The sequence below is a fragment of the Aquisalibacillus elongatus genome (assembly GCF_003843875.1).
Lineage (GTDB): Bacteria > Bacillota > Bacilli > Bacillales > Alkalibacillaceae > Aquisalibacillus > Aquisalibacillus elongatus.
This window is the reverse complement of record NZ_RKRF01000012.1, coordinates 114,815-172,485: the sequence shown is the minus strand read 5'-3', so window position 1 is coordinate 172,485 and position 57,671 is coordinate 114,815. Positions and strand designations below refer to the sequence as shown.

At 38.9% G+C, this 57,671-nt stretch carries 56 protein-coding genes, 1 riboswitch and 1 other annotated feature (1 of these 58 cut by a window edge); of the genes, 43 read left to right on the top strand and 13 right to left on the bottom strand.

The genetic code is table 11. The features are described 5' to 3' along the window. The 5 genes from EDC24_RS13080 to EDC24_RS13060 all read left to right on the top strand — a co-directional run. On the top strand, window positions 1–332 hold the 3' portion of the coding sequence (locus tag EDC24_RS13080; protein ID WP_124223351.1) for a DUF5367 family protein. The gene continues 76 nt to the left of window position 1, outside the view; only the last 332 of its 408 coding nucleotides appear in the window; its start codon lies beyond the left edge, outside the window; its stop codon occupies window positions 330–332. A 271-nt stretch (window positions 333–603) separates the two neighbouring features. Next, entirely contained in the window at window positions 604–1,305 is a 702-nt protein-coding gene (locus EDC24_RS13075) for a nucleotidyltransferase domain-containing protein (RefSeq protein ID WP_170158589.1), read from the top strand. 298 nt (window positions 1,306–1,603) lie between these two features. Then, window positions 1,604–2,002 (top strand): N-acetyltransferase, encoded by a 399-nt coding sequence (locus tag EDC24_RS13070; RefSeq protein ID WP_170158588.1) that lies wholly within the window; start codon window positions 1,604–1,606, stop codon window positions 2,000–2,002. Between the two features lie 21 nt (window positions 2,003–2,023). After that, complete coding sequence (locus tag EDC24_RS13065) at window positions 2,024–2,404, top strand: VOC family protein (RefSeq protein WP_124223345.1); 381 nt, start codon at window positions 2,024–2,026, stop codon at window positions 2,402–2,404. A 304-nt stretch (window positions 2,405–2,708) separates the two neighbouring features. After that, a complete protein-coding gene (locus EDC24_RS13060) occupies window positions 2,709–3,644 on the top strand; it encodes a phosphotransferase (RefSeq protein WP_245998175.1) in 936 nt (311 codons plus the stop codon). A gap of 39 nt (window positions 3,645–3,683) precedes the next feature. Here the strand turns inward: EDC24_RS13060 and asnB are convergent, their stop codons facing one another. Further along, window positions 3,684–5,561: an asparagine synthase (glutamine-hydrolyzing) gene (asnB, locus tag EDC24_RS13055; RefSeq protein ID WP_124223341.1), complete on the bottom strand. Its 1,878-nt coding sequence runs from the start codon at window positions 5,559–5,561 to the stop codon at window positions 3,684–3,686. 175 nt (window positions 5,562–5,736) lie between these two features. On the opposite strand from asnB, the gene EDC24_RS13050 reads away from it, so the two are divergent. Continuing rightward, a complete protein-coding gene (locus tag EDC24_RS13050; protein WP_124223339.1) occupies window positions 5,737–5,934 on the top strand; it encodes a DUF378 domain-containing protein in 198 nt (65 codons plus the stop codon). A gap of 38 nt (window positions 5,935–5,972) precedes the next feature. Here the strand turns inward: EDC24_RS13050 and EDC24_RS13045 are convergent, their stop codons facing one another. Next, window positions 5,973–7,073, bottom strand: coding sequence for a hypothetical protein (locus tag EDC24_RS13045; protein WP_124223337.1), 1,101 nt, complete (start codon window positions 7,071–7,073; stop codon window positions 5,973–5,975). Between the two features lie 368 nt (window positions 7,074–7,441). Here EDC24_RS13045 and sat point away from each other — a divergent pair, with 368 nt between their 5' ends. From sat to EDC24_RS13020, 5 genes are read left to right on the top strand one after another with little or no spacing between them, the layout of a single operon-like run. Beyond that, window positions 7,442–8,590 carry a sulfate adenylyltransferase gene (gene sat, locus EDC24_RS13040; protein WP_124223335.1) on the top strand — a complete coding sequence of 383 codons (1,149 nt, stop codon included), beginning with the start codon at window positions 7,442–7,444 and terminating at the stop codon, window positions 8,588–8,590. Next, a complete protein-coding gene (cysC, locus tag EDC24_RS13035; protein ID WP_124223333.1) occupies window positions 8,583–9,203 on the top strand; it encodes an adenylyl-sulfate kinase in 621 nt (206 codons plus the stop codon). Before sat ends, cysC begins: the two co-directional genes overlap by 8 nt. A gap of 3 nt (window positions 9,204–9,206) precedes the next feature. Beyond that, window positions 9,207–9,953 carry a sulfotransferase gene (locus EDC24_RS13030; RefSeq protein ID WP_124223331.1) on the top strand — a complete coding sequence of 249 codons (747 nt, stop codon included), beginning with the start codon at window positions 9,207–9,209 and terminating at the stop codon, window positions 9,951–9,953. 18 nt (window positions 9,954–9,971) lie between these two features. Next, the gene (locus EDC24_RS13025; RefSeq protein ID WP_124223329.1) at window positions 9,972–10,649 is read left to right on the top strand and encodes a galactosyltransferase-related protein; all 678 of its coding nucleotides are present in this window, start codon (window positions 9,972–9,974) and stop codon (window positions 10,647–10,649) included. 50 nt (window positions 10,650–10,699) lie between these two features. After that, complete coding sequence (locus tag EDC24_RS13020) at window positions 10,700–11,986, top strand: glycosyltransferase (protein ID WP_124223327.1); 1,287 nt, start codon at window positions 10,700–10,702, stop codon at window positions 11,984–11,986. Window positions 11,987–12,043: 57 nt separating this feature from the next. Here the strand turns inward: EDC24_RS13020 and EDC24_RS13015 are convergent, their stop codons facing one another. Then, on the bottom strand, window positions 12,044–12,868 hold the full coding sequence (locus EDC24_RS13015) for a hypothetical protein (RefSeq protein ID WP_124223325.1): 825 nt from the start codon (window positions 12,866–12,868) through the stop codon (window positions 12,044–12,046). A gap of 185 nt (window positions 12,869–13,053) precedes the next feature. Here EDC24_RS13015 and EDC24_RS13010 point away from each other — a divergent pair, with 185 nt between their 5' ends. From EDC24_RS13010 to EDC24_RS12990, 6 genes are all read left to right on the top strand, one after another. Beyond that, window positions 13,054–13,542: a CotY/CotZ family spore coat protein gene (locus EDC24_RS13010; protein WP_170158587.1), complete on the top strand. Its 489-nt coding sequence runs from the start codon at window positions 13,054–13,056 to the stop codon at window positions 13,540–13,542. Window positions 13,543–13,685: 143 nt separating this feature from the next. Next, window positions 13,686–13,829 carry a hypothetical protein gene (locus tag EDC24_RS15220; RefSeq protein WP_170158586.1) on the top strand — a complete coding sequence of 48 codons (144 nt, stop codon included), beginning with the start codon at window positions 13,686–13,688 and terminating at the stop codon, window positions 13,827–13,829. Between the two features lie 79 nt (window positions 13,830–13,908). Next, complete coding sequence (locus EDC24_RS13005) at window positions 13,909–14,865, top strand: AAA family ATPase (protein WP_124223321.1); 957 nt, start codon at window positions 13,909–13,911, stop codon at window positions 14,863–14,865. 2 nt (window positions 14,866–14,867) lie between these two features. Further along, window positions 14,868–16,136, top strand: coding sequence for a DUF58 domain-containing protein (locus EDC24_RS13000; protein WP_124223319.1), 1,269 nt, complete (start codon window positions 14,868–14,870; stop codon window positions 16,134–16,136). Next, window positions 16,136–18,346: a DUF4129 domain-containing transglutaminase family protein gene (locus EDC24_RS12995; protein ID WP_124223318.1), complete on the top strand. Its 2,211-nt coding sequence runs from the start codon at window positions 16,136–16,138 to the stop codon at window positions 18,344–18,346. The genes EDC24_RS13000 and EDC24_RS12995 overlap by 1 nt, the downstream gene beginning before the upstream one ends. A gap of 35 nt (window positions 18,347–18,381) precedes the next feature. Next, window positions 18,382–18,483, top strand: a riboswitch (purine riboswitch). A 171-nt stretch (window positions 18,484–18,654) separates the two neighbouring features. Beyond that, window positions 18,655–19,989: an NCS2 family permease gene (locus tag EDC24_RS12990; RefSeq protein ID WP_124223316.1), complete on the top strand. Its 1,335-nt coding sequence runs from the start codon at window positions 18,655–18,657 to the stop codon at window positions 19,987–19,989. Here EDC24_RS12990 and EDC24_RS12985 read toward each other — a convergent pair whose 3' ends face one another. Then, window positions 19,990–20,421: an Hsp20/alpha crystallin family protein gene (locus EDC24_RS12985; protein ID WP_170158585.1), complete on the bottom strand. Its 432-nt coding sequence runs from the start codon at window positions 20,419–20,421 to the stop codon at window positions 19,990–19,992. Window positions 20,422–20,517: 96 nt separating this feature from the next. Here EDC24_RS12985 and EDC24_RS12980 point away from each other — a divergent pair, with 96 nt between their 5' ends. Together EDC24_RS12980 and EDC24_RS12975 are read left to right on the top strand one after the other, a co-directional pair. Further along, on the top strand, window positions 20,518–21,084 hold the full coding sequence (locus EDC24_RS12980; RefSeq protein ID WP_124223312.1) for a DUF2179 domain-containing protein: 567 nt from the start codon (window positions 20,518–20,520) through the stop codon (window positions 21,082–21,084). Further along, window positions 21,077–21,244, top strand: a complete 168-nt coding sequence (locus tag EDC24_RS12975; protein ID WP_124223368.1) for an NETI motif-containing protein — start codon at window positions 21,077–21,079, stop codon at window positions 21,242–21,244. The genes EDC24_RS12980 and EDC24_RS12975 overlap by 8 nt, the downstream gene beginning before the upstream one ends. A gap of 148 nt (window positions 21,245–21,392) precedes the next feature. Here EDC24_RS12975 and EDC24_RS12970 read toward each other — a convergent pair whose 3' ends face one another. Next, window positions 21,393–21,623, bottom strand: a complete 231-nt coding sequence (locus EDC24_RS12970; protein WP_124223310.1) for a YgaP family membrane protein — start codon at window positions 21,621–21,623, stop codon at window positions 21,393–21,395. Window positions 21,624–21,694: 71 nt separating this feature from the next. Here EDC24_RS12970 and EDC24_RS12965 point away from each other — a divergent pair, with 71 nt between their 5' ends. From EDC24_RS12965 to EDC24_RS12955, 3 genes are read left to right on the top strand one after another with little or no spacing between them, the layout of a single operon-like run. Further along, a complete protein-coding gene (locus EDC24_RS12965) occupies window positions 21,695–23,443 on the top strand; it encodes an adenine deaminase C-terminal domain-containing protein (RefSeq protein ID WP_124223308.1) in 1,749 nt (582 codons plus the stop codon). 35 nt (window positions 23,444–23,478) lie between these two features. Continuing rightward, complete coding sequence (locus EDC24_RS12960) at window positions 23,479–24,543, top strand: DUF3048 domain-containing protein (protein ID WP_124223306.1); 1,065 nt, start codon at window positions 23,479–23,481, stop codon at window positions 24,541–24,543. Window positions 24,544–24,559: 16 nt separating this feature from the next. Beyond that, window positions 24,560–24,868: a YerC/YecD family TrpR-related protein gene (locus EDC24_RS12955; protein ID WP_124223305.1), complete on the top strand. Its 309-nt coding sequence runs from the start codon at window positions 24,560–24,562 to the stop codon at window positions 24,866–24,868. A 57-nt stretch (window positions 24,869–24,925) separates the two neighbouring features. Here EDC24_RS12955 and EDC24_RS12950 read toward each other — a convergent pair whose 3' ends face one another. From EDC24_RS12950 to EDC24_RS12935, 4 genes are all read right to left on the bottom strand, one after another. Continuing rightward, a complete protein-coding gene (locus EDC24_RS12950) occupies window positions 24,926–26,770 on the bottom strand; it encodes a heavy metal translocating P-type ATPase (RefSeq protein WP_245998174.1) in 1,845 nt (614 codons plus the stop codon). Between the two features lie 156 nt (window positions 26,771–26,926). Beyond that, entirely contained in the window at window positions 26,927–27,271 is a 345-nt protein-coding gene (gene crcB / locus EDC24_RS12945; RefSeq protein WP_124223300.1) for a fluoride efflux transporter CrcB, read from the bottom strand. Beyond that, complete coding sequence (locus EDC24_RS12940; RefSeq protein ID WP_124223299.1) at window positions 27,268–27,657, bottom strand: fluoride efflux transporter FluC; 390 nt, start codon at window positions 27,655–27,657, stop codon at window positions 27,268–27,270. The genes crcB and EDC24_RS12940 overlap by 4 nt, the downstream gene beginning before the upstream one ends. 52 nt (window positions 27,658–27,709) lie before the next feature. Then, the gene (locus EDC24_RS12935) at window positions 27,710–29,092 is read right to left on the bottom strand and encodes a glycine--tRNA ligase (RefSeq protein WP_124223297.1); all 1,383 of its coding nucleotides are present in this window, start codon (window positions 29,090–29,092) and stop codon (window positions 27,710–27,712) included. A 607-nt stretch (window positions 29,093–29,699) separates the two neighbouring features. On the opposite strand from EDC24_RS12935, the gene pcrB reads away from it, so the two are divergent. The 5 genes from pcrB to pruA all read left to right on the top strand — a co-directional run bounded on the left by pcrB (window position 29,700) and on the right by pruA (window position 37,424). Continuing rightward, window positions 29,700–30,395, top strand: a complete 696-nt coding sequence (pcrB, locus tag EDC24_RS12925) for a heptaprenylglyceryl phosphate synthase (protein WP_124223367.1) — start codon at window positions 29,700–29,702, stop codon at window positions 30,393–30,395. A 13-nt stretch (window positions 30,396–30,408) separates the two neighbouring features. Further along, a complete protein-coding gene (gene pcrA / locus EDC24_RS12920; protein ID WP_245998173.1) occupies window positions 30,409–32,643 on the top strand; it encodes a DNA helicase PcrA in 2,235 nt (744 codons plus the stop codon). 14 nt (window positions 32,644–32,657) lie between these two features. Next, window positions 32,658–34,655: an NAD-dependent DNA ligase LigA gene (gene ligA / locus EDC24_RS12915; protein WP_124223292.1), complete on the top strand. Its 1,998-nt coding sequence runs from the start codon at window positions 32,658–32,660 to the stop codon at window positions 34,653–34,655. A gap of 12 nt (window positions 34,656–34,667) precedes the next feature. Further along, window positions 34,668–35,774 (top strand): CamS family sex pheromone protein, encoded by a 1,107-nt coding sequence (locus EDC24_RS12910; protein ID WP_124223290.1) that lies wholly within the window; start codon window positions 34,668–34,670, stop codon window positions 35,772–35,774. Window positions 35,775–35,876: 102 nt separating this feature from the next. After that, the gene (gene pruA / locus EDC24_RS12905; protein WP_124223288.1) at window positions 35,877–37,424 is read left to right on the top strand and encodes an L-glutamate gamma-semialdehyde dehydrogenase; all 1,548 of its coding nucleotides are present in this window, start codon (window positions 35,877–35,879) and stop codon (window positions 37,422–37,424) included. A gap of 139 nt (window positions 37,425–37,563) precedes the next feature. On the opposite strand, the gene EDC24_RS15215 is transcribed toward pruA, so the two are convergent. Together EDC24_RS15215 and EDC24_RS12900 are read right to left on the bottom strand one after the other, a co-directional pair. Next, the gene (locus EDC24_RS15215; RefSeq protein WP_170158584.1) at window positions 37,564–37,725 is read right to left on the bottom strand and encodes a hypothetical protein; all 162 of its coding nucleotides are present in this window, start codon (window positions 37,723–37,725) and stop codon (window positions 37,564–37,566) included. 348 nt (window positions 37,726–38,073) lie between these two features. Next, on the bottom strand, window positions 38,074–39,375 hold the full coding sequence (locus EDC24_RS12900; protein WP_124223286.1) for an amidohydrolase family protein: 1,302 nt from the start codon (window positions 39,373–39,375) through the stop codon (window positions 38,074–38,076). Window positions 39,376–39,493: 118 nt separating this feature from the next. Here EDC24_RS12900 and EDC24_RS12895 point away from each other — a divergent pair, with 118 nt between their 5' ends. Then, complete coding sequence (locus EDC24_RS12895) at window positions 39,494–40,369, top strand: helix-turn-helix domain-containing protein (RefSeq protein ID WP_170158583.1); 876 nt, start codon at window positions 39,494–39,496, stop codon at window positions 40,367–40,369. A gap of 31 nt (window positions 40,370–40,400) precedes the next feature. Here EDC24_RS12895 and pepF read toward each other — a convergent pair whose 3' ends face one another. Continuing rightward, the gene (gene pepF, locus EDC24_RS12890; RefSeq protein ID WP_124223282.1) at window positions 40,401–42,221 is read right to left on the bottom strand and encodes an oligoendopeptidase F; all 1,821 of its coding nucleotides are present in this window, start codon (window positions 42,219–42,221) and stop codon (window positions 40,401–40,403) included. Between the two features lie 436 nt (window positions 42,222–42,657). Here pepF and gatC point away from each other — a divergent pair, with 436 nt between their 5' ends. The 6 genes from gatC (at window position 42,658) to rlmD (EDC24_RS12860) (ending at window position 48,719) form a co-directional block, all read left to right on the top strand. Further along, window positions 42,658–42,948, top strand: a complete 291-nt coding sequence (gatC, locus tag EDC24_RS12885; protein WP_124223280.1) for an Asp-tRNA(Asn)/Glu-tRNA(Gln) amidotransferase subunit GatC — start codon at window positions 42,658–42,660, stop codon at window positions 42,946–42,948. A gap of 15 nt (window positions 42,949–42,963) precedes the next feature. After that, the gene (gene gatA / locus EDC24_RS12880) at window positions 42,964–44,439 is read left to right on the top strand and encodes an Asp-tRNA(Asn)/Glu-tRNA(Gln) amidotransferase subunit GatA (RefSeq protein ID WP_124223279.1); all 1,476 of its coding nucleotides are present in this window, start codon (window positions 42,964–42,966) and stop codon (window positions 44,437–44,439) included. Continuing rightward, window positions 44,439–45,869 carry an Asp-tRNA(Asn)/Glu-tRNA(Gln) amidotransferase subunit GatB gene (gene gatB / locus EDC24_RS12875; RefSeq protein WP_124223277.1) on the top strand — a complete coding sequence of 477 codons (1,431 nt, stop codon included), beginning with the start codon at window positions 44,439–44,441 and terminating at the stop codon, window positions 45,867–45,869. The genes gatA and gatB overlap by 1 nt, the downstream gene beginning before the upstream one ends. 23 nt (window positions 45,870–45,892) lie before the next feature. Further along, complete coding sequence (locus EDC24_RS12870) at window positions 45,893–46,261, top strand: VOC family protein (RefSeq protein ID WP_124223275.1); 369 nt, start codon at window positions 45,893–45,895, stop codon at window positions 46,259–46,261. 74 nt (window positions 46,262–46,335) lie between these two features. Continuing rightward, complete coding sequence (locus tag EDC24_RS12865; protein ID WP_124223273.1) at window positions 46,336–47,232, top strand: diacylglycerol kinase; 897 nt, start codon at window positions 46,336–46,338, stop codon at window positions 47,230–47,232. Window positions 47,233–47,342: 110 nt separating this feature from the next. Next, window positions 47,343–48,719: a 23S rRNA (uracil(1939)-C(5))-methyltransferase RlmD gene (gene rlmD / locus EDC24_RS12860; protein ID WP_124223271.1), complete on the top strand. Its 1,377-nt coding sequence runs from the start codon at window positions 47,343–47,345 to the stop codon at window positions 48,717–48,719. Between the two features lie 45 nt (window positions 48,720–48,764). Here rlmD (EDC24_RS12860) and EDC24_RS12855 read toward each other — a convergent pair whose 3' ends face one another. After that, window positions 48,765–49,613 carry a CPBP family intramembrane glutamic endopeptidase gene (locus EDC24_RS12855; protein ID WP_124223270.1) on the bottom strand — a complete coding sequence of 283 codons (849 nt, stop codon included), beginning with the start codon at window positions 49,611–49,613 and terminating at the stop codon, window positions 48,765–48,767. Window positions 49,614–49,809: 196 nt separating this feature from the next. Between EDC24_RS12855 and rlmD (EDC24_RS12850) the strand changes: the two genes are divergently transcribed. The 9 genes from rlmD (EDC24_RS12850) to EDC24_RS12810 all read left to right on the top strand — a co-directional run bounded on the left by rlmD (EDC24_RS12850) (window position 49,810) and on the right by EDC24_RS12810 (window position 57,663). After that, on the top strand, window positions 49,810–51,255 hold the full coding sequence (rlmD, locus tag EDC24_RS12850; RefSeq protein WP_124223268.1) for a 23S rRNA (uracil(1939)-C(5))-methyltransferase RlmD: 1,446 nt from the start codon (window positions 49,810–49,812) through the stop codon (window positions 51,253–51,255). A 134-nt stretch (window positions 51,256–51,389) separates the two neighbouring features. Continuing rightward, window positions 51,390–52,370, top strand: a complete 981-nt coding sequence (locus EDC24_RS12845) for a tRNA dihydrouridine synthase (RefSeq protein WP_124223363.1) — start codon at window positions 51,390–51,392, stop codon at window positions 52,368–52,370. Between the two features lie 205 nt (window positions 52,371–52,575). Next, window positions 52,576–53,094, top strand: a complete 519-nt coding sequence (locus tag EDC24_RS12840; protein WP_124223266.1) for an NUDIX hydrolase — start codon at window positions 52,576–52,578, stop codon at window positions 53,092–53,094. A 53-nt stretch (window positions 53,095–53,147) separates the two neighbouring features. Continuing rightward, window positions 53,148–53,519 carry an iron chaperone gene (locus EDC24_RS12835; protein ID WP_124223264.1) on the top strand — a complete coding sequence of 124 codons (372 nt, stop codon included), beginning with the start codon at window positions 53,148–53,150 and terminating at the stop codon, window positions 53,517–53,519. A 56-nt stretch (window positions 53,520–53,575) separates the two neighbouring features. Continuing rightward, window positions 53,576–53,786, top strand: a binding site (T-box leader). A 35-nt stretch (window positions 53,787–53,821) separates the two neighbouring features. After that, on the top strand, window positions 53,822–55,513 hold the full coding sequence (argS, locus tag EDC24_RS12830) for an arginine--tRNA ligase (protein WP_124223262.1): 1,692 nt from the start codon (window positions 53,822–53,824) through the stop codon (window positions 55,511–55,513). A gap of 119 nt (window positions 55,514–55,632) precedes the next feature. After that, window positions 55,633–55,944, top strand: coding sequence for a DUF3784 domain-containing protein (locus EDC24_RS12825; RefSeq protein ID WP_124223260.1), 312 nt, complete (start codon window positions 55,633–55,635; stop codon window positions 55,942–55,944). Continuing rightward, entirely contained in the window at window positions 55,937–57,214 is a 1,278-nt protein-coding gene (locus EDC24_RS12820; protein ID WP_170158582.1) for a hypothetical protein, read from the top strand. Before EDC24_RS12825 ends, EDC24_RS12820 begins: the two co-directional genes overlap by 8 nt. A 13-nt stretch (window positions 57,215–57,227) precedes the next feature. Then, the gene (locus EDC24_RS12815) at window positions 57,228–57,452 is read left to right on the top strand and encodes a hypothetical protein (RefSeq protein WP_124223255.1); all 225 of its coding nucleotides are present in this window, start codon (window positions 57,228–57,230) and stop codon (window positions 57,450–57,452) included. A gap of 13 nt (window positions 57,453–57,465) precedes the next feature. Beyond that, complete coding sequence (locus EDC24_RS12810) at window positions 57,466–57,663, top strand: hypothetical protein (RefSeq protein ID WP_124223254.1); 198 nt, start codon at window positions 57,466–57,468, stop codon at window positions 57,661–57,663. The last annotated feature ends 8 nt before the right edge of the window (window positions 57,664–57,671 follow it).

Below are 57,671 nucleotides of genomic sequence, written 5' to 3'. Positions count from 1 at the left end.
GTGAATACGTACTACATCCTCCCGGAACGGATGCATTTATTTACAGTATAATTCTGCTGACTGTAGGGACAGGAGCATTGTTGTTATTAATCACCTTAATGTATATGCAGTTTGATAAATCCGAAAATGCACCTTTAAAACTAGGGATAGTAGGTACAGTTATAGGTTTAACATTAGATTCATTCTCTTTGTCCTTTTATGGAGCAGTTTTCCCTAACCTGAAGCAATCTCAAGTCATCTCCTTTTCAGTTTGGATGTCTGCAGCATATGCCTTATACCTTCTAATTCCTATATTAATTAATAAGAAACGTGGACAAATGAGCTTCTTTTAATAAGACGATTATTAAGTTGATCGTTTTTTATTTTTTGATAAAATAGTTTCAATATTGTGACTATGGATTTAATGATATTAACAAAAGCAATATGAGGATACTGTGTTGATTATCTACATGTCTGGACCCCTGGTGATCGTTTTATTTTTTGTCAGTTAGAAAAGTATTTGAAGTGGAAAGAAAAATTCAGACAAATAGCCAAATGTTATTGAACTAAATGTGGCTAATCTTGAAGATAGTTATAAACTTCGAAATGGAAGGGGGTATAAACATGAGGCTATTACCAGAAAATGCTTCAATGAAGTTTGTAAATGAGAAATTTCCAACTTGTGATATAGCTTTATTAGCTGGTAGTGCTTCTAGGGGTGAAGATACTGAAACATCTGATTTAGATATTGTTATTATTGAAGATTCGCAAAGAAGTTACCGAGAAAGCTTCATATTATATGGGTGGAAAATTGAAGCGTTTATTCATAATTATAATTCTTATTTAAAACAATTTGAGATTGATCGAAGTAAAGCCCGACCAATTCTAGCTAACATGATTTTATACAGTAAAGTGTTGAAAGATAATGGAAAATTAAGCGACATAAGATTGATGGCAAAGGAATTCATTGAAAATGGACCTCCACCATTATCCGATGAGTTTATTAAAGCCTCACGGTATTTTATTTATGATCTACTTGATGATTTTGTAGATTCAAAAAACGATGAAGAAGCACTGTTAACCTTAAATAATATTTCATTACAATTATCTGATTTTATACTTCGATTAAATGGTCAATGGTCTGGTAGAGGGAAAGGTCTTGCAAGGGCGTTAAAGGAGTTTGACGAAAAATTGTATTATCAATTTTTTGATGTCCTTAATAGCTACTATAAATTTGGAAAGAAACAGCCTTTTATTGATTTTGTATATGATATTTACAAACCATTAGGAGGTGCATTATTTGATGGTTATAAGCAAAATATCTGATATCACTTATTCAAGTAAGGGGAAGAATTAAATAAGGAACTTTTCTTATTTATCCACTGACGGGAATTACCTGATGGCTTTTGTGGTATAGGTTTGTCACTTTCTTAAAATAACTATTCCCTATATTGACCAAGAAGTAAGTGAATTGTAAGTTTAAGGCCAACCGATAAGGCTTAAAACAGTGCAGTGAGTGGAAAACCTACCTATGTATAGAATGTTAAGATATAACAAGAACATATGTTCTTGTTTGTGGGAGTGAGTAACAATACTAAACTGTGAAGATAATTCTATAAAAATCATGCTTGCAGTGCCCTCAGATACAAACGAGGTACTTAAATTCTTTGATGATAACTTAGATAATTATAGTGATAGTATCTATAATCAGGAATTTGTATGTCCTGATGGAGTTAAAGCTGCAATTAGGAGAAAACAAATGTTAATTGCTAAAAAAGGAGATTATGTAGTCGGTGCGCTTAGATTTTACAGAAAAAAAACAGACAATAGTATATCACTTTACCAATTTGCTATATGCAGAACTCATAGAAAGCAAGGGTTGTTAAAGAAGATGCTTTTCAAAATCAATACAGGTCCAGTTCGTGTTAAATGTCCTAAGCATTCATCAATAAATCATTATTTTAAAAAAACAGGCTGGTCATTGAATGAAACAGCTGGTGAGCTAAATTGCTGGCAATTATAATATGCGAAAAGGGGAAATTAGATGACTTCAAATATTAAAGGAAATATAAAATTAATACAGGCTGTGTCACTTTTCACACCGGACTTAGAAGCGTCTGTTGATTTTTACAAAAATACGTTTGGTGCTAATGAATTGTTTCGTTCTAAACAAACGGATGGTTCTAATATGGTAGGTCTATCTTTTGCTGAAGGGAAAACTGAGTTTGTTTTACATGATAGTGAAAATTTAAAAGAACCAGATATTGAGGTTTTGGTTGAAGATGTGAGGGAATTCTATAATACTCATAAATATAATGAAAACATTGATTGGATTCAAACACCAATTGAAAAACCATTTGGAGGACACCTTGCTGTTATGCGCACAATAGCAGATGATATCGTATTAATAATTGTAGGATCATAATTAAAATCATTTGTAATATTATATAGCAGATTGTTAAACAAACAGAGGATAGTTTAATAAGCAAAGTTTGCGTTGATCAACTAAAGGGACAGTAGAGTTTAATAAGGGGTTAGTTTTGTGCAAGGGTATAATGTTTTGATGATTTACAACAAAGATATGAATCAAATGTTGGTGAAGAACTTCTAAAATTAGGAGTTCTATTTTTAAAATTAAACCAACATAAAATATAATAAGTCCTAGAAATTTTGGAGTAATCCTTAATAAATGGTATAATATAACTTGCGGAATTTTCTGTTATATTGTCTTGAAAGGATTTACTATGAATAGTCGATACATCATTAATCAATTCGGATTTAACGTAGAAGAAGATCAGGAAAGTATATACCCATTTTCGCCTGTTTACAGAGTTGGCGAAGTGATCATCAAAAGAACACAGTCACCCTTGGTTCAAGCTCATCGGCTTGTGGAATACTTGAACCATCTAAAAGAAAGTGGGGTTCAGGTGGTGACGCCTGTAGATTTAGAAGGGAGTAATCCTGTCGAATTGGGTGAAGACTGTTATATATGTTATCCATTTATTGAGGGTGACGTTTACCGTGGTCATGTTGATCAAATTAGACAGGCCGGGGAGTTACTGGGGCACATCCACTCCTTATCTTCTGGTGATAATACATATGGTTTAGAAGAGTATGATGTGTTTGATTTTTACCACCACGAAGTTGATGACCATATCGAGAAAATTGGTCAGTTCGTAGATACTTATCAAGTGGATATTGATATTGATTTACTAAATGATATATTTCACCGGTCAGTTGATCAACAGGAAGAGCTGCAGAAGGCGCCATTGACCTGGGTTGAAACGCCTCATGATTATAAGGCGAATAATTTAATCTTCAAGGAGAAGCCATTTCTGATTGATCCAGATAATGCTCAACGGATTCCAAGAGTATTTGATTTAGCTCTTGCTTTACTATTGTTCCACAATGAAATGTCGACTGCACCTCATAGAACCTTTACACCTCAAGAATGGCAGGTTTTCTTAGAGGGATATCAAAAGTATCAAACATTTACTGAGCAAGAGGTATTGTGTTGGGAAGATGCTGTGAATCATGTGTTCTTAGATGATGTGATGTGGTTATTGGCAGAAGAGGATGAAGACTGGGAGAGGCAAGAGCAACGAGATCTGTTTGTTAGTATCGCAACATTGATTTCTAATTTAGATCATTACACACTAAAATAAATAAAAACCTCGATTACTTAGATGTAATCGAGGTAATTTTTAATTTACAGGAACCTTATCTTTTATGGTTGTATACTTTTCATCATATGTTTCGGGTTCCTTAAAGTACTTTTTGTACCAGACTAAGAACATAAAAATCGTCCATATTTTTCTGGCGTTATTCTTTTGACCTTCGTAGTGTTCGTCTAATAGCTTCATTAAGTCTTTCTGATTAAAGAATTGTTTTGTATAGTCATCCATGAAGTAAGACTTGATTTTTTCATAGTATGGTTCGTGTTTGATCCAATTTCTAATCGGAACAGGGAAGCCGATTTTCTTACGGTTAGCTGATTCCTCAGGTAGTGCCTTTTTTGATGCTACTCTTAAGGCATATTTTGTATCTTTCTCATTAACCCGGTATTCAGATTTAATCTTCGATGCGACTTCCATGACTTGTTTGTCTAAGAATGGAACTCTGAGCTCCAATGAATGAGCCATGCTCATTTTATCTGCTTTTAACAAAATGTCATTGACTAACCATAAGTGTAAATCTAAATGCTGCATCTTGGTTAAATCATCATAATGTTGGGCCTCTTTATAATAAGGGCTCACAATATCTTTGACGGTTGGTGCTAATTGATAATCGTCGTTTAAGAGGTCGGTTGCTTCATCTTCAGAAAAGATCTTAGCCTGACCGATAAACCATTCATCAGCCGGTAATCCGCCTCTGATTAAGAAGTTTTTCCCTTTCATGTCGGGAAGTTTTTGAGCCATCTTACCTAATGGTTGACGGAACCATTTCGGAAGCTTTTTATACTTCCTTAATGGGGGAGTGGTTTCATACTCAGCGTATCCGCCAAATAATTCGTCTGCTCCTTCACCTGATAACACAACTGTTACATCACGGCTTGCTAATTCAGATAAGAAATACAGTGGAATAATCGAAGGATTTGAATGAGGTTCATCCATTATATATTGAATATCTTCTAATTTATCGAAACACTGATCCGAATCTAACACTTCATTAATATTTTCAATACCCAGATGATCTGATAACGTCTTAGCATTATCAATTTCGGAAAAATGTCGATCGCTAAAACCAACGGTAAAAGTCTTATTTGGCTTTAAAACGGATGCAACATAACTTGAGTCAACTCCACTTGATAAGAAAGATCCCACTTTGACATCACTAATGCGATGAGCGTTTACGGATTCTTTTATCGTGTGATCAACATCTTGCACGATTTTTTCAAAAGACTCATCAGTTGAATTAAATTCAGGCGTCCAATAACGTTTAACATCCAGCTTACCATCTTGAAACACAAGGTAATGCGCAGCAGGCAGTTTATAGACCCCTTTGAAAAATGTTTCATTTAATACTGGAAACTGGAATGTTAGGTATGGTTTTAAAGCCCTTTTGTTTAATTCCTTTTTAAAATGTGGATGTGGTAGAAAACTTTTTATTTCAGAACCAAATAAAAACGTCTCAGTCATTTGGCTATAATAGAATGGTTTAATACCAAACATGTCTCGTGCTGCGAAAAGTTTTTGGTTATTTTTATCCCAAATGACAAAGGCAAACATACCGCGTAATCTTTCAACAATCGCTTCACCATACTCTTCATAACCGTGAATAAGTACTTCACTATCTGTGTTCGTTTGAAATATATGTCCATTTTTTAATAAATCACCTTTTAATTCTTGGAAATTATATATTTCACCATTAAAAACTAATACGACTGATTGGTCTTCATTATATAAAGGCTGGCTTCCATGTTCTAGATCAATGATGCTTAAACGTCTGAAACCTAGTGCGACATCACCTTCAATAAAACTTCCATACGAATCAGGCCCACGGTGGACGATTTGGTCCATCATGTTTTTCAACACGTCTTTGCTGTTCTCAGTTTGACCAATAAATCCTGTAAATCCACACATAACCAAAAACTCCACTTCTAAAAATTTTGGCTCCACATTAACAACGTATGGTCAATTCAATTGTTGCAGTATAACTTATTGGAATTAAAAACAGACTATTGGTGATGAATAATTTTATAAAATTGGCGTAACATACTACTAAAAGTAATGAATACTTTTAGAAGGATGGTGCTTAATGAGAGGATTAGATACAGTTGCGCTATTATTAGTAATTATAGGTGGGCTAAATTGGTTGCTCATTGGTTTGTTTCAATGGGATTTAGTTGCGTCTATATTTGGAGGACAAGACTCGGCCTTATCGAGAATTATTTATTCACTCGTTGGAATTGCAGCTTTATATGCTTTAACCTTTTTTGCAAAGTTCGAGGACTAAAAATAGACCCGTTCATAAGTGGACGGGTCTATCGTTTGTTATGGTAGTTCAATTTTTCGGATACAAACTTTAATAACATCTTTTTCGATTAACTTCCAGTGGACCTGTGCTGTTTCATTATTTGTCGTTTCGATTGTACCTCTATTTTGCAGTCGAGGTGTGCCTTCGCAAAGAACAGCATAGCCAACTACTTCGAATGGATCATCCTCATTCGCATCATCGCGGTCGATGAAGCATTGGAATGGTTCTTCATCATAAATGGTGTTCTCACGGAACATGCCTAATTCTTCATCGAACATCGTATACGTGATTTCCTTCGTTACTTTTCCACAGACAATGACTTTCTCAGGACAAACATCTTCAATCGTTGGTGCTTCAGAGAAATAAATTCTTGTTGAGACACCGTCAGCCGTTAGCGCAGGTGGAACTAATTGCGTTTTGAATTCAACAATGACTTGGCAACAAGTCTGCGGGTTTGGAATAGGACAGACTGTTGTTGTGCTCGATGTTGAAGTTGTCGAAGTCGTCGACGTACTTGTCGTTGTCGTACTAGTTGTCGAAGTGGTAGAGGTAGTGCTAGTCGTACTGGACGATGTCGTACTTGTCGACGATGTTGAGCTCGTAGTTGACGTTGTACTCGTAGTTGATGAAGTCGTAGTCGTCGTTGTCATAGGTGGTGTACATGATGGACCAGGGATCGTTTCATCTCCGATATCAGCTTCCTGCCCAGCCTTACCGCTAACTTCAACACATCCTAAAAATAATGGTTGTTCCAGATCAATAAACGTCACACAAAAAGTCACCGGTAAGTTATCTCGGTCGAGGTCACCAAAGTTTTCGAACTTTATACCGGCTACTTCGCCAGTTGGTGGTGTTCTGACCACATCACAATCAACTTCCTCACCAGTTGAAAGCGTACAAATGATATTATCCTCGGTTAAATTAAGGAAAAACTCCGGAGGACAATCAATACCGACTGTAAAGTGACTTAAATCCTGTGGGTTCCCAACAACATCGACATCATAACAAAACCTATTGTTCACGGGGTCTGAAGCCATAGCGTTATAGGTAACACTCCAGCCATTAACTGCTTGGTTATTAGGGAAAAACAAGGTCGTTGAATTAGATTCACAAGCCATAACCTTCACTCTCCTTTCTTATAAACTCCTAATTAAAATATTAAAATTTATAAAATTTGTTTGGACACCTGATAAGTAAATTCTTGTTTTATAGAAAAGATTAAATGATTTTTATAATCAGTAATATGCCACTTATGAAAACGAATGTCATGATGAGTGTTTTGATCAATTGGGCATACACTTTCACAGTCAAACGACTCCCGATGATGGCTAGCCGCCTCCTACCCCTGTCATTCCTACAAGAATCCCTACTATTAATCCAAATAAATTTAATTCTATATTCAATAAATCACCTCAAGTGTCTAGTCATGTTTATAGCCATGTTCATAGGATGATTAAAAGAGAATGACGAGAGAGGTGTTTGATTTATGGCAATAACGGCACATGGAGGCCAGTTAATTAATAGATTTAGGTCTGACGATGACTTAGATAGTATAAAAACAGAAATTATCATAGACTTATTTACACTGTTCGACTTAGAGTGCCTTGCAATAGGAGCGTTTAGTCCACTTAAAGGATTTATGACTGAACAAGATTACCAGAGTGTAATTCATCGTATGAGATTGCATAACGGATTGCTTTGGCCGATACCTATTACACTATCTATTTCGAAAGATGACGTGCCCAATGTTTTAAGCTCAGAAAAAGTGAAACTCGTCTATGACCAAACTGTATTTGGCGTTATGGAGGTTAGCGACGTTTTTGAAGCGGATTTACCAAAAGAGGCAGAGTTAGTTTATGGAACGACTGATTTAAGCCATCCTGGTGTGAAAAGATTATTTAAGGAATCGCCTATTTATGTGGGTGGGAACATCACGATGGTTAAACGCCCACCACGAATAATCGATGAAAAATACTACGTAGACCCAATTGATACACGTATGGAATTGGACCGACGGAATTGGAGACGAATTGTCGGCTTTCAAACTCGAAACCCTATTCACCGTGCTCATGAGTATATTCAAAAATCAGCCCTTGAAAGCATGGATGGGTTGTTCATTCATCCGCTTGTTGGAGAGACGAAACAAGATGACCTTCCACCAGCTATCCGCATGAAAAGTTATGAAGTGTTAGTTAATCAATTTTATTCTAAAAACCATACCATCCTCCAAGCTTACCCAGCCAATATGCGTTACGCAGGACCTCGTGAAGCTGTGTTTCATGCGATTGTTAGACAGAATTATGGTTGCACTCATTTTATCGTCGGAAGAGATCACGCTGGTGTTGGTGACTATTATGGGACTTATGATTCGCAAAAAATCTTTGAGCAGCTCCATCCAGATGACCTAGAAATCAAGCCTTTATTTTTCGAACATAGCTTTTACTGTAAAAAATGCCAAACTGTAGCTTCTATTAAGACATGTCCGCATGAGATGGAAGATCGGTTGGTTCTATCAGGTACGAAAGTAAGAGAAATGTTACGAAAAGGCATTTTTCCTCCGTCAGAATTCAGTCGACAAGAAGTGATTGAAATACTGATTAATGGGCTGACAGAGGAGGGCCAATCCAATGGGTGAACCGAATAATTTATACAAGCAACAAACGTCGGTGAACCGAGAGAAGCGTGAGCTCATGTTGGGTCAACGAGGTTGTGTTTTGTGGTTGACGGGTTTATCAGGATCTGGAAAGTCTACCATTGCCAATCGAGTTGAAGAAATACTTCATTCCCGAGGAGTTCTGACCTATTTACTAGATGGTGACAATGTCAGGCTTGGTTTAAACAAAGATTTAGGTTTTAGTGCTAAGGATCGACAAGAGAATATTCGTAGAATCGGGGAAGTATCGCGATTATTTGTTGATAGTGGGTTGATTGTGCTTACTTCATTCATTTCGCCATATGAAGAAGATCGGCAAAGTGTAAGAAGGATTTTTAATGATGGTGAATTTATCGAAATCTATATCCGTTGTGATTTAGCTGTTTGTGAACAACGCGACCCGAAAGGCTTATACCAAAAAGCGCGAAATGGTGAGATTAAAAATTTCACCGGGATTGATGCGCCTTATCAACCTCCGATCACCCCAGAGATAACAGTTGATACAGCAAAGTTAACAGTCGAAGAATGCGCGAATAAAATCATTGAATATCTAGTTGAACACCAGTTTATATCACGAAACAAATGGAGGGATTAGTAAATGGACTTAATCATATTATCTGCGACGCACCGATCAGGTTCTACCTTATTACAACGAATATTTAACGCGAGGAAAGAAACGCTTATTTGGGGCGAACAAAACGGCTTGTTGAATCATTATCAACATCTTTATAAAAATCTCGTTTTTTATACGAATACCCACCAAGGGCAGCGAGAAAAATTTTTCAATAGAGGCGAGGATCCAAATGTGTGGATTGCATGCATGACGCCTGAAAAAACCTATATAGATTATGCTGTTACAGAGTCCTTGAAAGTTTTATTTGACCATTTATACGAACAGAACCGTGAAGGGCATGACATCATTGGTTTTAAAGAAGTACGTTATGGCGAAGAGGAAATCAATTTGCTTAGGAAGTGTTACCCGGAAGCTAAGTTAGTGCTACTAGTCAGAACCCCTGTTGACGTGTGGAAAAGCATGAATGGCACAGGGCTTGCTGGAAATGTTCATCATTTTATAAATAAATGGAATAAACACGCCGCTTATTATTTGAAATTAGCCAATTCAGATCCGAATGCTTATTTAGTTAAGTATGAAGATCTTGTCAATCAGAAGCAGGAAACGTTGGAAATGATTTCGGAAGTTGGATTTCTATCAATAGATGACATTCAATCAGTCATCTCTAAAAAAATCTCGACAACTTCTAAGTCTATCAATGAGCAAACGGCGAGACTCATTACGAATAAATGTGCACAAGTGATGAGGCAATATGGTTATTTAAGGATGTAAAGAAAGAAGGTGAATGATATGAAAGACGTCTCAATCATATTACCGATTAGTTTGACTGATGAGGTAAGGAAGCGGGCTTTTAACTGGGTGAGGCAATATTATGAACATATCTTTCCAGATGTGGACATTTGCATCGGGATCAATAACGAGAGGCCTTTTTCTAAGGCAAAGGTTATTAATGAAGCTGTTCGTGAATCAAAAGGGGAAATTTTAGTCATCGCGGATGCCGATATATTTTATGATCCAACTCTATTAACGGAATCTATTAAGCAATTAGAACATCACGCTTGGGTGATTCCTTTTAATAGAGTGTTAAATATTTCAAAGCGCAGCACAGATCGTCTTCTAAGTGAAGAACCTACCTGGCCAATCCCGATCGAAATAGAAACAAAACAGAGAAAGTTCGGGCATCAAGCACGAGGTGGGGTCAATATAGTACCACGGGAACATTTTGAGATGGTCGAAGGATTCGATGAGAGGTTTATTGGATGGGGTGGCGAGGATGATGCCTTTGCCATGTCACTAAACCAAGTTTGTGGATCTGTGAAAAGATTAAATGGAACGTTATATCATTTTTGGCATTCCCGAAATAATGCTGGTTACTACAAAAACAATCGAGAGATCTTAAAGCACTATTTTGCTGGGAAAGAGTCTATTTTAAAACAAATTGAATTGAGAAGAGAGAATAAACGGTAACCATCATATAATAATGTAACACTTGAATGTCTGGTTAAAGGAGTTTTGTTATGAAAGTTGCACTTCTAACGATGTTTAATGGATTAGATTCAACTTATTCGTTAGTTAACGTGGTGGCTGAGCAGATTCGCATGATGTTAAATGATGATGTAAAGCCCATCATGTTGGTGAGTGAAAATTGTCCGATCGACCAAAGGGAAGGGATTTTTCGTGATCCTCGGATTGAATGGCGAAAGGTGACGAATCAGAGAAATGGAACACAAATTCATTGGAAAGATTATTCGAACCCGGAAGCCACAGTTCATGATACGTTTTCTGCAGAAGCGGATGTCGTTGCTAAAAGTTTAATTCAACATTTATCAGATGTGGATGCTTGTATCATGCATGATATTCACTATCAAGGGTGGCACCTACTTCACAATGTGGCTGTTAGAAAAGCCCAGAAGAGTCTTCCTCACATAAGATTCCTAGCTTTTACCCATTCTGCTCCTGCTAATAGACCGCAACACGTTGAGTGGCCGTTATCAGCTCGATACACCTCCATGCCAAATACAAAGTATATTTACCCGACAAAGTCTGGACTTCCCGCGCTTGCTAAGCAATATAATGTGTCTTTAAATGATTGTTTTGCTGTGAATAATAGCCTTGATCTCATGAATTATGCAAGTGAAGAGGTGCGGTCTTTATCTCGTGATATTGACTTACTTTCTCCCGACTATTTAGTGATCTATCCTGGCCGACTTACAACGGGGAAAAAATTCGAGAAAGTCGCATCACTTTGTGGGGCCATTAAGAAAACAAAAGGGGATCATATTCAGGTTATCTTTTGTGATTTTCCAAGTGCCGATATTGATTCTGAAACCTATAAATCTTTCATTCGATTTGAAGGTGAGACTCATGGGTTAGACAAAAAGGATATTTGTTTTACATCGGATTTGGAGCCTTTTAAAAACGGGTTTCCTAGAAGAGGTGTTTTAGAATTATTTACCTTTTCAAATCTATTTATCTGCCCGTCCTATTCAGAATCATTTGGATTAACGGTGTTAGAAGCGGCAAGCAAGGGGAATTTTTTAGTATTGAATGAAAGAGTTCCTGCATTAGAAGAACTAGGGCAGAATCTGAATGCGTACTTTATGAAATGGGACGCTAGAAATTTTGGATTTGATACACATGAAGAGTACCATCCTTCTGAGGAGGCTTATCTACAAGAACACGCCCAAAACATCTCGCATTTGATGCGGGAGAACGTCGTATTGAATGCGAAAACGATAGCTAGAAATAGATACAGTCCTGATTGGGTTTGGCGCAATCAGTTGAAGCCACTGTTAAATTCATAGATTATTGAATAAGTGCACATACCACACCCCTTAGCATTTTACGGGCGTGTGGTATGTTTATTTTTTAACCTTTTCTATACAAATTTTAATGACTTCTTTTTCGATTAAACGAAAAGCTAATCGTTCACCAGTGTTAGAATCAGTTGAAAAATTGGCCTCTGTTTCCTCAACGTCACAAATTATTTCAGAGATGACAATCTTATAATTGTGATTAGCTCTAATATCAACCCTATCAATGATACAAGTAAAAGGAACTTCATCAATTACCTTTGCATCAACGACTGCACCCTTTGCATCAAGTGTTTGATAGTTAATTTGTTTACTTAATAATCCACAAACGACAACGACCTCATCGCAAATCTTTTGAATATTAGACGTTATGTTTTTAGTGACAGACGTACTGCCAACAATCGCAGGTGGGATTAGTTGGGTTGAATGTTCTAATAGAAAACGGCAGCACAGATCTTTATCTCCGGGCGGTCCTGGGGGTCCGGGCGGCCCAGGCGGCCCAGGTGGTCCAGATGGTCCTTGATCTCCCTTGGGCCCGGTTGGACCTGGTTCTCCTATTGGTCCTTGAGGTCCGGGCGGTCCAGGTGGCCCGGATGGTCCTTGATCTCCCTTGGACCCGGGTGGGCCTGGTTCTCCTATTGGTCCTTGAGGTCCGGGTGGTCCAGATGGTCCTTGATCTCCCTTGGGCCCGGTTGGACCTGGCTCTCCTATTGGTCCTTGAGGTCCAGGTGGTCCAAATGGTCCTTGTTTCCCTTTCGGTCCAGGTGGGCCTTCTGGTCCCTGAGGTCCTTGAGGGCCAGGCGCACCTATTTTCCCTCGCTTGCCAGGCGGTCCGACACAGCAGCATTGTTTATGACCACATTTTTGGCACATGCTCTCACCTCATACTCATACATGTTTTTTTATATTGTATGTATGGATAACCGTTAAGGTAAGTCATTTAGAAAAATTCCACATTTGCCCTAATTATAAGAACCAAGACAATAACCTAACACATGCGATTATGGAATTTAATATGTTATCAATAAGAGATGTTAATTTGGAGAGGGATGAGATCCATGGTTTACGAAGAAGAACAAAAGGAGGGACACTCCAAGAAGGATCAGCACCATGACGGTGAGGGTTGTAAGTGTGTCAGTTGTGTCTGTGAAGTTTTAGATGATTTATTAAAACAGCAACAAAGGCATGGAGAAGATCATTGTGTTCAATCATTAAAGTCGCCAAAAAAACACTTTGATGTTATACCTTTTATGTTACAAACGCCTTATGGTCATCCTTTTTTCACATTTGGAAAAGTTGGAAGTAAGCATTGTTTTATTACAGTATTCTTTAAAGTTGTAAAAGTGGACTGTCATAAGAACTGTGCGGTGTTAGAACTATTGAAACCTGATAGGCCAATTTTTGATCACGAGACAGATTGTGTTGAAATAGATAAAATTTGTGATGTTAAAGAGTTGAGACGAACAGGTGAATGTGTGTTTGTTGACCTAAGTTGCTATAGCGCAGTGAAACTCATCTCACCTGAGTTGGTGAAAACTAAAACATAACATGAATTCGGCAGTAGAGATTAAGAATCCGGTAGTAGAGCGCCATAATCCAGTAGTAATAGATAAAACTGAGATCATTATATGTTCTCGGTTTTAATTTTTTTGTATTTTCTGCTAAATTAAAACAAGAGGAGAGGTTAAATATGGACCGATGCTTTTGTTATGAAAAATTTAAAGATCAGTTGCCAAAAGGAATCAAGATTGAATGTTTTAAAGAAAAATGTCGCAACTACAGAGAGAATATGGAAAAATTAAGCCAAGAGTCACGTGAAGATTCTGTAAAATAGTATAATTTTCTGACAAATAGGCAAACTTTTATAGTATGATAGAGTTAAAGAAATGTTAGGTTTTAGGAGGTAGAAAGGGATGACACAGCAAATGACAACGCAACAAAATAAAGTCGAACAAATATTAGACCATATGGAACAGGTCATTGTCGGTAAACGAGAAGCGATTGAATTAAGTTTAGTCGCTCTACTTGCGGAAGGACATGTCTTATTAGAAGATGTACCGGGTGTTGGAAAGACGATGCTCGTTCGTGCACTTGCCAAATCATTTAATTTGGATTTCAGACGTGTGCAGTTTACGCCTGACTTATTACCATCAGATGTAACAGGGGTTTCCATTTATAACCAAAAGGAAATGACGTTTGAATTTAGACCAGGCCCAATTTTAGGGAATATTGTATTAGCTGATGAAATTAATCGTACATCTCCAAAAACGCAGTCTGCGTTACTAGAAAGTATGGAAGAGAAAAATATTACAGTCGATGGCAACACGATGGAGCTTAAACGCCCTTTTTTTGTTATGGCAACACAGAATCCTATTGAATATGAAGGTACATACCCGTTACCAGAAGCTCAGCTCGATCGTTTTTTAATTAAATTAAATCTTGGTTATCCCTCGACTGACGATGAGATTCAAATGCTTGATCGTACATCTCGGGAGCATCCAATTGACCGACTTGAGGCTATTATGCAGCAGGAAGATTTAATCCAGCTTCAAGAAGATGTGAAAACGGTGCATGTTAGCGATGCTATTAAAAAGTACATTGTGTACCTAATTAACGCAACGCGTACACATCCGTTACTAGAATTAGGTGCGTCTCCTCGCGCGTCTATTGCGATGATGAAAGCGGCTAAAGCTTATGCTTATATTCAAAAACGCGACTATGTTTTACCTGATGATATTAAGTTTTTAACTCAACATGTGCTCGGACACCGGATTATTATTTCGTCTGAAGCGAAGTTTGAGGGTAAATCGGCTACGTCTATTCTCGATGATATTGTAAGAAAAACGATTGTTCCAATAGAAAGAGGATAAGTATGTTAAAACCAATTAGCACTGTTGTACGTTTTTTACTAGTTTTTCTTTTATTGGCAGCTTTGTTCTCGTATGCGATGTTTCAGGGCGGATTCGTAAGCTGGTTTTTATTTTTTGGTTTTCTACCAATACTGGTTTATTCATTTTTAATGATTTTTTATCCTTTTGCCTTACTTAAGGTGGAAAGGCAGCTGTCACGTCGTTATTTGCAAACAGGACAAACATTAAATGTTGAAATAACGATTAAAAGCAGACTACCATTTCCAATTCTGTATTTAATTGTTGATGATCAACTACCTCAAAGCATTAACTATAATGATACAAGGCATTTTAAATATCAGTTTCTAAGAAAACCAGAATCCTTACTGAAACAAGACGCAAATAAAACCATCATATTCCCTAGATTTAGACGTCAAGTGGTTTATTCCTATGACATTCCTTCTATTCCAAGAGGATTGCATGTGTTAGGTGAAATTAAGCTGATCACGGGTGATTTTCTGGGTTTGGTGAAAAAGGAACGCGTTTTCCATAAACCTCAAAATATATTAGTGGAACCTCGTCATGTTAAATTACGTCTAAATAATGAGGTTTCATTTTTTGAAGAAGGGGAGCAGCAAGCATATTCAATTAAAGCCAATCATACCAATCTCGTATCAGGCATTAGAGACTATGCGCCTGGTGACCGCGTATCTTGGCTGGATTGGAAAACAACTGCTAAGAAGCAAAAGCTCGTCACGAAGGAATTTGAACAAGAAAAACATAAAGATTTAACGATTGTGTTAAATCAAATTAAACAGGATGAGAAAGACTGGCTTCCTTTTGAAGCAAGTGTTGAATTAGCTAGCTCTATCGTGCGTGAGTCAATCGATGATCACGGTAAGGTATCGTTTGTATCGATTGGAAAAGTACGTAAAGAGATTTCATTAGAACAAGGACGTAAACAGCTAGATCAGTTGACACGTTTTCTAGCGGAGGTTGATTTAGATGAGGAACAGACACCTTTTTCTAAGAAACTATTAAAAGAAGGCATGCTCATCTCAACCGATCGTAATTTAGTTATCATTACGCACTACATTGACCAACATTTGTTTAAATCACTATTACAACTAAACCAACAAGACGCAAAAGTTAGTCTTATTTGTATACGAAGTAAACATGATATAACGACAAGCGAAAAGAAATCTCTTGATCAGTTGGGGCAACAAGGTGTGATTGTCTCGTGGTTACATGAGGATCAATTGACTAGTAAGTTCATCGAGGTGAATACCTAATGAAAGATATGATGAAAGACAACCAAATAATATCGCTTGTGTTATATGCTGGTAGTTTAATTCTATTATTAGAGTGGGTTTACCCACTAGATGATGTTACAGACACAGCGAACATGTCAGCTTTTTATCTCTTTATGGTCCTGTGCTTTATTTTAACAGCGACGAAATTGCCTTATTGGATTGTTTCGCCAATTAAGTTTATGGGATTACTGTTTGTGATGCATCAGCTGTTTTACTCAGGTTCGTTTTTATCACGAATTTGGATTAATGAAGTATTCACAGACATGCAGATGAATATATCAATGATGTTATCGCAGAATTGGGGAGGTCTCTCTCCAAGTTTTCGAACGTTATTGTTCCTCATATTATTATGGATGATGAGTTATTTACTTTACTATTGGTTTGCAGTACGCAAAAAGCCTTTTTCATTCATATTGTTTACGTTTATTTATATAACGGTATTAGATACGTTTACGGTCTTTAATGCTGAAGGTGCGATCATTCGCGCATTTATCATCGGCGTTGCCATTATGGGTATTGCGCACTTACAACATTTATTAGAAAAAGAAAAAATTAAAATGCCTCAAATGTCCACGATGATGAAATGGATTTCTCCATTACTGATTCTCATTGGCTTTAGCACGGTCGTTGGTTATGCGGCTCCTAAATACGAACCAATTTGGCCTGATCCCGTTCCTTTTATACAAAGCGCTGCTGAAGGAAGCGGAATTGGTGACGGGCCAGGTGGCGGTGTTCAAAAGATTGGTTACGGAGAAAACGATGAACGCCTTGGCGGTGGATTCATCCAGGATGACACAACGGTCTTCTTAGCTCAGTCACCTAAGTCGAAGTATTGGAAAGTTGAAACGAAAGAAGTTTACACCGGTAAAGGTTGGATTCGCTCTAATGATGGAGTGTTTAATCAAAGCAATAGTTCATTAAGAGACCTTGCGCAGTATTCGGACTTAGTAGAACGAAGTGAAGACGAAGCAACTGTTAGGTTTGAATCACCAGGGGTTTTAAATAAGTTAGTTTATAACTATGGAGCAGACCGTGTGACGTCTAATCATGATGGCATGACGTTTGAAGTCAATTCGTTTACTGGTGAAGTAGTGCCTAAGTCTGGAGATTCCACAAATCTACCGAAGGAATATCAGTTAGATGTTCAACGTCCGTTTTATCCAGTTGAAGAAATGAGAAAAATTGATTCATCTGTTGAGGATAATATTGGCGTTGAATATCTGCAACTTCCAGAATCTTTACCTGACCGTGTCGTTCGTTTAGCAGAGGAAATCGTAGATGGTGAAGACAATCGTTATGATCAAGCAAAAGCCATTGAGCAATATTTTACGAATAATGGTTTTCGTTATGAAACTCAGGATGTAGCGGTTCCAAGTGAAGATGAAGATTATGTCGACCAGTTTTTATTTGAATCTCAAGCTGGTTATTGTGATAACTTTTCAACGTCTATGGTTGTGATGTTAAGAGCGCTTGATATACCGGCGCGTTGGGCCAAAGGGTTTACTGGAGGCGAGCGTGTTTTCGGAGAAGATCACTTTGAAGGCGGCGAGCCAGAGTATGAAGTGACTAATAATAACGCCCATTCTTGGGTAGAAGTTTACTTCCCAAATTTGGGGTGGGTGCCATTCGAGCCAACAGTAGGTTTTAATAACCCGACAAACTTCTCGTTTGGCGAGTCAGTTGACGATATTTTAGACCGAGAAAGCCAAGAAACACCTGAGACACCCGAATTACCAGAAGACTCAGAGTCGGATGAAGAAGATGACACTGAGGAGGAAGAAGAAGATAACAGTGGCACTGTATTATCTTTTTCAAAACCAATGCAATTTACCGCTATTGGTTTAAGTGTTGCTATTTTAGCTGTGTTGGTTTGGTTGATCATTAAGAAGCGGTTTAGTCTAATTAGAAGATGGAAACAGCAAAAAATGGCTCGTAATCATGATGTTGATACGTTTACGGATGGGTACCAGTTTATCTTGAAAGTACTGGCAAAGCACGGGTTAGTGTTTAAAGAAGGTCAAACGTTGCGCGAGTTTGCAATCGATGTTGATCGATGGTATGGCCATTCGGCTATGTCAGAACTAACGCGTTACTATGAGCGAGCGATTTATCGGGATGAGCCGATCCAAGATCAACACCATGAAGTTTATCGTTTGTGGAACCGTTTAGTTAATGATTTATTGGCTTGACGAAATATGTCAAAAGGTTTAAAGTTAAACTTGTAATAAAAATATAAGAAACACCTCGTATAATATTGGGGATATGGCCCAAGAGTTTCTACCGAACCACCGTAAATGGTTCGACTACGGGGATTGCATATAACGGAACTAGTCTAAGGTGTGTCGCCTTATGACGTTTTTGCAATTTTCCTCGTAAGAACTCTTGGTTAAATAATCAAGGGTTCTTTTTGTTTACGTGACATTTTTTGGGGGATGAAATTAATGTCATATATGGTTTCTTTCACGAGGTTGTTTCTTCTCTAGGGGGAGGAAGCAAAATGAAAAAGTACTTCAAGTTTGAGGAGTACGGCACGAATTATCGTCGAGAAACGATGGCTGGATTAACGACATTTTTAGCCATGGCTTATATTTTATTTGTTAATCCAAGTGTATTATCATTAGCTGGTATTGAAGAATTGCCAGAAGGCGTTACACGAATGGATCCTAATGCTGTGTTTACTGCAACAGCCTTAGCAGCTGCCATTGGTACATTGATTATGGGGCTATTTGCGCGTTATCCGATTGCCTTAGCACCAGGTATGGGCTTAAATGCGTTTTTCGCTTATACGGTTGTTTTAAACTTTGGCATACCTTGGGAAACAGCATTAGCTGGTGTGTTAGCATCTGGACTAATTTTTATTGTTTTAACTGTAACAGGTGTTCGTGAGCGTGTGATTAATGCGATACCGAACAATTTAAAACTAGCAGTTGGCGCAGGTATTGGGGTTTATATCGCATTTATTGGGTTAACAAATGTTGGGATTGTTGAAGCGGACCCTGATACGTACGTGACACTTGGTAATTTGTCCAATTCATATACTCTACTAGCCATTTTTGGTGTGGTTGTCACGGTTATTCTGTTAGTTAAAGGTTTCAAAGGTGGCGTCTTTTATGGCATGGTCATCACAGCTATTGCTGGTATGCTAGTTGGGTTAATAGACCCTCCAACAGGTGTAAATGATGTTGTCGGATCTGTTCCGAGTTTAGAGCCAACGTTCGGGCAAGCTTTAACGCACTTCGGTGACATTTTTACACTCGAGATGCTAGTGGTCATTATGACATTTTTATTCGTAGACTTTTTCGATACTGCCGGAACATTAGTAGCAGTTGCCACTCAAGGTGGCCTGATGAAAGATAATAAATTACCGCGTGCTAATCGTGCGTTATTCTCAGACTCAGCAGCGACAGTCGCTGGTTCTATTTTCGGTACGTCGACTACGACGTCGTTTATAGAATCTACAACAGGTGTTGGAGCTGGCGGTCGAACAGGTTTTGCATCTATTGTTACAGCAGGTTTGTTCTTGTTGGCCTTATTCTTCTCACCATTATTAAGTGTCGTAACAGCAGAAGTTACAGCGCCAGCACTCATTATTGTGGGAATCTTAATGGCTGCTAATTTAAAGAACGTCGAATGGGACCAATTTGAGATTGCCGTACCAGCCTTTTTAACCGTCATCGCGATGCCGCTTACGTACAGTATTGCAACAGGTATTGCGATTGGGTTTATTTTCTATCCAATTACGATGCTCGTTAAAGGTAGAGCGAAGGAAATTCATCCGATCATGTATGGACTATTTGTTGTGTTCATTCTTTACTTTGTATTCTTAGAGTAATTATTGCTCACCTTCTTCAATTGAGATGGTTTTGGACTTATTAGAGTCGTGAACATCTTTATATAATTTAACAAAGACAAGTCCATGCTCATAACGAGCGTGGACTTTGTCTTCTCTACAACGATAAGGCAGCTCAATCGCCCGGTTGAAACTTCCTTGTATAATTTCCTCTTGAATTAATTCATATCCTTTAGCTGGCAATTCAATTTCTCCTTGTAGGCGTAAGTGGTATCCATCAATTTCGCAGCGAATCTGTTTGATTTGTTGAATTCCGGGAATGTTAATGACACACAAGATTTCGTAGTCTTTACGATAAATATTGATTTGAGGTATGTTCGGTTTTAAAATACTGTCGAATTCATTCCAAAATGACTCACCAAAAAATCGATCTATGTTCTGCCTCCATTCATGCATATGCTTGAATGAGTCCATGTTCATCATCCTTTACAAATCTTCTATGTTAATATATGCAATTGGGCAAATAGTTGATATAATGCATTTATCTGGAAATAAAAGGGGATGTCACATTTGATAGAAAACGGCTTAATCATGCTGGCGATTGTGTTTAGTGTGAATGTAATTTATGTATCGTTACTCACCGTTCGTACGATATTTACTTTAAAAGGTAAACGATACATAGCCGCAACTGTTGGTGTTTTTGAGATTACGTTTTATACAATTGGGTTAGGCTTAGTATTAGAAAACTTAGATCAAATTCAAAACCTCATTGCCTATGCCTTAGGGTTTGGTACAGGTGTTATATCTGGCATGAAGATTGAAGAGAAGCTAGCTATTGGCTACATTACCGTCAATATCATTTCATCAAATCCAGATATCCCATTTACACAAACATTAAGAGAAAAAGGATACGGTGTCACAAGCTGGTATGCTTACGGCATGGAAGGGGACCGTTTAGCCATCCAAGTGTTGACGCCAAGAAAATATGAACTAATGCTCTATAACACAATTAAAGAAATTGACCCAAAAGCCTTTATCATCGCTTACGAACCGCGACAAATTTTTGGAGGGTTCTGGGTTAAGAAAGTTAGAGGGAGTAAGTTAAGACGTGAAGAAGAAAAAATACAGAGTGAGTGACTTCAAATCAATTGATGAATGCGTAGATCAAATTAAAAAAGATGGCTATATGCCGGTTAAGCGTTTTGAAAAGCCAGTCTTTCAGGAAAGTAGCGGCAAGGAAGACCCTGAACCAGTTAGGCAGGAAATTATTTTTGAAGCGGTACGAGTGGAAGAGTAGGGAATTTTTTAGTGCTTAAATCATGTCAATTAGTGCTCAAAAGATTCAATTTAGTGCTCAAAACGATTAAATTAGTGCTCAAAACAAGACTTGCCACAGAAAAAACTGTTCCAAAAGCAATACTTTTGAAACAGCGTTCGAAATTGGACTATTCTTGTTCTTTGTTACTAGAGTCTTGCATGCGCTGTTGAACAACATCAGTAACTGGACAATAGCGGACAATGCCTTCTGCTACCTTCATGGCAGACATGAGCACAATCATCCAATAGCTTTGATTCCAAGGTCGTTTAACTAATTTAACAGCTCCAAAAACCATTAAGAAGAGTCCTACTGTTATTCTAGTTAGCGCGTTAATGGTACCAATGTTTTGTTTTCCCATGTTACCCCTTCCCTTCACAGTTTTAATGTATTAAAATTTTAAGTAACGACAGTTTGAAACGGGGGATTTCAATGAATGAACATCTTTATAGATGGCGCAATCGTCAGCTGCGAGATCACGTTGCTGTGATTGATGGTCATCTAGCACCTACAAAAGTTCTTAAACAAGCGACTTATTTAAATGTCTTTTTAAAAAAATGGCTTACAGCGAATATTTGGATTTATGAAGATCGCATTGTCTATGTAGGTGAGAAGCTGCCAGAGAAAACCACATCTAAAACTGAAATCATAGACTGTCGTGGACAGCATTTAGTTCCTGGTTACGTTGAGCCACATGCTCACCCATATCAGTTATATAATCCCCATTCTTTAGCTGAATATGCACTGAAAACTGGAACAACGACATTGGTAAATGATAACTTGATGTGGCTTTTATTAATGAAGAATAAGAAAGCGTTTTCTTTATTAGATGAAATGCAGAATCTCCCTGTCTCAATGTTCTGGTGGGCGCGTTTTAGCTCACAATCTGAAATGAGAGACGATGAAGAGAATTTCTTAGACGATGAAGAAGTTTTACAATGGTTAAATCATGAAGCCGTCATCCAGGGCGGTGAACTTACGAATTGGCCTGATATTTTATATGAAGATGAGCGTGGACTTTATTGGATGCAAGAAACCAAGCGTCTTAGAAAGCCTGTGGAAGGGCATTTTCCAGGGGCTTCAAAAGACACGTTAACTAAAATGAAACTTCTTGGTGCAGATGGCGACCACGAATCGATCTCAGGTGATGAGTTGTACCGCAGATTAGAGCTTGGTTATTTTGCTGCGATTCGTAACAGCTCAATTCGACCTGATTTAAGAAAAATTATAAATGAGTTACAAGAATATGAACTCGATGTTTGGGACTATGTCCTTTATACAACGGATGGTTCAACGCCTTCATTTTATGATGAAGGAATCATTAATAAATGCATTGAAATTGCAATCGAAGAAGGCGTGCCTTTAGAAGATGCTTATGCAATTGCCACCATCAATGCGGCAAAATATTTCTCTTTAGAGCACCGTTTTGGAAGCATTGCCCCTGGGCGAGTGGCTCATATTAATTTCCTTGAGGCAAAAGACAATCCAACACCGACTTCTGTTTTAGCAAAAGGTGAATGGGCTGTAAAGAATGGAGAAGCAATCGGGCTCAATTACCATGTGAATTGGGAGAAGTTTGGTTTAACAAAAATGAAATTAAAATGGACGTTAGACCAAGATGAGTTACGCTTTTCAATGCCGATTGGAATGAAAATGGTTAATGATGTTATTATGAAACCATATCCAATCAAGTCAGAGTCGGATAAAAATATGCTGTCGCGTTCAGAAGATGAAGCCTATGTCATGCTCATTGACCGTGATGGTGAATGGCGAGTCACATCCTTCTTAAAAGGATTTACGAAAAGTCTCGGAGGGCTAGTCAGCTCCTACTCCAATACAGGTGACATCATTTTAATAGGTAGAAGTAAACGTGATATGATGCTTGCCTTTAACCGCATGGAGGAAATAGGTGGCGGCATCGTATTAGCCCATGAAGGCGAGATTATATTTGAGTTACCATTGGAGATTAAAGGTGTTATGACAGGAATGCCAATGGAAGAGCTAATTGAAAAAGAAAAAGAGATGAAGAAGCTTTTACAAGACTTTGGCTATAAGCATAGCGACCCTGTCTATACGTTATTGTTTTTATCATCAACACATCTACCATACATTCGAATTACGCCGGTTGGAATTATGGATGTCATTAAGAAAGATGTACTTTTTCCAGCGATCATGCGTTAAAATAGAATCATATTAATTTTAGGGGATGTTAATACATGAGAAAGTTTTTAATGGTCTTGTTGATGCTAATGCTTGTTGCATTAATGGCTTGTACAGATGAGGGAGCAGAGGAGCCTCAAGATAATGAAGAAGATGTAGAAGATCCGGTAGATGAACCAGAAGAATCCGAAGATCCAGTTGAAGAGGAGACTGAACCGGAGTTTACTTACCCTTTGACAGGGTTAGAAGCTGACGAAGAATCAACGAACCGAGCATTAGCAGTTATGGTCAATAACCATACCAAGGCTCGACCACAAACAGGTTTAACGAAAGCTGACATGGTTTATGAATTTTTAGCAGAGGGACCGATTACACGATTGTTAGCTATTTACCATAGCGATATAGCCGATTATGTAGGGCCGGTCAGAAGTGCTAGAGAATATTACATCGAAACGGCTAAAGCTCAGAATGCAATATACATTTATCACGGCGCAGCGAATTTTATTGAAGAAGATTTACGCAATGGTTGGGTCGATAACTTGAATGGTGCTTATTACGATGATGACGGATTTTTATTCAACCGAGAATCATTCCGACAAGCACCACACAACTCATATGTATACTTGCCTAATGCTTATGAAGTGGCTGGACAAAATAACCTCGAACGTGAATTTGAGCACGATTCTTGGCAATTTTATAATCAAGATGAACTAGAAAATGTTGATGGTGACACGGCTCAACAGGTAGATTTAACTTATAACAAAACGTATTCCGTATCATATACTTATGATTCTGATAATCAGGTTTACACAAGATTTAGTGACGGTGTCAAAACGAAGGATTTAAATACTGAAGAACCGATGCAAGTCGCTAACATATTAATTTTTGAAACGTCACATGAAGTCATCGATGACGTAGGGAGACGTGCGATCGACCGTGAGTCTGGTGGAAACGGCTACTTAATTCAACAAGGGACAATTAAAGAAGTTGAATGGCAAAATGTTGATGGGCTTATGAAACCTTTTATTGATGGCGAAGAAGCCAAACTCGTTCCAGGTCAAACTTGGGTCAATGTCATTCCGAATTCTCCTGGGCTTGAGCAATCTGTGACTTACGAATAAGAAGGAGGTAATCATCATGCAAATTGATAAGTTAAGAGGACGCGAATTAGATCAGTTATTTGAAGCGATTTTAACCCTTAAGGATGTTGAAGAGTGTTATCGATTTTTCGATGATGTAGCAACGGTGAACGAAATTCAAGCTCTTGCTCAGCGTTTAGATGTGGCACGTATGTTAAGAGAAGGCCATACGTATCATCGCATTGAAGATGAGACAAGCGCATCAACCGCGACGATTTCACGTGTTAAACGTTGCTTGAATTATGGAAATGACGCTTATGAAATGGTATTAGATCGCATTTATGAAAAAGAGGATCAGAGCGAATAGTAAAAAAAGCTTTTGCGTTTCGGACGCAAAAGCTTTTTTATAACTGTAGCCATTTTATTATCCTTTTAATAGACGCAAGCCATTTAATATGACAAGAATAGTACTTCCCTCATGTCCGATGACACCTAGAGGAAGAGTTAAATCTTGTGAAAAGTTAGCGATGATCAGTAGAACAATCACAGAGATTGAGAATACAAGGTTTTGCTTAATAATACGGTTGAGTTTAACAGATAAATTGAAAGAGCGTTCGATCTTTTCAAGTTGGCTTTTCATCAACACCAAATCCGATGTCTCAATCGCTACATCAGTACCGTTCCCCATTGCAATGCCAATATCTGATTTTGCCATGGCTGGTGCGTCATTAACGCCGTCTCCAACCATTGCAACTGAGCGGTAAGTTTCTTTAAGCTTATCAACTTGTGTCACTTTTTCTTCTGGTAAGCATTCTGATATCCAATCTGTTAGTCCAGCTTCACGCCCGATTGAAGCAGCGGTTTGTTCGTTGTCGCCGGTGATCATAATTGTTTTAATACCTTGGTTGTTCAGAAACTGAATAAGGGCTTTTGCTTCGGGTCTAATTTGATCTTTTAACCCGATTATCGCAACTAACGCACCATTTTTCGCTACATAGACCACCGTTTTACCTTCGTTTTGCATCTGCTTGCGTTTATTTTGGAAAGCATCTGGGATATCTATATGATCTACGATTCTTTCATTCCCTAATAACCACACGTCTTGACCTATCCATGCTTTGACACCTTTACCTGTAAGGTCCTCGGTCGCATGAATCTTCACTTGTTTTGATTGATGAGAATCCCCATAAGCAACGATTGCCTTGGCTAGAGGGTGACTAGACTGCCTTTCGATAGCTATAATAGTGTCTAAAACCTGATCCTGATCAGCTTCAAAATCTGTCACCTCTGGCTCACCTTTTGTAATCGTTCCTGTTTTATCAAACGCCATAGCTTTGATTTTAGAAAGTTGCTCTAAGTAAGTACCGCCTTTCATCAAGACGCCGTTTCGTGCGCCAGAACTAATCGCGGATAATAAGGCTGGCATAATGGAAGCAACGACGGCACAAGGTGACGCGACCACTAATAACACCATTGCTCGATAAAATGTTTCATCAAAACTCCATCCGAACGTAAACGGCGGGATGATAAGCATTAATGCTGTTGCAATTAACACGATAATGACATAAGGCCCTTCGATTTTTTCGATGAACTGTTGAGTTGGTGGGCGATTGTCTTTTGCTTCTTCTACTAATCGAATCATTTTTTGAAACAGCGAATCTTCATCACGCTTAGTCACCCGAACTACTATGGATCCACTACCATTTATCGTGCCGTTATATACCTCATCGCCGACCTCTTTTTGAACGGGCATGGATTCACCTGTAATGGCTGATTCATCAATTGATGTAAGCCCGCTGATTATTTCACCATCAGCCGGTACCCGCTCGCCATTCCGAATTAAAATTTTATTACCAATTTGAAGTTCACTAACTTTTACAGACTTCACAGAATCATCATCTGTTAATAGATTAGCTTCTTCTGGTGCAAGCGCAATTAACTTCGATAAATCCTTTTCGCTTTTTTGTAAGGAGTAAGTTTCCAATGCACCACTTAATGAAAAAATAAAAATTAAAATTGCACCTTCATGCCAATAACCGATGGAGGCAGCACCAATAGCCGCAATGATCATCAAGATCTCAACATTTAAACTTTTGTCATAGATGAGGTCTTCGACACCTTCTTTGGCTTTATAATAACCCCCGGTCATGTATGCTAAAATGTATAAAATACTGAGTTCGCTTAAGTACGCTGAGAGTAAAAGTAGTCCCCCAATAATGGAGAAAATCAGCTCTCGATGGGTTGAGATTAATTTTTTTATATGTTGCAACTGTACCCCTCCCGAAACCTGCAGGTAAACCCGAAATACCTGCGGATAAATTCAAAAAACTTGCGTGTAAATCAACGTTATTTACATAAATTATTAAATTATAATCATTATAAATAAATGATAACACACTTCACCCTAGGTGGTAAGTGTTTTGCTTTAAAATAGGAAAAATGTAAGGGTGAAGGCGAGGATGGCACCAAGAATGGTAGTGGTGAGATATAATATGAAGGTGAGCCATTGTTGTTCTTGGATGAGCTTCATCGATTCGACACTAAAAGTAGAGAAGGTTGTAAAGGCTCCAAGAAAACCAACAGCGAAAAAGGTATAAATATATTGTGTTTCTACAAACCAGGCCATTACGATTCCGAGCAACGCTGAGCCGATTAAATTGACTGTTAGGGTTGAGAACGGAAAGGGGTGTTTTTTCTCAAACAAATTAACGACTTCAAAACGGCTAATCGCGCCGAGTGCTCCGCCTAAGGCCAACAATAAAATGTTCATGCTGCTTGGCCTCCTTTATATATGTTTCTCATAATCCAGTAACCGAGCCCGGCTAATAAAAGTCCACCAATTACAGATGAGAAGACATAGGATAAAAAGATGCCGACGGAGTGATCGATTAATAAAACCGCATCAGCAGCGAACGTTGACATCGTTGTAAAGGAACCACAAAAGCCCACGCCGAATAACCAATGTAAGGTATTATTATTTCTAAAATATAAGTAGGCTGTAAAACCGCCTAATAATAGGCTTCCGACTAAGTTTACGATTAACGTAGCAACAGGAAAGTTTGTATGAATGAATACTTCCCCAATTCCTGCTCTAGCTAGAGTTCCTAAAGCACCGCCTAATCCAACCCATAGCCACTGTGCGCGTTTTGTTTGCATCTCTATTCCTCCGTATACAGAAAGCCCCTACGAAAAGTAGAGGCTCTTACCCTTAATAATTAATTTTGTCTTGTAAAAATGCTTTTAATTCAGAAATCGGCATACGTGTTTGTTCCATTGTATCACGATTACGTACTGTCACTTGGCCGTCTTCTTTAGAGTCAAAATCGTAAGTAATACAATAAGGCGTTCCGATCTCATCGTGACGGCGATAACGCTTACCGATTGAGCCTGACTCATCGTAATCAACCATGAAGTCTTGGGATAGCTCAGCAAAAACTTCTTGTGCTTCCTCATTTAACTTTTTAGAAAGCGGGAAAACAGCTGCTTTAAACGGCGCAACTGCCGGGTGGAACTTCATGACGGTACGAGTTGAACCATCTTCAAGTTCCTCTTCTTCATAAGCATCCGCTAAGAAAGCTAGCGCTAAGCGGTCCGCACCTAATGCTGGCTCGATTACATAAGGTACATAACGTTCGTTCGTTTGCTGATCAATATATTGCATATCCTCACCAGAATGCTCAGCGTGCTTGCTCAAATCATAATCTGTACGAGACGCAATACCCCAAAGCTCGCCCCAGCCGAACGGGAAGAGATACTCAAGGTCTGTCGTTGCATTACTGTAGTGAGATAGCTCTTCAGCATCATGCTCACGAAGACGAATTCGCTCATCATCTAAACCTAAATTCGTTAACCACTTATGGCAAAAGTCGGTCCAATAACGATACCAATCTAACTCTTCACCAGGTTTGCAGAAAAATTCCATTTCCATTTGTTCGAACTCACGCGTACGGAAGATGAAATTTCCTGGCGTAATTTCGTTACGAAAACTTTTACCGATTTGTGCAATCCCGAAAGGTAGTTTTTTACGCATCGTCCGTTGAACGTTTTTAAAGTTCACAAAAATTCCTTGAGCAGTCTCAGGGCGCATGTAAATTTCATCAGTTGAATCTTCTGTAACACCTTGATACGTTTTGAACATTAAGTTGAACTGACGAATTTCTGTAAAGTTATCGGAGCCACAATTCGGGCACGTGATGCCTTCTTCTTGAATGATTTTCTCTAATTCATCAAAAGGCATTCCATCGACAACGCGTTCTTCTCCTTTTGCTTCGAAATGATCTTCGATTAAGTGGTCAGCACGATGACGCGTTTTACAATCTTTACAATCAATCATCGGGTCATTGAAGTTACCTAAATGTCCTGATGCTTCCCAAGTTTTTGGGTTCATTAAAATGGCAGCGTCTAATCCAACATTGTATGGTGACTGCTGGACAAACTTTTTCCACCAAGCGTCTTTTAAGTTTTTCTTAAGTTCAACACCTAATGGGCCGTAATCCCACGTATTTGCAAGTCCACCGTATATTTCAGACCCTTGAAATATAAATCCACGGTGCTTCGAATGATTCACTAACTGTTCCATGTCTTTAGACATTGTTTGCCCTCCTTAAATTACATTGCTCAAAAATAAGAAAACTCCCGTCCCACGGGCCGTTTAAAGCCCAGGGACGAGAGTGTATGTATCTCCCGCGGTTCCACCCTGATTGGCATGCCAATGCACACCCTCTTTCAGAACGAAAACTCCAGGTTGCCGTTTCGCTAAACTTTACTTTCAGGCTCGCACCATCCCTGAATCGCTAGGAGTATTGAGTTTAACTACTATAACCCCTTCAACGTTTTATGTTATTTGCTTTCTTATATTAGCATATTGTCCCGTTTAACTCAACTTTTATGTGGTGTGTTAATGCTAATGAGTTTTTAAATGTTGTGAGTTTTGAGTTGTTGTATTGTGACGAGCGAAGGCGGCGACTCCAGCGGAAATAGCGCGAGTCTCGAGACCCCGCAGGCAGGGCTTTCCTGCCGAGGAGGCTCGAGCCGTGCCCGCGGAAAGCGTCCGCCGAAAGCGAGTCACAATAACAACAACGTGTATTACAATTTCTATGTAAAAATTTTGTCTAACTGACAGTGATGAAACGGTAAAACTCACCCCCATTTTCTGATATAATGAAAAAGCGAAGAAGTCAGTTGGAGGAATGAACGTGATTGAAGATTACAAACAGTGGAGACATATATTTAAGCTAGACCCGAATAAAGACATTTCCGATGAAGACCTAGAGAAAATTTGCGAATCTGGGACAGATGCCATATTAGTTGGTGGAACTGACGATGTGACGTTAGATGATGTGCTTAATATGTTAGCGCGCGTCAGACGTTTTACAGTGCCATGTATATTAGAGGTCTCAAACACAGAGTCTGTAACGCCTGGGTTTGACTTATATTTAATCCCAATGGTGCTTAACAGCTCTGATCGTAAGTGGATCGTTGGACTTCACCAAGAAGCGGTGAAGGCTTATGGCGAGTTTATAGATTGGGAAGAATTATTAGCAGAAGGATATATTATGCTGAATCCTGAATCGAAGGCTTATCAACATACAAACGCTTTAAAGACGGACGAGGAAGATGTCATCGCCTATGCTCAAACAGCTGAGAAATTGATGCGACTTCCGTTTATCTATTTAGAATATAGCGGTACATATGGTGATCCGGAATTAGTACAAAACGTTCATGATGCCTTAGATGAAGCTGTGTTAATCTATGGCGGAGGAATTACAACGAAAGATCAAGCAACCGAAATGGCTGAACGGGCCGATATTGTTGTGGTTGGTAATGTGATCTATGACGATATAAAAGCAGCACTACGAACGGTACATGCTGTTAAAAAGGTTAAATCGAATTAAAGGTGGGTTTTAAGTGAGTTTAACAGCGAACGAAATTTTAAGTGGAATGAATCAACCGCAACAACAAGCGGTTCAACATACAGAAGGTCCTTTACTCATTATGGCAGGTGCCGGAAGTGGTAAGACACGCGTCTTAACTCACCGCATTGCGTATCTTTTAGCAGAAAAAGACGTTGCACCTTATAATGTGCTTGCGATTACGTTTACGAACAAAGCCGCGCGAGAGATGAAAGATCGTGTGGAGCGACTCGTCGGTGAGGAAGCGAAAAATATTATTATGTCAACGTTCCACTCATTATGCGTTAGAATTTTACGCCGTGATGGCGATCGTATCGGGTTGGATCGTAATTTTGCGATTTACGATATGACTGATCAGTTAACGACGGTGAAAGAAGCGCTACGCATGAATGATATCGATACGAAAAAATTTGAACCGAAGTCGGTATTGTTTACGATTAGCGGATTTAAAAACCAGTTAAAAACGCCAAAAGAAGCAAAAAACGAAGCGAATAACTATTACGAAGAGATTATGGCACAACAGTATGAAACTTACGAAAATCTGTTAAGAAAAAACCAAGCGATTGATTTTGACGGCTTAATTATGGAGACGTTCAATTTATTTAATCGCGTGCCAGAAGTCTTAAATTTTTATCAAAATCGTTTTCAGTATATTCATGTCGATGAGTATCAAGATACAAACCGTGCGCAATATCAACTCGTGAATTTACTAGCGTCTCGTTTTAAAAACTTATGTGTCGTTGGTGACTCCGATCAGTCCATTTATAAATGGCGCGGGGCTGATATTTATAACATATTGTCGTTTGAAGAAGGTTATCCAAATGCAAAAGTCATTTACTTAGAACAAAACTATCGCTCAACGAGAACGATCTTAGATGCAGCCAACTCGGTTATTGAGCGTAATACGTCAAGAAAGCCGAAGCATTTATGGACGGACAATCCCGACGGGACGAAAATTCGTCTATATGAAGCATATGACGAACGTCAAGAAGCACGTTACATCATTGATCAAATACAAGAAATTAGGGGAGAAGGCAAGCGAGATTATAAAGATTTCGCTGTGTTATACCGCACGAACGCGCAATCGCGTGCGATGGAGGATGTCTTGATGAAGTCGGACATTCCTTATCAAATAATTGGCGGGACTAAGTTCTATGAGCGTAAAGAAATTAAAGACCTACTCGCTTATCTGAGACTTATCGCAAACCCGCACGATGACATTAGTTTTATGCGAGTCGTTAATGTTCCGAAACGCGGTATTGGTAAGACGTCGGTAGAAAAACTGCAAACACACGCAGAAATGAACGATCAATCGTTATACGACGCTGTGCTTGAGTCTGATTTTACTGGCATATCGAAAAAAGCTGTCAATCAATTGCACAGTTTTAGAACGATGATCGAACAATGGCGAAAACAGCAGGAATTCTTAAGCGTGACTGAAATTGTACAGGAAGTGCTGAAACGTTCCGGCTACGAAGAGATGTTGAAGAACGACCGGTCCATTGAAGCACAAGGCCGTTTAGAAAACTTAGATGAATTTAAAACCGTTACACAACAGTTTGAGGAAGTGAGTGACGATCAGTCTCTTATCGCCTTTTTAACAGACCTTGCCCTTGTATCAGACTTAGATCAGTCAGACGATGAATCAGATGATAAAGTTACACTCATGACGTTACACTCAGCCAAAGGGTTAGAATTCCCGATTGTTTTCTTAATCGGTTTAGAAGAAAACATTTTCCCGCATAGCCGTTCGTTGTTTGATGAAGAAGAAATGGAAGAAGAACGCCGATTAGCTTATGTTGGAATTACACGTGCAGAACAGTTTTTATACATGACTTATGCGTCATCACGCACGTTCTTTGGCCGCAGACAAAGCAATCAGCCAAGCCGTTTCATTGATGAGATCCCGGATGAATTAGTGGAGCGAGAAGGTACATTGAGTGGTATGACGTTTGAAGCAGGTGGACATTTTGACCAAGCCATCCAAGACCTTCAAGCGAAACAACAGCCGCCTAAACCTAAGAGAAAAGCTCAAAAAATGCAGCAACCATCTGCAACACCTAAAACGTGGTCTCCAGGCGATAAAGTCGAACACAAAAAATGGGGACAAGGAACGGTTGTTAAAGTCGAAGGAAGCGGAGAAAATGCTGAGTTAGACATTGCGTTCCCTTCACCTGTAGGTGTCAAACGATTATTAGCAAACTTTGCACCGATCAATAAAATCGAATAAAGAGGTGGCCATTCATGAATCGTGAAGAAGCTGCAAAAAGAATAGAAGAACTAAGAGATGAACTACGTCAATATAATTATGAATACCATGTGCTCGATGACCCATCGGTACCCGATCATGTTTATGATCAAAAATTACACGAATTAATTCAATTAGAGGAAGAACAACCTGATTTATTAACAGATGATTCTCCAAGCCAACGCGTAGGTGGCGAGCCGTTAGATAAGTTTGTAAAAGTCGATCACGAAGTCCCAATGCTGAGCCTTGGAAATGCGTTCGGCGAAGGAGATTTGCGAGATTTTGATCGTCGAATTCGTGAACGAGTAAGTGATTATCGTTATGTCTGTGAGCTTAAAATCGACGGGCTTGCAGTTTCCTTGCGTTATGAAGACGGGCGTTTTGTACGCGGCGCAACGCGTGGAGATGGTAAAACGGGCGAAGATATCACGAATAATTTAAGAACGATTCGCAGTATTCCGCTTAAAATTAAAGAAGAAGAGACGATTGAAGTGCGTGGAGAAGCTTTCATGCCGAAGAAATCGTTCCTTGCTTTAAATGAAGCACGTGAAGAGGATGGTCAAGAAGTTTTTGCGAACCCGAGAAACGCAGCAGCTGGTTCTTTGCGTCAATTAGATCCAAAAATTGCGGCGAGCCGTAACCTCGATATTTTTATTTACAGTGTGGGTCAATGGGAAGCTGGTTCGATCAGCAGTCATAGCGAGCGCCTTAAATTCTTAAGAGAATTAGGGTTTAAGACGAACCGTGAGACGAAAACGTTTGATTCGATTGAAGAAGTGATTGATTATACAGAGGAATGGACGTTAAAGCGTAGCGAATTGGATTATGAAATCGATGGTATTGTCATTAAGGTCGATTCAGTTGATCAGCAGGAAGAGCTAGGTTTTACAGCAAAAAGTCCACGATGGGCGATTGCTTATAAGTTCCCTGCGGAAGAGGCAATTACGAAGCTTCATGATATTGAACTTAGCGTTGGGCGAACAGGTGCGATTACGCCAACAGCGATTTTAGAACCCGTTCAAGTAGCTGGAACAACCGTATCAAGAGCTTCATTACACAATGAAGATTTAATTATAGAAAAAGACATCCGAATTGGTGATACCGTCGTGATTAAAAAAGCTGGTGACATTATCCCAGAAGTCGTCCGTGTTGTGACGGACGAACGTACTGGTGATGAGCAAGTATTCCGTATGCCAGAGGAATGTCCCGTATGCGGAAGTAAACTTGAGAAGATCGAAGAAGAAGTTGCTTGGCGTTGTGTGAATCCGAACTGTGAAGCACAGCTTAAAGAAGCACTTATTCATTTTGTATCACGTAATGCGATGAATATTGACGGTTTGGGCGAAAAAGTAATTGAACAGTTGTTTGATAATAACTTAATTCATACCATTGCTGATCTATATAAATTAAACCGTGACGATTTAATTCAGCTCGAACGCATGGGCGAAAAATCTGTTGCTAATTTGCTATCAGCGATCGAAACGTCTAAAGAAAACTCATTAGAACGCTTACTCTTTGGGCTAGGTATTCGTTATGTTGGAAGTAAAGCAGCAGATACACTTGCGTCGCATTTTAAAACAATGGACCAGCTCATGAAGACCTATGCTGAAGATCTAGAAGAAGTGCCTGAAATTGGTTCGAAAATGGCTGATTCTATTGCGACCTACTTTGAAAAGGAACAGGTTCAAGAGCTTATCACAGACCTTAAACAATTAGGCCTTAACATGGATTACTTAGGTGGTACTGTTGAAGTAAGTACGGATTCGATTTTTTATGATAAAACCGTTGTGTTAACTGGAAAACTTGAAACCTTAACACGTGGTGAAGCGAAAGAACGTATAGAAGCGTTAGGCGGAAATGTGACTGGCAGCATCAGTCAAAAAACGGATCTTTTAGTTGCCGGTGAAGATGCCGGTTCTAAGTTAGAAAAAGCGAGAAATCTAGACGTTGAAGTCTGGAGCGAGCAACAACTGATCGATGCACTAGAGGCATAGGGAGTGGAAAACATGAAGAAAGCCACAATCGTATTACTGTCAATCATGATGATGGCAGCTTGTACACCAAAGTTCGAATCAGATGAGGAAGAAGTTATCCAAGAAAATACTGAAAATACGGAAGAACAACAGTCGATTGTTCCGAGTCAAATCTCAGAGGAAGATTATCAAACAATTATTCCGTACCAACCAAGTGCAGCACGAGGAATTATTACGTCCCAGTTGCAAAATTCTTACGATGTTGACGAGTTCGAAAGAGGGCTCATTCGTCATGCGAAGTCAACTTTTAGCCCTGAGGAATATTTGTTTCAAGAAGGTCAATATCTCACAGATGACATGGTCCTTGGTTGGATTGATGATTTAAATCCAGACGATAAGTTTAGTCAAGATTATGATTATCATATGGAAAATCCAAGAATATTTTCGCACGTTCTAGAACATAACTATTTGGTTCGCTCAGGTGAAAATAGTGTTGAGTTAGGCGGTATGGTGATTGGTATTGCCCTAAAATCCCAATACGAATTTTCTATTGAAGGTACAACTCATTACAGAGATATTAGTTATGATGAGATGCTTGAGACGGGTAAGAAAGTAACGGAGTCTATTTTGACTAGAATACGAAATAATGAGGATCTACAAGAGGTTCCAATTATGGTCGCGTTATATCGCCAAAATGAAAATAACGCGATCGTTCCAGGTAATTTTGTTGCTAAAGCAGAAGTTGAGCCTTTGGCACAGACATTTAATGAATGGCAGTCAATAGGTGAGAAGCATGTGTTATTCCCTTCAGATGAAGCTCAAGATGAGTTTACGGATCAAGCTGAGCTTATTAGTGATTTTAGACGTGAAGTAGAAGATTATTTTCCTAATTATATAGGAGTTGTAGGAAAAGGTTTTTATAGTGGTGATGAACTACAAGAGCTGACCATTAATGTAAATGTTGAATTTAACGGTAGACAAGAAATTGTCGGCCTCACGCAACATTTATATAGCTCTGTTTTAGAATATTTTCCGAATCATTATGATATTGACGTGACCATTGAATCTGAACGGAAGCAAGAAGCGCTCATTTTCCGTAAGGCTGGAGAAGAAGAACCTGAGTATCATATTTATGACTAATTTTCTTAATTTTTGAATTTGATTGAGTTATGACTTTCGTATAGAATAGACTATGGAAGCGCTACAATAGCGATAAAAAAAGTATTTTAAGGAGGCTTTTTAATGGTACAACCATACCGTCACGAACCGTTTACAGATTTTACGGTTGAAGAGAACAAAAAAGCAATGGAAGAAGCTTTAAAACAAGTCAAACAAGAACTAGGCCAAGAATATCCATTAATTATTGGCGGGGAGCGTATTTACACAGACAAGAAAATTGTTTCTACAAACCCAGCCAAAAAAGATGAAGTGGTCGGTCATGTATCAAAAGCTGATAAAGAACTAGCTGAGAAAGCACTAAACGTAGCGAACGAAACGTTTGAGTGGTGGAGAAAATCAACAGCTGAAATGCGTGCTGATATTTTATTCCGCGCAGCAGCGATTGTTCGTCGTCGTAAGCATGAATTCAATGCTTGGATCATTCATGAAGGCGGTAAGCCATGGAAAGAAGCAGACGCGGATATTGCAGAAGGGATTGACTTCTTAGAATATTACGGACGTCAAATGCTAGAAATTGACCAAGGTAAGGAAATCAACAGCCGTCCGGTTGAGAATAATCGTTTCACTTACATTCCATTAGGTACTGGATTAGTTGTTTCGCCTTGGAACTTCTTATTCGCAATTATGTGTGGTACTGCGGTATCTCCATTAGTTACAGGAAACACTGTTTTATTAAAACCAGCTAGTGCAACTCCTGTAATTGCATACAAGTTAATGGAAGTACTTGAAGAAGCAGGTATGCCATCAGGCGTTATGAACTACATCCCAGGAAGCGGTAGCGAAATCGGTGACTACTTAGTTGAACATCCGAAACTTCGCTTTGTTAGTTTCACAGGCTCACGTGATGTTGGTACTGGCATTTTCGAAAAAGCGGCTAAAGTTCAACCAGGCCAAAAGTGGCTGAAGCGTGTGGTAGCTGAGATGGGTGGTAAAGACACGATTATCGTTGATAACGATAGTGATCTTGAGCTAGCAGCGGAGTCTGTTATGAACTCAGCATTTGGCTTCCAAGGTCAGAAGTGCTCGGCTTGCTCTCGCGTTGTAGCGCATGAGGACGTTTATGATGATTTATTAGAGCGCGTAAAAGAATTGACTGAAGAAATTGATGTTGGCAATACAACTGAGAAGAACTACTTCATGGGACCTGTTGCTGACCAAGGTGCATATGATAAGATTACAGGTTACATCGAAACAGGGAAGAAAGAAGGTAAGTTAGTTTCTGGAGGAAAAGGAGACGACTCTAAAGGTTACTTCATCGACCCAACAATTTTTGCAGACGTTGACCCTGAAGCAACAATTATGCAAGAAGAGATCTTCGGCCCAGTTGTGGCGTTCACGAAGGCAAAAGACTTTAACGAAGCAATCGAAATTGCCAATAACACAGACTATGGCCTAACAGGTGCTGTCATTACAAACAACCGTAACCACATCGAAATCGCTAAAGAAGATTTCCATGTCGGTAACCTGTACTTCAACCGCGGTTGTACAGCAGCGATTGTTGGTTATCATCCATTCGGTGGCTTTAACATGTCAGGTACAGACTCTAAAGCAGGTGGCCCGGATTACCTTTACAACTTCTTACAAGGTAAGACGCTTTCAGAAATGTTATAAAAAGAAGATTGACCACTTGAAAATTTGGTTATATTTATAATAGAGATGTATAAAATGGGTAAGGGAAGGAAATGCGAAAGCACTTCCTTCCCCTTTCATTGCAGTTTACGCCACAAGGTTGTGGCTAACGGAAACCTATTTAAGCAAATGCCATTCGCTGTCTTGCTTCCGCTAAAAGCAAGGCAGCGTCTTTTTTGCCAATAAACACAACCATTGGCAAGACGATCACAGGTGAGTCAGACAATGTCGTCATCCCACCTATCACCGCCAGTATTACAAAAACACTTTCGTAATACTTCACTGTACACCCCTCCTTTCATCGTTATTGGTCCAACGACAGGACAAGGGCCAACCACTACCTTGCTTTATAAACTGCTTGGTTTAATTATAATAATATTCTGAATATTTTACATGATAAAATAGTACGGATATAGCCTAAGATTTTAATGAATAGGTAATTTTAGCTATCACCTCAATATAACTATTGTTATATTTTTAATTCGTTTTAAAAGTTGTCTTAAAGCCATTTATAAATTACTGATATGTGAAACTAGTAAAACAGTAGTCTAGATTTACTAAAAATTATAGTGAAATTTAACGTGTTGGATCGAGTGGAACATAAGACCTATAAGAAGCGGTAAACCGCTTGTTAACAGCTTAAAGATTGTTCGAATTCTTGTATAAAAGCGTCTAGCTTTTGATCGCTTAAATCTTCATCCAACTTATAATTTAATAACTTTTCCTGGTTATAAACGGCCCCACCTTTAATAATGGTATCTATATCCTTCGTGTAACGAATATCATCTAATGGATTTGAGTTTAAAACTAATAAATCGGCTATTTTTCCAGTAGAAACAACTCCAATTTCATCTTTATTGATCGAGCGAGCTGCTGTAGTCGTTGCACATTGTAAAGCTTGAAAGGGTGTTAGTCCAGACTCAACTAACAATTCAAGCTCTCGGTGTAACGCCATACCAGGATATGTCCAAACGCCACCAGGTGTATCCGTTCCTGCCACAATCGTACCACCTAGGTCATAATATGTTTTGGTGATGGCTTTAAGGTATTCAGTTTGAATGCCGAGTTGATCTTTCAGCTCATCTTTATACTGTGACATTTGATCCCAAATGTTTCGAAGCGAGTCATCAGAAAATCTCTCATCACTATTCCAATGAGATGAAGCATGGTTGGCTTGGTCAAATACAACTGTAGTTGGGCACATGTAAACATCATGTTTTAGTAGTTGTTGGCAAACTTCTTGGAGCTTTTCTAAATCAGGTTGCTCCCAATCAATCAGAAAATCTTGATCTGTGCTTGGAAACCACCCTGGATAAATGGCTTGAATAACTCCTGAGTTATGTTCGAACCACTTTACGCCCATCTGAGCGGCTTGTAACGCATTTACTTTTGAAGAATGAATTAAATCACAACTGACTTCTAGTCCATGTTTATGTGACTCATCCACTACAACTTTCATGATCTCCGGACTTAACCAGCCATAAACCTTTATGAACTGAGCTCCAGCATTGGCTTGTCTTTGAACTTCTAGTCTGGCTTCATCTGGTTCAGAGGCATTGAAACTATAAGGACTAGTTGGTCCCCACAACCCTGGAGGCCCATCTATTAAACGATCAGCAGAATAAATTCTTGGTGTTTGTGCATTATTCGGAGCTTCAATCATGTCGCGTAACTCCATGACATTTCCTGCTGTATTTCTGACAGTCGTAACCCCCGCAGCTGTAAATAAGTGCGCAAACCGCTCTTTAATATGACAGTGCATATCAATGAGTCCCGGTATGACATATTTTCCGTCCAAATCAATCACGTCATCAGCTTCTTCATCAAGATTCCCTACATTAACGATCTGATCTTGTTGTATAAGAATAGAAGATTCTTCTACCTCACCTGTCTCTACATTAATAACTTTTCCGTTTTTTAGTAAAAGGCTCACAATCCTTTACCCCTTTCTTTTATGAAAATTCTAACTATAAGTATAGACGGGGATGATCAAAAAGCTGTAAAATTTTCATATAGTGGAAAAATAATCAGTTGAGTAAGGTGGCATGTTAATGAATGAAAATTATGGATTGACGTTAAGAGAAATACGTAATCAAAAAGGATATACGTTACAAGAGTTAGCAGACGGCATATGTTCTGTTTCGTTTTTATCAAAATTTGAAAGAAATGAATCTGAGATTACACTAGGCTTATTCAAACAATTGTTGAAACGTCTAGCCGTCAGTTTTGATGAGTTTTTCCATTTACATAATAATCATGAAGATTACTTCGAAAAGTTTTTTGACCGAGTCAATGAGTGTTATTTAAATCAAGACCTCGTAGAACTCGAGAAGATGAAACAAGCAGAGTTAAAAGAATGGGAGCGGTCAGGCTCACGAATATCACGGTGTAATAAAATTGCTATTGAAAGAATTATAGACTTATTAAAGTACGAATACCCTTCAACTAAGGATGATGATATTCAATTTTTGTATGATTATTTATTTAACGTAGAGGTCTGGGGTAAGTATGAACTGTATCTGTATAATTTAACGATGCATTTATTACCACAAGAAATGGTAGTTAATTTAACTAGAACAGCTTATAAAAAAAGTTCAAGGTATATAGGTATGAAAAGAGGAGTTAATGTCGTCGCTAGTGTTCTATTGAATACGTTAATTTACCTGACAAGCATCCCTAACCAAAACGTTCACCCCTATGCTGAGGAGTTTCTAAGTTATTTAAATGAACTTGATTTAGGAGATTCAGATATTTATGAAAAGACGAGCAGAGAGGTTATAAGAGGTTTTTATAAATTGAAAACAGGCGACCTTAAAGAAGGAGAAAAGATCATACGTGATGTCATTTCTTTTTATAAATCCATTGGCTCAACACAATTAGCCAAGAAAGATGAAACGTATTTGGAGTTTTATTTAGAACATATATAAAGCCCTCCGACACTAGCGGAGGGCTTAATCTTTAATTCGTCGTAGACTCTTGATAACTTTTTACAACTTCATCAACCAACGATCCAACATAATCAACGGCTTTCTTGATTGGCTCAGGTGAAGTCATGTCAACACCAGCGTATGCCATAAGCTCTTGCGGTGTCTTCGTTCCGCCTGCTTTTAGAACTTCTAACCAGCGATCGATGACTGGTTGACCTTCTTCTTTGATTTTCTGTGAAACTAGTGTTGATGCTGTAAGACCTGCTGAGTAAGTGTATGGGTAAAGTCCCATGTAATAATGCGGCTGGCGCATCCATGTTAATTCAGCGCCTTCATCTAACTCTACCGTGTCACCCCAGAAGTTTTCTAGTGTTTCGCGTTTTTGTTGTTTAAGGGTGCTCGCCGTTAATGGCACGCCTTGCTCGGCTAAGTCGTAAACGCGGCGTTGGAACTCGCCTTCTAGTAAGTGAGTGACAAAGTTATGGTAGTACGTACCAAGTAATTGTAAAATAATCCAACGGCGCATGCGCTCATCGTCATTATGTTTTTCTAATAAATGATCTGCTAGAAGCATCTCATTCATTGTTGAAGGTGCTTCAACGAAGTAAGTTGAAGGACGTGTGTTAAAGACGCGTTGATTTTTGTTTGCTAAATAGAAGTGACCGGCATGGCCTAGTTCGTGCGCTAAAATAAAGCCGCCACGCATCGCACCTGTCCACGTTAATAAAATGTATGGGTGATATCCATACGGACTCGCACAGAAGGCGCCTGTCGATTTACCAACGTTATCGGCATAATCAACCCAGCGATCGTTAAGGCCTTTTTTCATAATTTCAGTGTATTCAGGTCCCATGACACTTAGTGCTTCAAGGATTGTTTCGCTTACTTCTTCATAAGTCGTAGTTGGATTGAACTCTGGGTCCAATGGTGCTTTAAGGTCAGCGAAAGTCATCTTATCAAGCCCTAGTACTTCTTTTTTCAACTCCGCATACTTTCGCATGTGTGGCGCGAGTTCTTTTTGAATTACGTCTAATTGGTTGTGATACATTTCTTCGGTTACTTTTTGAGGCTGAAGTAGCATTTGTGTAACGTTGTCATAGCCGCGTACTTTTGCTAACTGTACTTGTTTTTTCACTTCAGTTGCATAAGTTGAAGCGTACGTGTTTTGGTATTGTTTTAACGTATTGACAAACGATTCGTATGCATTGCGGCGAACGTTCGTATCAGGTGACAGCTCATATTCATCTTCAAATAACGCAAATGAATTAGAGTATGTTTCGCCGTTTGCTTCGAAGTCATCAAACTGCATGTCAGATGATTTACTACGCTGGTAAATCGTATACGGTGCACCGTGTACCTCACTTAAGGAAGCTAACACTTCTTCTGTTTCAGGCGCTAGAGTATAAGGTTTATATTTTAGTAAGTTTTTTAAGTGATTTTCGTAAACTTTTAGGTCATCGTTTTCTTCTATATATTGTTCCACTGTGCCATCTGGTAAACCAAGGATTTCTGATTCAATAAAGGATAGGGATGCTCCCACTTGAGCTAATGCTGATGCCATTTTACCGGAGTTTGCTTGGTTTTCAGGGTTTGTCCCATCTTCAGATGAACGCAGGTTAGCGTAAGTCGCAACTGGAATGATTTTTTCCTGAAGGTTTGACTGCGCTTCTAAGCAGTTAAAAAGTACATCAGAGCTTTCGTGCAGACGACCTTTGTACTGAGTGACAGTCGTGACTTGCTCCTCAAGAGCGTTCAACGCTTTCTCCCACTCTTCAGGAGTTGCGAAAAGATCTTCTACTTTCCAAGTCTGTTCTACAGGTACTTCGTGGCGCTTTAATCTAGTTTTTGCCATTTTGGTTCCTCCCCTTTAGAAAATTATTTCGTATTACTAAGTATTATAAAACAAATGACTGCTTTTGTGTTAAATATGACTGAATTTTTATAAGAAAATTTATAGTCTGATTTTAGTTTGCGTGATTTACTAGAAATTTTTTAGGAATACTAGACAACGCATTTCAATACTAGACAAAATTCAAGGTTTACTAGACAAAACAAAAATTTACTAGACATGTTGGAAGAAATACTAGACAAAATTGAGAATTTATTAGAAATTTTTCTTAAATACTAGACAATCAACTTCCACACCATTTCTTAAATCAAATAGCAAATCATGTTATTTAATCAGCGTTTAGTGTTAGAATGATTAATGGGGAAAATATTGCTACATGACGCGTTTATTTGCTATTATTTATAGTATTGTGAGTTAAATTGTACGGAGGTGCAGAACATTGTCAAAAATCTCAAAAGATCAGGTGAAGCACGTCGCTAATTTGGCGAGGCTTTCGATTACTGAAGACGAAGCTGAGAAATATAGTGAGCAGCTGAGTGCCATTATTGATTTCAGTGAGCAATTGAATGAGCTTGACACAACAGACGTTGAGCCGACAACGCACGTTCTTGATATGAAAAATGTCTTAAGAAAAGACGAGCCAAAAGATTGGATTACGAAAGAAGAGGCATTGAAGAACGCGCCAGATAAAGAAAATGGTCAGTTCCGCGTGCCGTCAATTCTAGAGTAGGGAGGTTAAGTCAGGATGTCGTTATTTGATTACACGATAAAAGAGCTTCAAGATCAGTTGAACAATAAAGAAATTACCGTAACAGACTTAGTTCAAGAAGCATATAACCAAATTAAAGCAACAGACGATGAGGTTCAAGCGTTTCTAACCTTAAATGAAGAAGAAGCCCTTGAGAAAGCAAAGGCATTAGATGAAGCTGGGGTCGATGCTAATCAGTTTCCGCTTTTCGGAATGCCAATTGGAATTAAAGATAATATCGTGACAAAAGGGATTCGCACAACTTGTGCCAGTCAAATTTTATCAAACTTAGAAGATCCGTTATATGACGCTACGGTCGTATCAAAATTAAAAGATGCGAAAGCCGTTAATATTGGAAAACTAAACATGGATGAGTTTGCGATGGGATCATCGACCGAAAATTCAAGTATGAAAACAACGCGTAACCCGTGGAATACAGACTATGTCCCAGGTGGTTCTAGCGGTGGCTCCGCAGCAAGTGTTGCAGCAGGTCAAGTACCGTTTGCACTAGGGTCTGACACAGGCGGTTCGGTCCGTCAGCCAGCGTCGTACTGTGGTGTCGTTGGTATGAAGCCTACATATGGTCGCGTATCGCGTTTTGGACTGGTCGCATTTGCATCATCTCTTGATCAAATTGGTCCGATTACGCGTACCGTTGAGGATAATGCTCGCATCCTTGAGGTGATTGCTGGACAGGATGAAATGGATTCAACGAGTGCAAACGTTGAGGCTCCTCAATATAGCGATGCATTAACAGGTGATGTGAAAGGTCTTAAAATCGCTGTACCTAAAGAATACTTCCGTGAAGGTGTCGACGAAAAAGTTAAAGAGAGTGTTCGTGAGGCGTTAAAAACATTAGAAGAACAAGGTGCTGAGTGGGAAGAAGTTTCACTACCACACTCGAAATACGCTGTAGCAACATACTACATGATCGCATCTTCTGAAGCATCAGCGAACCTCGCTCGTTTTGATGGGGTACGTTACGGAAAACGTTCAGAAAATGCTAAAGATATGATGGACATGTTTAAGATGTCTCGTAGCGAAGGGTTTGGCGAAGAGGTCAAACGCCGAATTATGCTCGGAACATTCGCGCTAAGCTCAGGCTACTACGATGCTTATTATAAAAAGGCTCAACAAGTCCGCACGCTCATTAAGCAGGACTTTGATCAAATTTTTGAAGAGTATGATGTCGTCATTGGTCCAACTGCACCGACAACAGCGTTTAAAGTTGGCGAAAAAATTGACGACCCACTAACGATGTATGCCAACGACATTATCACCATCCCTGTAAACCTTGCAGGCGTTCCGGGAATTTCCGTACCATGTGGATTCCATCCTGATAACCAGATGCCAATTGGTTTACAGATTATTGGAAAACACTTTGATGAAAGTACCGTTTATCGAGTGGCACATGCTTATGAGCAAGCAGCAGGTTATTACAAAGAAAAGCCACAGCTTGGAGGTGCCAAGTAATGAATTTTGAATCCGTGATTGGTTTAGAAGTACACGTTGAATTAAAGACAAAATCTAAAATATTCAGCCCGAGTTCAAATATGTTTGGTGATGAACCAAACACAAACGTGAACCCAATCGACTTAGGTTATCCGGGCGTATTACCAGTTTTAAATGAAGAAGCGGTTAATTATGCAATGCGTGCAGCGATGGCACTGAATTGTGAAATCGCAACAGATACGAAATTTGACCGTAAAAACTATTTCTACCCAGACAACCCGAAGGCTTACCAAATTTCTCAGTTTGACAAGCCGATCGGTGAAAACGGTTGGATCGAAATTGAAGTAAACGGTGAGAAAAAACGTATCGGTATCACGCGTTTACACTTAGAAGAAGACGCGGGTAAATTAACGCACGGTGATGACGGTTACTCACTTGTGGACTACAACCGTCAAGGCACACCGTTAATTGAAATTGTATCCGAACCTGATATGCGCACACCTGAAGAAGCGTATGCGTACTTAGAAAAGCTACGTAACATCATTCAGTTTACGGGCGTATCAGACGTAAAAATGCAGGAAGGCTCGCTTCGTTGTGATGCGAACATCTCACTACGTCCGATTGGACAAGATGAGTTCGGTACAAAGACGGAGCTTAAAAACTTAAACTCATTCAATTTCGTCCGTCAAGGTCTTGAATTTGAAGAAAAACGCCAAGAAAAAGAGTTACGCAAAGGCGCAGAAATTTTACAAGAAACAAGACGTTTTGATGAAAAGACAAAAGAAACGATTTTAATGCGCGTTAAGGAAGGTTCGGATGATTATCGTTACTTCCCTGAGCCAGACTTAGTCAAACTTCACATTGATGATGAGTGGAAAGAGCGCGTTCGTCAGTCGATTCCAGAACTACCAGATGCTCGTCGCAAACGATATATTAACGAATTAGGTCTCGATGAGTATGATGCGATGGTACTAACGAATACAAAAGAAATGTCCGATTTCTTTGAAGAGACGATTGATCAAGGTGGGGACCCTAAGCAGGCAACAAACTGGCTCATGGGTGACATTTCAGCTTATATGAACAAAAAACAAGTTGAATTAAAAGACTTATCATTAACCCCTGTAAGCCTTACAAAAATGATTGAGCTAATTGAAAAAGGTACCTTATCATCTAAGCTTGCCAAGAAAGTCATCACAGAGTTACTTGAAAACGGCGGCGATCCTGAAAAAATCGTTAAGGAAAAAGGACTTGTTCAAATTTCAGACGAAGGACAATTACGTGAAATTATCACTGAAGTCCTAAACGAAAATGAACAATCCATTACTGATTATAAAAACGGAAAAGACCGTGCTATTAAGTTCTTAGTTGGCCAAGTGATGAAAAAGACAAAAGGTCAGGCTAACCCACCAATGGTTAACAAAATTTTATTAGAAGAATTGGATCAACGATAAAATCTTGAGAGGAGATGCTGGGGATGGGTTTTACATTTAAACAAATCGATCATGTACAGCTAGCGGCACCACGAGGGACAGAAGATCAAGCAAGAGCATTTTTCATTGAAGGATTAGGCTTTGAGGAAGTAGAGAAACCAGAAGCCCTTAAGAAAAATGGAGGCGTTTGGTTTGAACGTGGTGACATTCAAATTCATATCGGAATTGAGGATCCGTTTAACCCAGCACGAAAAGCACATCCAGCACTAGAAATAAACGGACTACAAGAGCTTATGCATCACCTCGACCAACAGGATATTGCTTATCAAGCAGACGACAAGCTCCCAGGCGCCAATCGTATTTATGTAAACGATCCATTTGGTAATCGTATTGAAATTTTGGAGTGGACGTAATACCCTCTTCCAATTTTTCCTAACTAGGAGTATGCTTGTATTTAGATATAGCAATATAGACAGAAGGTGAGAGAATGAAACGAGCTCGAGTGATTTATAATCCAACGTCCGGTCGAGAAGCGATGCGAAAAGCTCTTCCTGACGTTTTAGAAAAATTAGAGAAAGCAGGTTATGAAGCATCAGCTCACGCAACAACAGGGGAAGGTTGTGCAACTAATGCTGCCCAAGCAGCGTGCGAGCGTGGTTTCGATATAATCATTGCAGCAGGTGGGGATGGAACAGTCAATGAGGTCGTCGATGGAATGGCAAGGGCTGTTCATCGTCCAAAACTCGGAATCCTACCAATGGGGACAACGAATGACTTTGCACGCGCCATCCGTGTACCACGTGATATTCATAAAGCTTTGGACATTATTATTGAAGGGTTTACGAAAGAACTAGATATTGGACGAGTGAATGATCATCACTTCATGAATATTGCAGGTGGCGGGAAATTAACCGAGTTAACATACGAAGTACCAAGTAAACTAAAAACCGTGCTCGGCCAGTTGGCTTATTATTTGAAAGGTATTGAGATGCTTCCTTCTTTAAAGCCAACAAATGTCAAAATCGAATACGATGGTGAAGTCTTTGAAGATGAGATTATGCTCTTTTTAGTTTCAAATTCTAATTCAGTCGGCGGCTTTGAGAAGCTCGCACCACACGCCACGATGAATGATGGCTACTTTGATTTACTTATTATGAGGAAATTAAACCTTGCAGAATTAGTTTTACTTGCTAATAAGGCTTTACGTGGCCAGCATATTGAAGATGAGCATATTATTTACGTTCATGCTAATAAAATTAAAGTCACGCCTGAAGACACGATGCAACTCAACTTAGATGGCGAGTTTGGTGGTCATTTGCCAGGAACATTCGAAGTTCTTCATAAACATATAGAGTTTTTCTTACCTAAAGATGAAGTCGAATAGAGGTCTACAGATGTAGGCCTCTTTATTTTGGTTTAAAAAGACTCTTACTTTATTTATCATGTGGCTTTCACGTATAATATGAACAGAACTTAGAAGAAGGACGGATTATAATGGCGAAACAAGCAGCACCTGTTCAAAAGAATGATTACATAGATTTAACGTTTGTCGACTTAACGCATGAGGGTAACGGCGTTGGCAAGATTGATGGCTATCCTGTGTTTGTCCCTTATGGCTTACCAGGTGAGAAAGCTAAAGTCAAAATCGTTAAAGTGAAGAAAAATTTAGCTTTTGGAAAATTAGTTGAGCTTATTGAAGAAAGTGAAGACCGAATCGAGCCACCTTGTGATGTCTTTTACAAATGCGGCGGCTGCCAGATTCAACATATGACATATGAACGACAGCTTAAAATGAAGCAAAAACAAGTCCAGGATGTCATGCATAAAATTGCGCACATGCCTGATGTACCAGTTCATCCTGTCATTGGCATGGAAGACCCGTGGCGCTATCGAAATAAAATCCAGGTTCCAGTCGGTAAACGTGACGGCAAAGTGATCACAGGTTTTTATCAGCAACGAAGCCACCACATCATCGATATGGATACGTGCCCAGTGTTGAATGAAGGTGCTGACGAGGTCTTTCGAGAAATTAGAGATATAATCGACGAACTAGGCATTGAGCCATACGATGAGGAAAACCACCGTGGCGTGATTCGTCATATCGTTGTGCGTGAAGGCTATCATACTGGCGAATTAATGGTCGTCCTTGTGACACGCACGAAAGACATTCCGAAGAAAAATGAACTGATTGAACGCATTCGTAACATTAATCCAAATATTAAAGGTGTCGTCCAGAATCTGAACCCTAACCGCACGAGTGTTATTATGGGCAAAGAATCCAAAACGATCTGGGGCGAAGATGTCATTATCGATAAAATCGGTGACTTAGAATTTGCGATTTCTGCGCACTCATTTTATCAAGTGAACCCTGAACAGACCGAAAAACTGTATCAGAAAGCGTTGGATTTTGCGAAATTAAGCGGTAGTGAAACAGTTATCGACGCCTACTGCGGCATCGGAAGCATTTCATTATTTTTAGCCCAACATGCAAAGAAAGTCTACGGCGTCGAAGTCGTTCCACAAGCTGTTGATAATGCTAAAGACAATGCCAAACGCAATCATATTGATAACGCAGAATTCTACGTCGGACAAGCCGAAAAAGTCATGCCCTGGTGGCGCTCGCAAGGGTTAAGGCCAGACGTCATCGTCGTCGATCCACCACGAAAAGGCTTAGAAGAAGAACTCATCCAAGCCATGATCGACATGAAACCCGATCGTATTGTTTATGTCTCATGCAACCCGTCAACGCTAGCCCGTGACCTCAAACAATTTGCGGACGGCGGCTATGTAACCAAGCAAGTCCAACCCGTCGATATGTTCCCTCAGAGTAGTCATATTGAGAGTGTGACGGAGTTGGTTTGGCAGGTGTAACTTATCAATCAAGAATTGTATACCAGTAAAAAAGAGCAGAAGGAGTTATCCCTCTGCTCTTCTTATATTGCGATCCTCTGCAGGAATCCCCTGTTCTTTTACCTGTGACCAATTATTTTTCATATAATAGATAAACCAAATTGTACCAACAATAAATGTAGGAATTCCTGTTATAAGCAAGATTGTCGTATTTGGTTCTTGGACGGTCGTGCCAGCATCTTGATAAGGTAGAAAGTACTCAAAGATTAAAACCGCAATATTGTAAACCATATGTAGAATTATAGGTAAAATTAAGCTTCCAGTTTTAATGAAAACTATACATAGTATAATTCCAAATATGGTGGCGCCGATAAAATCGGGGCCATGTAAGAGCCCGAATAAGATAGAAGAGATAATGATCCCTTTTCCAACTCCAAATTTATGACTCATGCGTCCAAGTAAAAATCCACGGAACAAAAATTCTTCAACAATAGGCGCAATAATGATGATTAGTAAAAGATCTACTATCATCACGAATAAACTCGGTTCTTCTATTGGTGTTTCTAAAACGATTGTCCGAATTTCATCAGGCAGTATGCTCCAAATAAATACGACGACGATGCTAAAAGCTCCGTAACTAATCAGTATTAAAAAAGCAATAAAACTAAGTATACTTGTTGGCTTATATCTAGTAGATGGTCGATTTAAATATATTTTAAGGTGATACCCATAATCTTTAAGTTTTTGATTAAACCATAACATTGGGACAATATAAGTGACCACAAGAGAAATTAGGACAGGTCTTAACTCAAATGGAATCAAAAATAGGTGGAATAGAATTAAACAACCTATAATTGAAAGAATAATCCACATTAATAGCCATCTTGTTTTTGCATCGTTAAATACCTTATTCATTGTACCCCTCCGACAAACTATCCTGATTTAACTTATTTCGACAAAAAATTACCAACCCCTTTTAGAATTAGATATTTCTACCAGTGAATTTTTATTTAAAATTACTTGGGGCAGCAATTGTTACTATACATTTTACGACCGGCTTTGGGTAGTTTATAATGGAGTGTCAAGTATATGGAAAGTTAGGTCGTGTTTTATGACAAAAAGAAAAGATCGTGGATATAAAAAATCGAATAATAAACCAAAGTCTCAGCCAAAAGGGAAGTCTAAAAACTTTAAAGCCAACCCGAATAATAGACCTCAACAAAGTAAGAAAGGTGTCACTGCGGAATTTACGTGTAGAGGCCTTTCGAGTGAAGGTAAAGGTTTAATTGAGTGGGAAGGTAAGCAACTTGAAGTTGCAAACTTGTTACCTGGTGAAAAAGCAGAAGTGCAGATTATTAAGAAAGGTCGTTATTTCAATGCGGAGCTGAAACGATTGATTCAGACGTCAGATGATCGAGTTCAACCACCATTTAAGGATCACGAGAGTGGTGGCTGCCAGATTCAGCATATGAAATATGAGGCTCAGGCTCGTTTTAAACAAAAAGTCGTTGATAATCTGATGAAGCCTTTTGGTAAGGCGAAACCGATTATTACGATGGACCACCCGTTTGATTATCGTAATAAAAATGTGATGACATTCGGCTTGAATAAAAAGCGACAGATTATTAGCGGACTTTACGCACCTAATTCGCATCGGATTATACCAATGGACGGCTCTATTATTCATGATCAGAAAGCAGATAAGATAATTCAAACGGTGACACAGCTGGCGAAGTCCTTTAAGTTGCAGCCTTACGACGAAGATACAGGACAAGGCTTTTTGCGTCATGTCATGGTCAAAGTCGGTAAACAAAGTGGGGAGATTATGGTCGTACTAGTTGCTGCATCTCCTATGTTTAAGGGTAAAAATAATTTCATCAAAGCCTTAAGAAAAGACCACCCCGAGATTACGACCATCCTGCTGAACATCAATAACCGAAATGACAGTATGGTGCTGGGTGAGCAGGAGAAAGTTTTATTTGGCAAAGGAACGATTATCGACACGCTTTGTGGCTTGGAGTTTGAAATCTCGGCGAAGTCTTTTTATCAAATCAACCCAGTCCAGACTGAAAAGTTATATTCTAGAGCCATTGAACTGGCTGATCTTTCTGGTGAAGAAACGGTAGTCGATGCTTATTGTGGAATAGGTACAATCGGCCTCGTAGCAAGTCAGAAAGCTGGTAATGTTATTGGGATAGAGCTTAATAAAGGTGCAGTTCGTGACGCCATTCGCAACTCAAAACGTAATGGCATCAAAAATGCTAGGTTTTATCAAGCTGACGCTGGAGAGTTCATGGTGCAGATGGCAAAACACAATGACCATGTAGATGTCGTATTTATGGACCCGCCAAGAAGCGGAAGCGATGAAGCATTTTTATCAAGCTTAGCTAAACTTAAGCCAAAGCGAATCGTCTACGTGTCGTGTAATCCTGAGACACAAGTGCGAGACTTAAAATATTTGTCCAAAAATGGCTACAAGGTGGAAGAGATTCAGCCTGTAGATATGTTCCCGCAGACGAGTCATATTGAAGCGGTGACTCTTCTAACTAGAAAATAATAGATGCGGCCTTGTATTATTTTCTAGTTCTATTCCCTTGCACTTATGGTCTATTCCTATTACATTATATAGTGGTAAAAAATTTGTTTGATTTACACTTGATATAGATTTCAAATGAAAGGGTTCTGAGCATGATGAAGGAAAATTTTTGGCATGAGTTACCAAAGCCGTTTTTTGTGCTTGCGCCAATGGAAGCCGTGACGGATGTCGTTTTTCGGCATGTGATTAGTGAAGCGGCTAGACCGGATGTGTTTTTTACAGAGTTTACAAATACAGAAAGTTACTGTCATCCAGAAGGTAGAAATAGTTTACGCGGACGTTTGACGTTTACGGAAGACGAACAACCAATTGTGGCTCATATTTGGGGAGATAAGCCTGAATATTTCCGTGAAATGAGTATCGGAATGGCTGAGATGGGCTATCGTGGAATTGATATTAACATGGGCTGTCCGGCGCCGAACGTGGCAACGAAAGGAAAAGGTTGCGGCCTTATTCGTCGCCCGGATGTCGCAGCTGATATTATTCAAGCGGCAAAAGCCGGTGGTCTACCTGTTAGCGTTAAAACGAGACTGGGTTATACAGAAGTGGACGAGTGGCATGATTGGTTGCGCCATCTATTGGAACAGGACATTGTGAACCTTTCCATCCATCTACGTACGAAAAAAGAAATGAGTAATGTACCAGCCCATTGGGAGTTGATTCCGGAAATCAAGAAACTCCGTGATGAAGTGGCGCCTCATACACTTTTAACAATTAATGGAGATATTCCAGATCGGCAGAAGGGACTTGAGCTCGTAGAACAATATGGTGTCGACGGTGTCATGATTGGTCGTGGCGTTTTCCATAATCCTTTTGCGTTTGAAAAAGAGAAGAAGGAGCACACAAGTGAAGAATTGCTTGATCTCTTGCGCTTGCAACTCGACCTTCATGATAAATATTCAGAAGAACTTGAGCCCAGAATCTTTAAACCACTCCGCCGATTCTTTAAGATTTACGTCAAAGGTTTTCGTGGGGCAAGTGAACTAAGAAACAGGCTGATGAGCACGGAGTCGACTGATGAAGTACGTGAATTGCTAGATGCCTATGCAAGCAATTACAAACAACTGGTTCGTTAAATAATAAAGAGCAGATCCAATGAGATTTGCTCTTTTTTAATTTTTCCAGTCGATAAAATGGAAATGGGTGAAACACACCTCCAATGTGCTATGATATAAGTGCAAGAAGCAGTTATATTTAAGTTATTAACTTAGTAGAACAATATTTTTAATAGAGGCCATTACTTTTGGAATTAAGTTTTCTGATATAGAAAGGGGAATAAAATTGGAAATCTGGGATATCTATGATAAACAACGTAACAGAACGAATCGGCAATTAAGGCGTGGAGATGCTTTTGAAAGTGGTGATTACCACTTAGTTGTGCATGTTTGCCTTTTTAATGAAAAAGGTGAAATGCTTATTCAAAAACGGCAATCAGATCGTGACCATTGGCCGAATATGTGGGATTTAACAGTTGGCGGAAGTGCGATTGCTGGTGAAGATCCTCAACAAGCAGCTGAACGTGAAGTAAAAGAAGAATTAGGGTATGAGCTAAATTTGGCCAATCAACGTCCTTCCTTAACTATCAATTTTGAGAATGGTTTTGATGATATTTTTATTGTGAGGACAGAAGTTGAACTTCCTAGTTTACCTATACCATCTGAGGAGGTTCAAGAAGTAAAGTGGGCTTCTAAAGATGTCATTCTATCAAAAATTGAAGAAGGTTTATTTTTGCCGTACTACCATTCCTTGATTCATCTATTATTTGATATGAAAGATCAGAGGGGAGCTCACAGAAAGTGAATGACATTGGTGTACATAATTAGATAATAATGTAGTTCATAGGAGGAATCGGTATGGAAACCTTTGAAGAATTTTTAGCCAATATTGAAAAAACCTCGCACCGTGAGCGTTTAGAAGAAATATTTAATTGGCTTGATCATAAATATCCACAACTAGAAAAAGCAATTAAGTGGAATCAACCGATGTATACAGATCATGGGACATTTATTATTGCTTTTAGTGTGGCTAAAAAACATATGTCTGTCGCGCCAGAAGCTGTTACAATTAAACATTTAGAAGAGGATATAAAGAAAGCGGGTTATGATTACACTAAACAAATTATTCGAATCCCTTGGAAAAGTGATTTGAATTACTCTCTACTTGAAAAGATGATTGAGTTTAATATAGAGGATAAGGCCGAACATACGAGTTTTTGGCGAAATTAGTTTAATAAATAAGTTTGCTAAATTTTTCTAAGTTGTATATAATAATGTCTAATATCTTAAGTCCTATGAGGAAGAGAGTAGCTTTGGTAGGGTCTTTTAGCGAGCTAGGGTGGGTGTGAGCCTGGTAGACGCATCAAGGTGAACCGCACTTCTGAGGAGCCACCTGAATAGTTAGTAGGTGTGGCCGGGTCATGCCCGTTAACAGTGATTGAAGTTGGTTCTGTTATGAACAATAAGAGTGGTACCACGGGTGATCTCGTCTCTAAATTAGAGGCGAGTTTTTTATTTTTTGGGGGGATTTTGTGAAGTATGTAAATGATTTTTCAGTAGCTATAGCTGAACAATTAGAGGGAGTTTTATCAGAGGAAGATATTAAATCCATCATAGAAGTACCTAAATTCGACCAGCAGGGTGACTTAGCTTTTCCTTGTTTCGTATTGGCTAAAAAATTGAAACGGTCACCAGTAGAAATAGCGCAGCAGTTAGCTGATCAGGTCCACTATCCAGGCTTTGAAAAGGTTGTTGCGGATGGTCCATATGTAAATGGTTTTTTAAATAAACAAATGGTCAGTCGTGACGTTTTAACAACTGTTATGACTCAAGATGAGGAATATGGTTCTTATGATTTTGGAAAAGATCATAACATTGTGATTGATTTTTCTTCTCCTAATATCGCCAAACCATTTTCAATGGGGCATTTAAGGTCTACGGTTATTGGAAATTCACTCGCAAAAATTGCTGATAAATGTGGGTACTCAGTTGTTAAAGTCAACCATTTGGGGGACTGGGGAACTCAGTTTGGCAAATTAATCGTCGCTTATAAGCTTTGGGGTGATGATGACAAGATTCAGGCAGACCCAATCAAGGAACTATTAGAACTCTACGTCAAATTCCACGAAGAAGCTGAAAAATATCATGAATTAGAATCGAAGGCCCGTGAGTGGTTTAGTAAATTAGAAGCAGGAGATAAAGAAGCGCTAAACCTTTGGGAGTGGTTTAAGGGAGAGTCACTAAAGGAGTTTTCTAAAATTTATCAACTCCTAAATGTAGAGTTTGACTCCTACCAAGGAGAGGCTTTTTATAATGACCTTATGGATGAAACTATCGAAAAATTACACCAGAACGGGTTAGTTACAACATCTGAAGGCGCTGAAGTGGTTAATTTAGACGAATACCAATTGCCACCTTGTTTACTTAGAAAGTCAGACGGGGCCACTCTGTATGCAACAAGAGATCTGACTGCTGCGATGTATCGGTATAAGACGTATCAATTCGAGAAATCGATCTACGTCGTAGGGCATGAACAGTCGCTTCATTTTAATCAACTCAAGTCTGTTTTGGAAAAAGGTGAGTATTCGTGGGCGGAAAAACTTACGCACGTTCCGTTTGGTTTTATTTTGAAAGACGGTAAGAAGATGTCCACGAGAAAAGGAAAAGTGGTCTTATTAGAACAAGTCATTGAAGATGCTATTCGTATGGCGAAGGAAAATATTGAAGATAAAAACTCTAATCTGCAGGATAAGGATGAAGTCGCAAAGATGGTAGGCATAGGGGCGATTATATTTCATGATTTAAAAAATGAACGAACAAGTAATGTTGAATTTTCGCTAGATGATATGCTGCGGTTTGAAGGCTCAACAGGGCCATATGTTCAATACACACATGCAAGAGCGAAATCCATTTTAAGAAAATCCGAGGTTAAGTCGGATACTTCTGGCATTGAAGGTTTAACGGATGATTATAGTTGGCCGGTTATAAAGTCCATAGAGAAGTTTCCCCAAATTATTGTAAAAGCTTTTGAATACTATGAGCCATCTCAAATAGCAAAGTATTTAATAGACCTAAGCAGAGACTTTAATAAATACTATGCCAACGTCAAAATCTTAAACGATGATGAACAACTAGAATCAAGAATTGCTTTAGTTAGAAGTGTTACGATCGTATTGAAAGAAGGTTTGAGATTACTTGGGATTAAAGCACCAGACAATATGTAAAACGTAAAGGTCATTGAACTGGTATGTTCAATGACTTTTTTGTTTATGATCTAAGATGAAACCATTTAGACACCTAATCCGTAAAATTATGTAGAATATTCTTAAAGGTGGTAGAGTGTATGATTACGGGTGCAATCACTGTGATAATTTTAGTCACCTTAGGGATCATTTTGTTGAATGGGAAAGCTACTTACTTAATTGCTGGGTACAATCTTTTATCAAAATCAGAACGTGAAGAAATAGATAAAGTGCGGCTGGCGAAGTTTGTAGGGAAAATAGTGTTGGTAATGGCCCTTGCTATTGGAGTGTTGTTAGTTGGGGATTATTATGCTCAGCACATTTTGTTGTGGGCTGGATTTGGCTTGATTATGCTAAATATGCTCTGGGCGATTGTCGTTTTAGTTAAAAAAGATTGGTTTAGGTATGAATGAAGAGGATGATTATACAATGGACTCAAGATTGCAACAGATTGCAAATGACATGGGTGAAAAATTTGGTTTAGAGTCGTATGAACTTAAGCGACACCATCTTGATCGTCGCGTAAATGAGTTTAAAGAAACAAACTATATTCTAACAACGGAATGGTTTCCAAAGGGGATTGAGGAACCGGAAGATGGATCTAATCCAACAGGGGCAGCTGTAATTGAAGTCGATATACATAAGAAGCAAGTTTATTCAGCGGTATTCGTTCATGGAAAAACATATGCGGATGGAATCAGGTTTCAATATTATGATACTAACTCTATTATTTCTTGGATAGAACAAGAAACAGGTCTTGTCTATGAAAAGCAGTTTGTATTGAAAAATGAGCGTGAGGGGCGATTTCAATTTGGATCTTGTTGGAATCAAGTCGAAACATCGCCTCAAGGTTTAATTGAAGTCCAATTGGATGATCAGAATCGACTTGTGTTTTACTCTTTTATTGGGCCATTTCCATCTGAGGGGATGGTTGAGGAAGAAGCCTATGAAGTAGAGTTTGATCAAGTTGAGTCCATTGTGCAGGACCAGTGTCGATTATTGGATGCACCTGATGTTGAAAGAGAGATCATAACGCCTATATATGCTATAGAGGAAGTGTTTATCAGAAATCACCATTTATTTACACGCCCGATTATTTCGGTTCAACGCGAATTAATTAACCATCAGTTATCTCAGGACCATTTATCAGAAGATCCTTATCAAGAAGAGCCTATTGAGACACCAGAAGATGTTTCGTTAAAAGATGCTTGGAATCGTACGCCTAGCCCCGATGTTCAACCAATAACGCAACTAGAACTAGAGGTATCAACGAAACTATCTAATGCATTTTTAGGTCATCACTATGCAGAAGAAGGGCCATGGATGTTAGAGACATTACACTGTGATCAAGGTTATTTAGTAGCCACATTAAGATTAGCTGAAGATCAGAAGCGTGAACCAGTCACTAGGAAACTATCTTTATTTATCGATACAGAAAAGCAAAAAGTGCTTAACTATGTAGATAATGTGTTTTTCTTGGAGATCATGCAGTCATTTGAACATGCAGGTCGTGTGGCAGTAAGTTACATAGAGGCATACAAAAAATTAAAACCTTATGTGACATTAACGTCGCGTTATGTATTTATTCCAGAACAAAATGCTTACTTGTTATTTAGTAAACTAGATTGTGACGTCGCTGTGGATGCTACGAATGGTCAAATAAGAGAAGGTTTAGATGAATGAAGGGGAGGTTCATATGGCGAAAATTCATCCTCTCATATTGCTAAGTTTGTTTTTTAGTACGATTACATTGTGGATGTATGTACAAAGAAGCATTAGTGATTCTTCATATGGTCATGCGACGATCTTTTTTATTCTATCTACATTTTTCTTAGGGCTTTGTATCGGCGGTTTGTTGCATAATAATAGGATCACTAAACAAGAAAAATCAAAGGACTGTTCAGGCGAAAACGATTCATAAAGAGAGGGTTTATATGAAAAAATATATATTATTCTACGTTATATTTCTGCCGGTTACGGTAGGCTTAGCTATGTATGGTATGGATTATTTGTTTCGAACACCTGAAGATTTCATAAGTTATTTGGCAACATCAGCAGGTATTTTGGCTGGAGGGGTGGTCTTTGGTTTACCATTTACTTATATGGTTTTGAAGTCTAAGAATGAACATTGAAAAGTTTT

Excerpts from the sequence above, each read along its gene's own strand:
- EDC24_RS13075 (WP_170158589.1), top strand. The coding sequence starts at position 604 with ATGAGGCTATTACCAGAAAATGCTTCAATGAAGTTTGTAAATGAGAAA.
- EDC24_RS13070 (WP_170158588.1), top strand. The coding sequence starts at position 1,604 with ATGCTTGCAGTGCCCTCAGATACAAACGAGGTACTTAAATTCTTTGAT.
- EDC24_RS13065 (WP_124223345.1), top strand. The coding sequence starts at position 2,024 with ATGACTTCAAATATTAAAGGAAATATAAAATTAATACAGGCTGTGTCA.
- asnB (WP_124223341.1), bottom strand. The coding sequence starts at position 5,561 with ATGTGTGGATTTACAGGATTTATTGGTCAAACTGAGAACAGCAAAGAC.
- EDC24_RS13050 (WP_124223339.1), top strand. The coding sequence starts at position 5,737 with ATGAGAGGATTAGATACAGTTGCGCTATTATTAGTAATTATAGGTGGG.
- EDC24_RS13045 (WP_124223337.1), bottom strand. The coding sequence starts at position 7,073 with ATGGCTTGTGAATCTAATTCAACGACCTTGTTTTTCCCTAATAACCAA.
- sat (WP_124223335.1), top strand. The coding sequence starts at position 7,442 with ATGGCAATAACGGCACATGGAGGCCAGTTAATTAATAGATTTAGGTCT.
- cysC (WP_124223333.1), top strand. The coding sequence starts at position 8,583 with ATGGGTGAACCGAATAATTTATACAAGCAACAAACGTCGGTGAACCGA.
- EDC24_RS13030 (WP_124223331.1), top strand. The coding sequence starts at position 9,207 with ATGGACTTAATCATATTATCTGCGACGCACCGATCAGGTTCTACCTTA.
- EDC24_RS13025 (WP_124223329.1), top strand. The coding sequence starts at position 9,972 with ATGAAAGACGTCTCAATCATATTACCGATTAGTTTGACTGATGAGGTA.
- EDC24_RS13020 (WP_124223327.1), top strand. The coding sequence starts at position 10,700 with ATGAAAGTTGCACTTCTAACGATGTTTAATGGATTAGATTCAACTTAT.
- EDC24_RS13015 (WP_124223325.1), bottom strand. The coding sequence starts at position 12,868 with ATGTGCCAAAAATGTGGTCATAAACAATGCTGCTGTGTCGGACCGCCT.
- EDC24_RS13010 (WP_170158587.1), top strand. The coding sequence starts at position 13,054 with ATGGTTTACGAAGAAGAACAAAAGGAGGGACACTCCAAGAAGGATCAG.
- EDC24_RS15220 (WP_170158586.1), top strand. The coding sequence starts at position 13,686 with ATGGACCGATGCTTTTGTTATGAAAAATTTAAAGATCAGTTGCCAAAA.
- EDC24_RS13005 (WP_124223321.1), top strand. The coding sequence starts at position 13,909 with ATGACACAGCAAATGACAACGCAACAAAATAAAGTCGAACAAATATTA.
- EDC24_RS13000 (WP_124223319.1), top strand. The coding sequence starts at position 14,868 with ATGTTAAAACCAATTAGCACTGTTGTACGTTTTTTACTAGTTTTTCTT.
- EDC24_RS12995 (WP_124223318.1), top strand. The coding sequence starts at position 16,136 with ATGAAAGATATGATGAAAGACAACCAAATAATATCGCTTGTGTTATAT.
- EDC24_RS12990 (WP_124223316.1), top strand. The coding sequence starts at position 18,655 with ATGAAAAAGTACTTCAAGTTTGAGGAGTACGGCACGAATTATCGTCGA.
- EDC24_RS12985 (WP_170158585.1), bottom strand. The coding sequence starts at position 20,421 with ATGGACTCATTCAAGCATATGCATGAATGGAGGCAGAACATAGATCGA.
- EDC24_RS12970 (WP_124223310.1), bottom strand. The coding sequence starts at position 21,623 with ATGGGAAAACAAAACATTGGTACCATTAACGCGCTAACTAGAATAACA.
- EDC24_RS12965 (WP_124223308.1), top strand. The coding sequence starts at position 21,695 with ATGAATGAACATCTTTATAGATGGCGCAATCGTCAGCTGCGAGATCAC.
- EDC24_RS12960 (WP_124223306.1), top strand. The coding sequence starts at position 23,479 with ATGAGAAAGTTTTTAATGGTCTTGTTGATGCTAATGCTTGTTGCATTA.
- EDC24_RS12955 (WP_124223305.1), top strand. The coding sequence starts at position 24,560 with ATGCAAATTGATAAGTTAAGAGGACGCGAATTAGATCAGTTATTTGAA.
- crcB (WP_124223300.1), bottom strand. The coding sequence starts at position 27,271 with ATGAACATTTTATTGTTGGCCTTAGGCGGAGCACTCGGCGCGATTAGC.
- EDC24_RS12940 (WP_124223299.1), bottom strand. The coding sequence starts at position 27,657 with ATGCAAACAAAACGCGCACAGTGGCTATGGGTTGGATTAGGCGGTGCT.
- EDC24_RS12935 (WP_124223297.1), bottom strand. The coding sequence starts at position 29,092 with ATGTCTAAAGACATGGAACAGTTAGTGAATCATTCGAAGCACCGTGGA.
- ligA (WP_124223292.1), top strand. The coding sequence starts at position 32,658 with ATGAATCGTGAAGAAGCTGCAAAAAGAATAGAAGAACTAAGAGATGAA.
- EDC24_RS12910 (WP_124223290.1), top strand. The coding sequence starts at position 34,668 with ATGAAGAAAGCCACAATCGTATTACTGTCAATCATGATGATGGCAGCT.
- pruA (WP_124223288.1), top strand. The coding sequence starts at position 35,877 with ATGGTACAACCATACCGTCACGAACCGTTTACAGATTTTACGGTTGAA.
- EDC24_RS12895 (WP_170158583.1), top strand. The coding sequence starts at position 39,494 with ATGAATGAAAATTATGGATTGACGTTAAGAGAAATACGTAATCAAAAA.
- pepF (WP_124223282.1), bottom strand. The coding sequence starts at position 42,221 with ATGGCAAAAACTAGATTAAAGCGCCACGAAGTACCTGTAGAACAGACT.
- gatA (WP_124223279.1), top strand. The coding sequence starts at position 42,964 with ATGTCGTTATTTGATTACACGATAAAAGAGCTTCAAGATCAGTTGAAC.
- gatB (WP_124223277.1), top strand. The coding sequence starts at position 44,439 with ATGAATTTTGAATCCGTGATTGGTTTAGAAGTACACGTTGAATTAAAG.
- EDC24_RS12870 (WP_124223275.1), top strand. The coding sequence starts at position 45,893 with ATGGGTTTTACATTTAAACAAATCGATCATGTACAGCTAGCGGCACCA.
- EDC24_RS12865 (WP_124223273.1), top strand. The coding sequence starts at position 46,336 with ATGAAACGAGCTCGAGTGATTTATAATCCAACGTCCGGTCGAGAAGCG.
- rlmD (WP_124223271.1), top strand. The coding sequence starts at position 47,343 with ATGGCGAAACAAGCAGCACCTGTTCAAAAGAATGATTACATAGATTTA.
- EDC24_RS12855 (WP_124223270.1), bottom strand. The coding sequence starts at position 49,613 with ATGAATAAGGTATTTAACGATGCAAAAACAAGATGGCTATTAATGTGG.
- rlmD (WP_124223268.1), top strand. The coding sequence starts at position 49,810 with ATGACAAAAAGAAAAGATCGTGGATATAAAAAATCGAATAATAAACCA.
- EDC24_RS12845 (WP_124223363.1), top strand. The coding sequence starts at position 51,390 with ATGAAGGAAAATTTTTGGCATGAGTTACCAAAGCCGTTTTTTGTGCTT.
- EDC24_RS12835 (WP_124223264.1), top strand. The coding sequence starts at position 53,148 with ATGGAAACCTTTGAAGAATTTTTAGCCAATATTGAAAAAACCTCGCAC.
- EDC24_RS12825 (WP_124223260.1), top strand. The coding sequence starts at position 55,633 with ATGATTACGGGTGCAATCACTGTGATAATTTTAGTCACCTTAGGGATC.
- EDC24_RS12820 (WP_170158582.1), top strand. The coding sequence starts at position 55,937 with ATGAATGAAGAGGATGATTATACAATGGACTCAAGATTGCAACAGATT.
- EDC24_RS12815 (WP_124223255.1), top strand. The coding sequence starts at position 57,228 with ATGGCGAAAATTCATCCTCTCATATTGCTAAGTTTGTTTTTTAGTACG.
- EDC24_RS12810 (WP_124223254.1), top strand. The coding sequence starts at position 57,466 with ATGAAAAAATATATATTATTCTACGTTATATTTCTGCCGGTTACGGTA.